The sequence below is a fragment of the Oceanobacillus locisalsi genome (genome assembly GCF_042675985.1).
Taxonomy (GTDB): domain Bacteria; phylum Bacillota; class Bacilli; order Bacillales; family Amphibacillaceae; genus Oceanobacillus; species Oceanobacillus locisalsi.
The window spans coordinates 1-57671 of record NZ_JBHTKK010000022.1; the positions used below are offsets into that span (position 1 = coordinate 1).

The 57671-nt window shown below is 39.8% G+C and carries 54 protein-coding genes, 2 riboswitches and 2 other annotated features; of the genes, 37 read left to right on the forward strand and 17 right to left on the reverse strand.

From position 1 onward, the window contains the following. Positions 1-324: 324 nt before the first annotated feature. Positions 325-1920, reverse strand: coding sequence for an amidohydrolase (locus tag ACFQ19_RS15425; RefSeq protein ID WP_379593497.1), 1596 nt, complete (start codon positions 1918-1920; stop codon positions 325-327). Between the two features lie 367 nt (positions 1921-2287). Between ACFQ19_RS15425 and ACFQ19_RS15430 the strand changes: the two genes are divergently transcribed. The 3 genes from ACFQ19_RS15430 to ACFQ19_RS15440 all read left to right on the forward strand — a co-directional run bounded on the left by ACFQ19_RS15430 (position 2288) and on the right by ACFQ19_RS15440 (position 4440). Beyond that, positions 2288-3190 (forward strand): hydroxymethylglutaryl-CoA lyase, encoded by a 903-nt coding sequence (locus ACFQ19_RS15430; protein ID WP_379593498.1) that lies wholly within the window; start codon positions 2288-2290, stop codon positions 3188-3190. Between the two features lie 170 nt (positions 3191-3360). After that, positions 3361-3930 (forward strand): helix-turn-helix domain-containing protein, encoded by a 570-nt coding sequence (locus ACFQ19_RS15435; RefSeq protein WP_379593499.1) that lies wholly within the window; start codon positions 3361-3363, stop codon positions 3928-3930. Between the two features lie 96 nt (positions 3931-4026). Beyond that, a complete protein-coding gene (locus tag ACFQ19_RS15440) occupies positions 4027-4440 on the forward strand; it encodes an HIT family protein (RefSeq protein ID WP_379593500.1) in 414 nt (137 codons plus the stop codon). A gap of 183 nt (positions 4441-4623) precedes the next feature. Here the strand turns inward: ACFQ19_RS15440 and ACFQ19_RS15445 are convergent, their stop codons facing one another. The 5 genes from ACFQ19_RS15445 to ACFQ19_RS15465 all read right to left on the reverse strand — a co-directional run bounded on the left by ACFQ19_RS15445 (position 4624) and on the right by ACFQ19_RS15465 (position 9029). Then, positions 4624-4935 carry a hypothetical protein gene (locus ACFQ19_RS15445; RefSeq protein ID WP_379593501.1) on the reverse strand — a complete coding sequence of 104 codons (312 nt, stop codon included), beginning with the start codon at positions 4933-4935 and terminating at the stop codon, positions 4624-4626. Positions 4936-4973: 38 nt separating this feature from the next. Further along, positions 4974-6518, reverse strand: coding sequence for a flotillin family protein (locus ACFQ19_RS15450; protein WP_379593502.1), 1545 nt, complete (start codon positions 6516-6518; stop codon positions 4974-4976). Between the two features lie 142 nt (positions 6519-6660). Beyond that, entirely contained in the window at positions 6661-7188 is a 528-nt protein-coding gene (locus ACFQ19_RS15455) for a hypothetical protein (RefSeq protein ID WP_379593503.1), read from the reverse strand. 136 nt (positions 7189-7324) lie between these two features. Beyond that, the gene (locus tag ACFQ19_RS15460; RefSeq protein ID WP_379593504.1) at positions 7325-7504 is read right to left on the reverse strand and encodes an aspartyl-phosphate phosphatase Spo0E family protein; all 180 of its coding nucleotides are present in this window, start codon (positions 7502-7504) and stop codon (positions 7325-7327) included. A gap of 163 nt (positions 7505-7667) precedes the next feature. Continuing rightward, a complete protein-coding gene (locus ACFQ19_RS15465) occupies positions 7668-9029 on the reverse strand; it encodes a sigma-54 interaction domain-containing protein (RefSeq protein ID WP_379593505.1) in 1362 nt (453 codons plus the stop codon). A 241-nt stretch (positions 9030-9270) separates the two neighbouring features. Here ACFQ19_RS15465 and pruA point away from each other — a divergent pair, with 241 nt between their 5' ends. From pruA to ACFQ19_RS15485, 4 genes are all read left to right on the forward strand, one after another. Then, complete coding sequence (pruA, locus tag ACFQ19_RS15470; protein WP_379593506.1) at positions 9271-10818, forward strand: L-glutamate gamma-semialdehyde dehydrogenase; 1548 nt, start codon at positions 9271-9273, stop codon at positions 10816-10818. A gap of 105 nt (positions 10819-10923) precedes the next feature. Beyond that, positions 10924-11937, forward strand: coding sequence for a proline dehydrogenase family protein (locus ACFQ19_RS15475; protein ID WP_379593507.1), 1014 nt, complete (start codon positions 10924-10926; stop codon positions 11935-11937). A 133-nt stretch (positions 11938-12070) separates the two neighbouring features. After that, positions 12071-13549, forward strand: a complete 1479-nt coding sequence (gene putP, locus ACFQ19_RS15480; RefSeq protein ID WP_379593508.1) for a sodium/proline symporter PutP — start codon at positions 12071-12073, stop codon at positions 13547-13549. 140 nt (positions 13550-13689) lie between these two features. Then, positions 13690-14724 (forward strand): lactonase family protein, encoded by a 1035-nt coding sequence (locus ACFQ19_RS15485; protein ID WP_379593509.1) that lies wholly within the window; start codon positions 13690-13692, stop codon positions 14722-14724. A gap of 60 nt (positions 14725-14784) precedes the next feature. On the opposite strand, the gene htpX is transcribed toward ACFQ19_RS15485, so the two are convergent. Beyond that, complete coding sequence (gene htpX, locus ACFQ19_RS15490) at positions 14785-15690, reverse strand: protease HtpX (protein ID WP_379593511.1); 906 nt, start codon at positions 15688-15690, stop codon at positions 14785-14787. Between the two features lie 180 nt (positions 15691-15870). Here htpX and ACFQ19_RS15495 point away from each other — a divergent pair, with 180 nt between their 5' ends. Further along, positions 15871-17493, forward strand: coding sequence for a M20/M25/M40 family metallo-hydrolase (locus ACFQ19_RS15495; protein WP_379593512.1), 1623 nt, complete (start codon positions 15871-15873; stop codon positions 17491-17493). A 69-nt stretch (positions 17494-17562) separates the two neighbouring features. After that, positions 17563-17778: a twin-arginine translocase TatA/TatE family subunit gene (locus ACFQ19_RS15500; protein ID WP_379593513.1), complete on the forward strand. Its 216-nt coding sequence runs from the start codon at positions 17563-17565 to the stop codon at positions 17776-17778. Positions 17779-17965: 187 nt separating this feature from the next. Here ACFQ19_RS15500 and ACFQ19_RS15505 read toward each other — a convergent pair whose 3' ends face one another. Continuing rightward, entirely contained in the window at positions 17966-18061 is a 96-nt protein-coding gene (locus ACFQ19_RS15505; RefSeq protein ID WP_080874150.1) for a YjcZ family sporulation protein, read from the reverse strand. Between the two features lie 389 nt (positions 18062-18450). On the opposite strand from ACFQ19_RS15505, the gene ACFQ19_RS15510 reads away from it, so the two are divergent. Next, entirely contained in the window at positions 18451-18858 is a 408-nt protein-coding gene (locus ACFQ19_RS15510) for a Spx/MgsR family RNA polymerase-binding regulatory protein (RefSeq protein ID WP_379593514.1), read from the forward strand. An 88-nt stretch (positions 18859-18946) separates the two neighbouring features. Here the strand turns inward: ACFQ19_RS15510 and ACFQ19_RS15515 are convergent, their stop codons facing one another. Next, the gene (locus tag ACFQ19_RS15515) at positions 18947-20053 is read right to left on the reverse strand and encodes a methionine biosynthesis PLP-dependent protein (RefSeq protein WP_379593516.1); all 1107 of its coding nucleotides are present in this window, start codon (positions 20051-20053) and stop codon (positions 18947-18949) included. 130 nt (positions 20054-20183) lie between these two features. Next, positions 20184-20287: riboswitch (SAM riboswitch) on the reverse strand. Positions 20288-20549: 262 nt separating this feature from the next. Between ACFQ19_RS15515 and ACFQ19_RS15520 the strand changes: the two genes are divergently transcribed. The 3 genes from ACFQ19_RS15520 (at position 20550) to ACFQ19_RS15530 (ending at position 24118) form a co-directional block, all read left to right on the forward strand. Then, positions 20550-21488: a hypothetical protein gene (locus tag ACFQ19_RS15520; protein WP_379593517.1), complete on the forward strand. Its 939-nt coding sequence runs from the start codon at positions 20550-20552 to the stop codon at positions 21486-21488. A 293-nt stretch (positions 21489-21781) separates the two neighbouring features. Continuing rightward, a complete protein-coding gene (locus tag ACFQ19_RS15525; RefSeq protein ID WP_379593519.1) occupies positions 21782-22990 on the forward strand; it encodes an NAD(P)/FAD-dependent oxidoreductase in 1209 nt (402 codons plus the stop codon). Positions 22991-23245: 255 nt separating this feature from the next. Continuing rightward, complete coding sequence (locus ACFQ19_RS15530; protein ID WP_379593520.1) at positions 23246-24118, forward strand: VanW family protein; 873 nt, start codon at positions 23246-23248, stop codon at positions 24116-24118. A gap of 61 nt (positions 24119-24179) precedes the next feature. On the opposite strand, the gene ACFQ19_RS15535 is transcribed toward ACFQ19_RS15530, so the two are convergent. Next, positions 24180-24713: a YceI family protein gene (locus ACFQ19_RS15535; protein WP_379593521.1), complete on the reverse strand. Its 534-nt coding sequence runs from the start codon at positions 24711-24713 to the stop codon at positions 24180-24182. Positions 24714-24926: 213 nt separating this feature from the next. Between ACFQ19_RS15535 and ACFQ19_RS15540 the strand changes: the two genes are divergently transcribed. From ACFQ19_RS15540 to ACFQ19_RS15640, 21 genes are all read left to right on the forward strand, one after another. Continuing rightward, positions 24927-25148 (forward strand): phage holin, encoded by a 222-nt coding sequence (locus ACFQ19_RS15540; protein ID WP_379593522.1) that lies wholly within the window; start codon positions 24927-24929, stop codon positions 25146-25148. A 118-nt stretch (positions 25149-25266) separates the two neighbouring features. After that, on the forward strand, positions 25267-27060 hold the full coding sequence (locus ACFQ19_RS15545; RefSeq protein WP_379593523.1) for a M3 family oligoendopeptidase: 1794 nt from the start codon (positions 25267-25269) through the stop codon (positions 27058-27060). 63 nt (positions 27061-27123) lie between these two features. Next, a riboswitch (TPP riboswitch) is annotated at positions 27124-27227 on the forward strand. 151 nt (positions 27228-27378) lie between these two features. Next, the gene (thiT, locus tag ACFQ19_RS15550; RefSeq protein WP_379593525.1) at positions 27379-27945 is read left to right on the forward strand and encodes an energy-coupled thiamine transporter ThiT; all 567 of its coding nucleotides are present in this window, start codon (positions 27379-27381) and stop codon (positions 27943-27945) included. Positions 27946-28454: 509 nt separating this feature from the next. After that, the gene (locus ACFQ19_RS15555; RefSeq protein ID WP_379593527.1) at positions 28455-29147 is read left to right on the forward strand and encodes a response regulator transcription factor; all 693 of its coding nucleotides are present in this window, start codon (positions 28455-28457) and stop codon (positions 29145-29147) included. Beyond that, complete coding sequence (gene pnpS / locus ACFQ19_RS15560; protein WP_379593528.1) at positions 29148-30512, forward strand: two-component system histidine kinase PnpS; 1365 nt, start codon at positions 29148-29150, stop codon at positions 30510-30512. Between the two features lie 190 nt (positions 30513-30702). Beyond that, on the forward strand, positions 30703-33339 hold the full coding sequence (polA, locus tag ACFQ19_RS15565; RefSeq protein WP_379593529.1) for a DNA polymerase I: 2637 nt from the start codon (positions 30703-30705) through the stop codon (positions 33337-33339). 12 nt (positions 33340-33351) lie between these two features. Continuing rightward, positions 33352-34194: a DNA-formamidopyrimidine glycosylase gene (gene mutM, locus ACFQ19_RS15570; protein WP_379593530.1), complete on the forward strand. Its 843-nt coding sequence runs from the start codon at positions 33352-33354 to the stop codon at positions 34192-34194. Next, on the forward strand, positions 34191-34793 hold the full coding sequence (gene coaE / locus ACFQ19_RS15575) for a dephospho-CoA kinase (RefSeq protein WP_379593532.1): 603 nt from the start codon (positions 34191-34193) through the stop codon (positions 34791-34793). The genes mutM and coaE overlap by 4 nt, the downstream gene beginning before the upstream one ends. A 167-nt stretch (positions 34794-34960) precedes the next feature. Beyond that, positions 34961-35992 carry a glyceraldehyde-3-phosphate dehydrogenase gene (locus tag ACFQ19_RS15580; RefSeq protein WP_379593533.1) on the forward strand — a complete coding sequence of 344 codons (1032 nt, stop codon included), beginning with the start codon at positions 34961-34963 and terminating at the stop codon, positions 35990-35992. A 557-nt stretch (positions 35993-36549) separates the two neighbouring features. Continuing rightward, positions 36550-36936 (forward strand): cytosolic protein, encoded by a 387-nt coding sequence (locus tag ACFQ19_RS15585; protein WP_379593534.1) that lies wholly within the window; start codon positions 36550-36552, stop codon positions 36934-36936. Positions 36937-36952: 16 nt separating this feature from the next. Then, positions 36953-37426, forward strand: a complete 474-nt coding sequence (gene nrdR, locus ACFQ19_RS15590) for a transcriptional regulator NrdR (RefSeq protein ID WP_379593535.1) — start codon at positions 36953-36955, stop codon at positions 37424-37426. Positions 37427-37447: 21 nt separating this feature from the next. Continuing rightward, positions 37448-38776, forward strand: coding sequence for a replication initiation and membrane attachment family protein (locus tag ACFQ19_RS15595; RefSeq protein ID WP_379593536.1), 1329 nt, complete (start codon positions 37448-37450; stop codon positions 38774-38776). A gap of 50 nt (positions 38777-38826) precedes the next feature. Beyond that, positions 38827-39756: a primosomal protein DnaI gene (gene dnaI, locus ACFQ19_RS15600; RefSeq protein WP_379593537.1), complete on the forward strand. Its 930-nt coding sequence runs from the start codon at positions 38827-38829 to the stop codon at positions 39754-39756. A 1255-nt stretch (positions 39757-41011) separates the two neighbouring features. Next, positions 41012-41848 carry a sporulation protein YtxC gene (gene ytxC, locus ACFQ19_RS15605; RefSeq protein WP_379593579.1) on the forward strand — a complete coding sequence of 279 codons (837 nt, stop codon included), beginning with the start codon at positions 41012-41014 and terminating at the stop codon, positions 41846-41848. 58 nt (positions 41849-41906) lie between these two features. Further along, positions 41907-42137 (forward strand) — a binding site (T-box leader). Positions 42138-42191: 54 nt separating this feature from the next. Then, positions 42192-44126: a threonine--tRNA ligase gene (thrS, locus tag ACFQ19_RS15610; RefSeq protein WP_379593538.1), complete on the forward strand. Its 1935-nt coding sequence runs from the start codon at positions 42192-42194 to the stop codon at positions 44124-44126. A gap of 248 nt (positions 44127-44374) precedes the next feature. Next, positions 44375-44508 (forward strand) — a sequence feature (ribosomal protein L20 leader region). Between the two features lie 68 nt (positions 44509-44576). Then, on the forward strand, positions 44577-45083 hold the full coding sequence (gene infC, locus ACFQ19_RS15615) for a translation initiation factor IF-3 (RefSeq protein WP_379593539.1): 507 nt from the start codon (positions 44577-44579) through the stop codon (positions 45081-45083). A 31-nt stretch (positions 45084-45114) separates the two neighbouring features. Beyond that, positions 45115-45312, forward strand: a complete 198-nt coding sequence (gene rpmI / locus ACFQ19_RS15620; protein ID WP_379593540.1) for a 50S ribosomal protein L35 — start codon at positions 45115-45117, stop codon at positions 45310-45312. A gap of 35 nt (positions 45313-45347) precedes the next feature. Continuing rightward, positions 45348-45704 carry a 50S ribosomal protein L20 gene (gene rplT, locus ACFQ19_RS15625; RefSeq protein WP_379593542.1) on the forward strand — a complete coding sequence of 119 codons (357 nt, stop codon included), beginning with the start codon at positions 45348-45350 and terminating at the stop codon, positions 45702-45704. A gap of 130 nt (positions 45705-45834) precedes the next feature. Then, positions 45835-46143 (forward strand): DUF1294 domain-containing protein, encoded by a 309-nt coding sequence (locus ACFQ19_RS15630; RefSeq protein WP_379593543.1) that lies wholly within the window; start codon positions 45835-45837, stop codon positions 46141-46143. Between the two features lie 93 nt (positions 46144-46236). Beyond that, positions 46237-46869, forward strand: a complete 633-nt coding sequence (locus ACFQ19_RS15635; protein WP_379593544.1) for a TVP38/TMEM64 family protein — start codon at positions 46237-46239, stop codon at positions 46867-46869. Positions 46870-46927: 58 nt separating this feature from the next. Further along, positions 46928-47221: a TIGR04104 family putative zinc finger protein gene (locus ACFQ19_RS15640; RefSeq protein WP_379593545.1), complete on the forward strand. Its 294-nt coding sequence runs from the start codon at positions 46928-46930 to the stop codon at positions 47219-47221. Between the two features lie 25 nt (positions 47222-47246). Here the strand turns inward: ACFQ19_RS15640 and ACFQ19_RS15645 are convergent, their stop codons facing one another. Continuing rightward, complete coding sequence (locus ACFQ19_RS15645) at positions 47247-47645, reverse strand: sigma-w pathway protein ysdB (RefSeq protein ID WP_379593546.1); 399 nt, start codon at positions 47643-47645, stop codon at positions 47247-47249. A gap of 262 nt (positions 47646-47907) precedes the next feature. On the opposite strand from ACFQ19_RS15645, the gene ACFQ19_RS15650 reads away from it, so the two are divergent. The 3 genes from ACFQ19_RS15650 to ACFQ19_RS15660 all read left to right on the forward strand — a co-directional run bounded on the left by ACFQ19_RS15650 (position 47908) and on the right by ACFQ19_RS15660 (position 50642). After that, the gene (locus ACFQ19_RS15650; protein ID WP_379593548.1) at positions 47908-48399 is read left to right on the forward strand and encodes a dUTP diphosphatase; all 492 of its coding nucleotides are present in this window, start codon (positions 47908-47910) and stop codon (positions 48397-48399) included. Positions 48400-48426: 27 nt separating this feature from the next. Next, entirely contained in the window at positions 48427-49512 is a 1086-nt protein-coding gene (locus ACFQ19_RS15655; RefSeq protein WP_379593549.1) for a M42 family metallopeptidase, read from the forward strand. Between the two features lie 146 nt (positions 49513-49658). Then, positions 49659-50642: a ring-cleaving dioxygenase gene (locus tag ACFQ19_RS15660; protein ID WP_379593551.1), complete on the forward strand. Its 984-nt coding sequence runs from the start codon at positions 49659-49661 to the stop codon at positions 50640-50642. Positions 50643-50693: 51 nt separating this feature from the next. On the opposite strand, the gene ACFQ19_RS15665 is transcribed toward ACFQ19_RS15660, so the two are convergent. The 6 genes from ACFQ19_RS15665 to ACFQ19_RS15690 all read right to left on the reverse strand — a co-directional run bounded on the left by ACFQ19_RS15665 (position 50694) and on the right by ACFQ19_RS15690 (position 57382). Beyond that, positions 50694-51845, reverse strand: a complete 1152-nt coding sequence (locus tag ACFQ19_RS15665) for a glycerate kinase (RefSeq protein ID WP_379593552.1) — start codon at positions 51843-51845, stop codon at positions 50694-50696. 116 nt (positions 51846-51961) lie between these two features. Continuing rightward, entirely contained in the window at positions 51962-52594 is a 633-nt protein-coding gene (locus tag ACFQ19_RS15670; RefSeq protein WP_379593553.1) for a lytic transglycosylase domain-containing protein, read from the reverse strand. A 118-nt stretch (positions 52595-52712) separates the two neighbouring features. Next, positions 52713-53387 carry an ABC transporter ATP-binding protein gene (locus ACFQ19_RS15675; RefSeq protein ID WP_379593554.1) on the reverse strand — a complete coding sequence of 225 codons (675 nt, stop codon included), beginning with the start codon at positions 53385-53387 and terminating at the stop codon, positions 52713-52715. Then, a complete protein-coding gene (locus ACFQ19_RS15680) occupies positions 53371-54516 on the reverse strand; it encodes an ABC transporter permease (protein WP_379593555.1) in 1146 nt (381 codons plus the stop codon). Before ACFQ19_RS15680 ends, ACFQ19_RS15675 begins: the two co-directional genes overlap by 17 nt. After that, a complete protein-coding gene (locus ACFQ19_RS15685) occupies positions 54513-55736 on the reverse strand; it encodes an ABC transporter permease (protein WP_379593556.1) in 1224 nt (407 codons plus the stop codon). Before ACFQ19_RS15685 ends, ACFQ19_RS15680 begins: the two co-directional genes overlap by 4 nt. 47 nt (positions 55737-55783) lie before the next feature. Then, the gene (locus ACFQ19_RS15690) at positions 55784-57382 is read right to left on the reverse strand and encodes a hypothetical protein (protein WP_379593558.1); all 1599 of its coding nucleotides are present in this window, start codon (positions 57380-57382) and stop codon (positions 55784-55786) included. Positions 57383-57671 lie beyond the last annotated feature (289 nt).

A 57671-nucleotide genomic window follows, 5' to 3' on the forward strand; every position in this document is an offset into this window, starting at 1 on the left:
TTCTTAGAAATACCATTTACCTTCAGCTGTCTACGAATTTTTTAGCTTTTCTCGCTTAAAAATAGGAAATCATGAACCAAAAATTTTAATTTGATTCTTTAATCTGCAGGTATGAATAATTCAGGATTATATAATGTAAAAACATAATTATTTTAGATGCCAAATGGCTTCGAGCATCAATAAACGTGAGAAAGAAGTTAATCACACTACAAACATACATAAGTTCTTGTGAGAATAAAAATCTAATCAGCGCCCTATCTCAAAAGACCCACATTATATTCTCCAAGTAGAATTTCCTGCATAAACCGGCTATCCAAGAAACATCTACTCTTTTCGATACCTCACTTCTCCATTAATAATCGTCAGTTCAACGCTGGTATCCAGCAATTCATCCGCATTCTTCATCTGAAATGGATCAGCAGAGTAAACGGTCATATCTGCAAGTTTTCCTCGTGAAATCGTTCCTTTTACCTTTTCTTCGTTCGTTGTATAAGCAGCATATTTGGTAAATAGATAAAAGGCTTCCTGCATGCTTAATTTTTGTTCCGGATACCAGCCGTTATGCGATTCTCCTGGAGCTTTTCGTGTAACGGCAGCATGAATGCCGAGCAACGGATTTAATGGCTCTACAGGCGCATCTGAACCGCCGCCGCAGATAACGCCGGCATCAAGCATGGTTTTCCAGGCATAAGCATCAGGCATGCGTGCGCTCCCGAGGCGGTCGGTGACCCAAGGGTAATCGCTGGCAAGGAAGCGGGGCTGGATATCAACGATGCGGCCAGGGTCAGCAAGGCGTTTGACCAATTCTTGATTGACAACCTGTGCATGAATCAGCCGGTCTCTATAAGCCGCTTGTGGAAATTGATCCAGAATATCAAGGACGTTTTCCAGTGCCTGGTCGCCAATCGCATGGACAGCAACGGGCATGGACAGTTCACGGGCGCGTTTGACAACCGCATACAGCGTATCCTGCGTGAGTAACGCTTCTCCATATTGTCCCGGCTGGTCAGCGTATGCTTCTTTTAACAAAGCGGTTCTTCTGCCAAATGCACCGTCGGCAAATATTTTCACTGCTCCAATCTGCAGGGTGTCATTGCCATAGCCGGCATACATTCCTTCCGCGTGTAAGTCTTCCAGAAATGGATAATCAATCAATAAATTCGTGCGCAGCCCCATGTTTTCTTCATTTAATAATGCATGATAGAGCTGGTAGGTTTGCTGTAGTCCGCCCAAGTATGCCGGATCATTAGAATGTACGCTGGTTAATCCGTAACTGATAGCTGAGGTTATGGTTTGGCGAAGCGCCTTTTTCCAGGTCTGATATGATTTCTCAGGAATTTGCGCTTTAAATAATGCAGATGCAGACTCCAGGACAAGACCGGTCGGGCTGCCGTTTGCATCTGTTACAATATCGCCGCCATCCGGCAGAGGCATCGTGCTGGAATAATGAATTTCTTCGAGCGCTTTGGAATTAACCACGGCAGCATGCTCGCATATTCTGGTAATAAAAAGCGGATGGTGCGGGGCGACTGCATCGAGCTCCTCTTTTGTCGGGAGTCCGCCATCTGTAAACAGATTTTCGTCCCATCCGGCACCAAGCAGCCATTCTCCTTTTTCCAATGTTTCGCCATGCTTTTTTATGTTATGTAAAAAATCTGCTTTCCTGGTTACGCCCGTCACATCCAAATCAATCACCTTCATCGCCTGCAAAGAAAGGTGGAGATGCGTATCCGTTAGTCCGGGAGTCGCTGTTTTGCCGCCAAGGTCAATGACGATATCGCTTTTTGCACGCCAAAATGCAAGCATTTGTCTGGTCGAACCCATATCGATAAAGCGTCCGTCTTTAATGACAACGGCCTCTACAATTGGCTGAGAAGCTTGAAATGTATGTATCACACCATTCGTATAAATAGTTATCATGGTAAGTCTCCTTATCTGCATGTTCGTATATATGTGTATGTAAAGAAAAGCTTGTATCAGACTGCTAGCAGTCCGTAGTAAAGGTATTCTAATCTACAAGACTATCTTTCTATCTTATCAAAATTCTTTCTATATTACAGCAGACAGATTGACTTTTTCAGAAATTTTGTTATATACTTGATTCAACAAAGTTGAATAAAAGGAAACTGAAGTGAATGAAAAAAGGAAAGCGGGTAAGAGCAGGTTTGGATTCATTATTTGCTTCAATATGTGATAGTTGGACTTTTCGATTTGATAGGAAACGAACGTTTAACGTTTATTTTCATAATTTGAAAATGAAAACGCATTCAAATAAGGAGGGATATGCATGGGTGGATTGCCGAGTCATGTTTATTTAAAGGAAGTCGGGCCAAGAGACGGATTGCAGAATGAATCGCAATGGATTTCTACCGATGACAAGGTTGCGTGGATTAATATGCTTTCTGAAACAGGTTTCCGGGAGATTGAATATTCTTCTTTTGTTCATCCGAAAATGATCCCCGCATTAAAGGATGCAAGGGAGGTAGGCAGACGGATCCGTCGTAAAGAAGGAGTCACATACTCTGCTTTAGTTCCGAATATGAAAGGGCTGGAGCATGCCTTGGAAGCTGGTATTGACGGTGCTTCTGTATTTATGTCGGCTAGTGAGACGCATAATCTTAAAAATATAAATAAAAGCATTGATGAAACATACCCGGTATTGTCGGAGGTCATTCAAGAAGCCAAACATGCCGGGAAAGAGGTAACAGGTTATGTTTCCACGGTATTTGATTGTCCTTATGAAGGACGGATTGCGGTGGAGGACGTGCTGCGTGTATGTGATCAGTTAATTGCGAGCGGGGTGGATTATCTCTCCCTCGGTGATACAATCGGGACAGCAGTACCGTCACAAGTGGAGGCATTATTGGAAGGACTCGCTTCTTATTTTTCAAAGGATAAATTGATTTTACATTTTCATGATACACGGGGAATGGCCATAGCGAATATCATGACGTCGCTTCACATGGGCATTACCCGATTTGACAGCACGGTCGGCGGTTTGGGCGGCTGTCCATATGCACCGGGAGCAGCAGGAAATGTGGCGACAAATGATGTGCTATATTTATTAAATGGTCTGGGAATTGAAACAGGAATCAGTGAAAAACGTATTCAAGAAGCAAGTATCTATATTCAAAACAAACTCGGGACAACATTGCCCAGCCGGTCTGTAGCTTATTTAAAAAATGCTTGATATAGCGGAAACTGCTGGAAAAGCCTTGTCAGACAAGCGGGAGACAGGGCTTTTTAGCATGAAGCAGGGGAGCACTGTTTTTGAAAAGTTAGATTGACTGCATTGGTTCAACTGGATTATGATAAAATATACTAACATCCTATTGAAATAAACCTTTGGCAGAGGAAGGAATGAGCGGCATCGAATTACATAAAATTGGCGAAAAAATTAAATATGCCAGACGAAGAGAAAATAAAACACAGCAGGAAATTGCAGATGCTTCCAACATTTCCAAGAGTCTTCTTTCCAAAATAGAAAATGGACAGACGGCTTCCGCAATTGCTACCTTATCCCGGATCTGTGATGCACTGCATATACAATTGTCATGGGTATTGGATGATAAAGAAGAGCAGGATATTGTCATTCAGAAGCAAAGCAATCGTCCGCAAAAAGTAGGCGATGAAAGCATGGGCTACTCCTACGAGGTATTGGCGAATCGCTCTAAATATAGCGGGATTGAGCCGACGATTGTGCATGTTACCCCTAAATCGTTGAATCTGCGGGATGAAAAAACGTATACACATACGCAAGATGAATTTATCTACGTGCTGGAAGGGGAGATTGAGTTATTATATGATGGGAAGAAGCAGCTGCTTCAAACAGGAGACAGTGCCTATTTCGCAGGCTCTAAGGAGCATTTATTTCTTCCGGTGAATGATCAGGAAGCAAAAGTGCTGACCTGTTTTATTGATCGGGTTTGACGGAAGAATGCCGGTAAAGCAAAGGGAACATCAAGAAGTACTTCTGTATGGTTCGTTAAGTGAAGAACAGTTAAACGAAGAGATGGGGGGTTAATAATGCATCTATCTGAATGTCCGTTTTGTTATCCGTATCTAGTGGAAAATCAGCAGATTATTTTAGAAAATGAAAAAGCAATATGTTTACAATTAGAGGAAGCACAGCATTTAGGAAATGTACTTGAAGGCGCAGGGGTGATTGTAACCAAAGCACATCGCGTTTCCCCATTTGATTTAACAGATGAAGAATGGTTGGCAATAAAAGATCTTTTGCAGAAAGTGAAATATTTGATTGATGAAAAGCATGAACCTTCTGGATATAATATTGGCTGGAACAGCGGAGAAATTGCAGGACAGCATATTATGCATGCGCACATGCATGTATTGCCCCGTTATTCGGACGAAAAGATGAGAGGGAAGGGGATAAGGTACATATTTAAGCATCCTTCAAATAGCCGGCCAGGAAATGTATAAAATGAATATAACGCTGGTTCTATTTTTAAACAAGGATCAAAAACCACCAGCTGAATAGCGCTAAAGATGATTAACTATACAAAAAAGATTTTCTCTGATTGGAGAGAAAATCTTTTTTGTTGTTGATAATAAAAACACACTATTTATGATGCAGTGCTAATACATTGTACAAAAAGGAATGTATTATGGAGCAAAGTCCATTTGACCAGTAATCAATAAGAAAATCACGATTAACCAGAATATAAATAAAGAAGAGGAAAGAATCAAAGCTATTACCGGAATAATCTTTTTCTCTGTTTTCTTGAAGATACCGATAATGGATAAAACGATACCGGCAGCTGTCAAGAAAAAGGTGATATAATCTCCCGCCAAATAGCCAATATTAGCAATTCTGGTTGGTGTTACGAAAACAATAAAAAAGCAAACAATGCCTATGATAAGAGAAATATAACTAATCAGACCATGTTTTTTCAACTTCCCAGGTTCGCTTTTCAAATAAACACCTCTTTCACTCACTCTATATTTCTATTATATCAGCTATCCGTGTTTTCCTGCTTTGCATTCGCTGCAGCGGTTTCTGAAATTGCTGCTGATACAGACTCTTGATTATTTTCCCGATTCACATTTCCTTTCGACGCACCAGCCAGTAATTGCTGAATATCGATGCCAGAAGTTTCCTTTAAGTTTTCCTGCAATGTACTGATTAAATTGGTCGCATAGCCGGAGACTTTATTCGCTCCGCCGTTTGCATCGTTGCTGCCTGTATCGACAACCGTAATCTTATCAATATTGGAGAGCGGGCTTGCCACTTCTTTGGCATAATCCGGAAGCATTTTGATAACCATATCAAGAATAGCGGCGTCACCATATTGTTCAAAGGCTTGCGCAACTTTTTCTTTCGCTTCCGCTTCTGCAAGACCTTTCAAGCGGATAACTTCTGCTTCGGATTCCCCTTGTGCACGTTCGGCATCTGCTTTGGCGAGACCGTCCACACGCACTTTCTCCGCTTCTGCTTTGGCCGCTGTTTCGATACGATATTGATTCGCATCCGCTGTATTCATTTCTCTGGTTTTCTCAGCAACGGCAGATTGTTCCACGGAGTATCTGTCCGCATCGGCTTTTTTCTTCACTTCGGAATCATATTGTCTTTCCCGGCGCAGGATTTCTTTTTCTTCCAATTCGATTTGTTTCTGACGCTCGATAATTTGAATTTGCATTTCCTGCTCGGTTACTTCCTGTTTAGAGCGGGCTGTTTCAAAATCATAAGCCTGGTCTGCGCGTGCTTTTGCCGTATCTTGTTCACGGCGGTAATCGGACGTTTTTAATTGATTGTCTTTTTCGGACTCGGCAATTTCTGTTGCCCGTTCTAACTCGGCACGTTTGGCATCTTTGGCCGCTTCCGCACGTTTAATTCTTGTTTCTTTTTCAGCTTCTGCGGTAGCGATATCTGCATCGCGTTTCACTTGAGCAATCCGCGGTCGTCCAAGTGATTCTAAGTATCCATTGGAATCTCTGACATCTTTAATAGTGAAAGATACGATAACTAATCCCATTTTCGCCAAGTCGTTAGAAGCTACCCGCTGCACTTCTTGAGAGAACTTATCACGGTTTTTATAGATTTCTTCCACCGTCATGGAACCAAGGATAGAACGTAAATGACCTTCTAATACTTCTTTTGCTTCCAGTTCCCGGTCGTTTTTGGATTTTCCAAGGAATTGTTCTGCTGCTGTAGCAATTTCGCCGATCGAACCACCTATTTTTATAATTGCTGTACCATCTGCTAAAACAGGAACTCCTTGTTCTGTGTACACCTCTGGCGTAGTGACTTCCAATTTACTGGATAATAGACTGAGTGGTTCTCCCTGTTGAAAGACGGGAACGACAAACGCTCCGCCGCCGCGAATAATTTTAATTTTATTGCCGGCTTCATCCACATGGACATTCTTGCCACCCAAATAACTTCCTGTAACAATAAGCGCTTCATCTGGTCCGGCTGTGCGATACTTTGTCACAAATAAACCGACTAATGCCAATAGAAGCGCAGCTGCTACAATAATAACAATCCAAATTTCTGGCATAATTTTCCTCCTGACTTATTTATTTTTCAGGCTGCTATTATCTGCGGGTCAGAAGATAACAACCTGAATACATCCACTTGCAATCTCTCTATTAAAAAGAGAAAAGAAGTTTCATATATATGAAAAGCCAATCTGTGATCAGCTAATCTAATGATTCATAAGGGCTGACATAAAAAACCCCGTCTTGAATGTCGATAATTAGTACGCGCTCATTTTGAGAAATTGCTTCATTATCGAAACCGACAGCCGGTTTTGAAATAACGCCGCTTTTCCATTGCACCATGACTTCTCCGTATCCATCCACAGGAATGGAAACAATCGCAGTCCCTACACTGCCGATTAAAGCTTCCTCTGAATATCCCAGGGATTGTTCAGCGGATCGGATGGGGACGAGAACAAATATATGCAGGAGCGTGACAAAAATAATACTTAAAATAGAAGAAATGATAAGAATGGCCAGGCTGGACCAATTCATAAACCATTCGAGAATATATCCCATGGCGGATAAAAAAATGAAAAAAGAAAGAATAAGTACTGGGTGGAGGAAAGGAATGGATTCAAAAATACCATCCAATAAGTCTCCAAACAAAAGAACAACAACGGTCAAGATGGCTGCTATAATCAATATCCATAAATATAAATCTTGGATAGCGTAACCAAATAATGTCAATATGTACCCTCCCTTGCGCTTTTCAATACTACTATGTACGTTTTACTTTTTTATTTGGTTTCACTTTTTAATGGATACTTTACTAATATAATAAACAAAAGACCCTTTTATGAAAAGAGCCTTTTGTTTTCTTATGTCATTTATCTAAAAGAACGAGCTGATTCATCAGCTGATCCAGTTCTTGGCTGCAATTTACGGTTTCCTTGGCTCCCAAACCATTTTTTTGTGCTTGTTGTAACATTTCACTTCGCTTTTGAACAATAGACAGTACAATGGTTTCCCTGTTATACATATCCGTATTTCTTTCATACTTCATATCATTTACGATGCACCTTTCCTAGTAATATTTGGCTGTGATTAGTCATACAATAAAACGATTTATTAAAGTACCAAAAGAATTATCGCAAAAGGTGAAAAAAAATGAAATACATTCGACAAAACTAGAATGAAAGTTACATATTTCGACACAGCTTTTAACACTAGTAATCAAGATGATATTTCTTGATTCTTTGATATAGTGTCACGCGGGATATTCCGAGTTGTTTTGCTGCTTTTGTCTTGTTACCGTGACACTGTTCCAGGGCTTGTTCAATCGATATTTTTTCGATATTTTCTTTTTCCGGCGGCGGGGTTTCTGTATGTGCGAAAACTGGATTGGAAAAGGAAACCGGGAGAAAACTCCAGACATCCTGCTTTGTCAGAGTAGTGCCTTCATGCAAAATAATGATTCTTTCCATCAGATTTCTGATTTCTCGTATATTTCCCGGCCAGTGATATGCTCGTAATACGTCCATTGTTTCTGCAGGTATGGCTGGGGCAGAAGACTGGTATTTTACAGCAAATTGTTCTAAAAATGTTTGTGCGAGTATGTCGATATCCTTTTTTCTTTCACGGAGAGGGGGCATTGTTAGTTGGATGACATTCAACCGGTAAAATAAATCCGATCGAAAATGATTCTCTTGCATTAATTTCTCTAAATCCTGGTTAGTTGCAGCGATAAATCGGACATTAATTTGTTTTCCACCAGAGTCGCCGATACGATAAATGCGATTTTCCTGCAGAACACGCAGCAGTTTTACTTGCATATCTAATGGAAGTTCCCCGACTTCATCCAAAAATACAGTTCCGCCATCCGCCATTTCGATTTTCCCTGCTTTTCCACCTTTTTCAGCACCCGTAAAGGAACCGCTCTCGTAGCCGAATAATTCGCTTTCAAACAATGCTTGCGGGATAGCGCCGCAATTGACTGGGATAAAAGGGGCGTTTTTTCTGTTACTGGCATCATGAATCGCACGAGCGCATACTTCTTTACCAGTACCGCTTTCCCCAAGAATTAATGTAGTCGCATCTGTTGCAGCGGTTTTATTGGCCATCCGAATCATCTGGTGAAGCGCCCGGCTGTCCCCCTTTAACTTGGCAAAAGGCGAGTCAGAAGAGGCGGGAGTCATTTGTTGCTTTAATTCCTGCAGTTCTTGCGAAGTACTTTCCAGATTGTCATTCAGTTTGACAATGTGTGTAATATCACGTTCGATGGAAAGGACACCGATTAATTGATTTTCCTGATTAAAAACAGGAGAGGAATTGACGACAACATGCTTGTCTTTTCTTGGTCGGTGATAGGCATTTTTGACAGGTTTTATCGTGTTCAGCACTTTCATGATCATCAAGTCATCATGTGAAAAAAAGTCGGTAATAGGCTGGTTAATAATTTGCTCTTTGGCAATTTGATAGATTTGTTCGGCGGCGTTATTCCAATAGATTACCTTTTGATCCTTGTCAACAATAGTAATGGCGTCATCTTCAGATTGCAGTAATTCTTCAAAGAAATAGGTTTCATTCATACGCTCACCTCAAAGTGTAAAGTAAATTGTAAACTGACTATACAGTATGTGTAAATTTTCTTAACACTATTGTAAATGTAATAGAGACATAAAAGCAACTGAAATTTTAAAAAAATGAAATCGCTGTCATTGTTTGCAAGGTTTTGCAGCGCTTTTTAATCTGTGATTTTAAAATTGGCATATTTTTTGCATGTTATTTGGTAAGAAACAGAATGACATTATTTATTAGGAGGTATTTTACATGGTATTACCATTTAAACATGAGCCCTTTACAGATTTTAAGAAAGAGGAAAATAAGAAAGCATTCGAGGCAGCTTTACGTTCTGTCCGCGGGGAATTAGGCAGAGACTATCCGCTTGTTATTAATGGAGAAAAAATATATACAGAGGATAAATTAATTGCGATTAACTCGGCTAAGAAAGAAGAAGTGGTCGGGAACGTATCCAAAGCTACAAAAGAACATGTAGAGCAGGCTTTTAAGGCAGCTGTAGATGCTTTTGAAACATGGAGAAAAGTACCGGCAGCAGACCGTGCGCATGTTTTGTTCCGCGCTGCAGCTTATGTCCGTCGCCGGAAGCATGAATATTCCGCATGGCTGGTTCAAGATGCCGGCAAGCCGTGGAATCAGGCAGATGCAGATATCGCAGAAGGAATTGACTTTTTAGAATACTATGGCCGTCAGATGCTGGAACTGGACAAAGGAAAACATGTGGAAGATCGTTTTACAGAGAGTAATACCTATTTTTATAAAGCGATGGGTCCCGGCGTTGCTATTCCGCCATGGAATTTTGCGTTTGCGATTGTGTGTGGAACAGTTGCAGCACCGCTTGTTGCTGGAAATCCTGTCTTATTAAAGCCTTCTGAAAACACGCCGGTGATTGCCTATAAATTGGTAGAAGCATTTGAAGCAGCAGGTCTTCCAAAAGGGGTCTTACATTTTGTTCCGGGGGATCCGAAAGAAATCGGCGATTATCTTGTTGACCATAAGGATACGCACTATATCAACTTTACTGGGTCGAGAGCAACGGGTGTCCGTATTTTTGAACGTGCTGCAAAAATTCAGGAAGGGCAGCAGCATCTGAAGCGTGTGATTGCTGAAATGGGCGGAAAAGATACCATCATTGTAGATGAAACAGCAGATTTAGACTTGGCTGCAGAATCCATTGTTCATTCGGCATTTGGTTTCTCCGGTCAAAAGTGTTCTGCATGTTCCAGAGCAATAGTTCATGAGGATGTATATGATGAAGTCATTGAAAAATCTATCGATATTGCCAAGACGTTAACTGTCGGCAATCCATCGGAAGAAAATGTATATATGGCTTCCGTTATTAATCAGGCGCAATTTGATAAAATAAAAAACTATATAGAAATTGGTAAAGAAGAAGGAGAGCTGGCTTTTGGAGGGGAAACAGATGATTCGGAAGGGTTCTATGTTTATCCGACTATTTTCAAAGATCTTGATCCCAAAGCACGTCTGATGCAGGAAGAAATTTTCGGACCTGTGGTTGCCTTTGCAAAAGCAAAAGATTTTGATGAATTATTGGAGATTGCGAACAACACAGAATACGGTCTGACCGGCGCTGTCATTTCTACCGATCGTACCCGTTTAGAGCGGGCACGGGAAGATTTCCATGTTGGTAACTTGTATTTTAACCGCGGTTGTACAGCAGCGATTGTCGGTTATCAGCCGTTTGGCGGCTTCAAGATGTCCGGAACAGATTCCAAAGCAGGAGGGCCGGATTACCTGCAGCACTTTTTAGAGGCGAAAAATGTAACAGAACAATTTTAATGACTCAGGTTTACCTGTGAACAGAAATAGATTTTCTGTTCACAGGAAATTTTTAATATATTTATAAATGAAAGCGTTTTTTTGACGGAAAAGGGGGAATGGATGATGACGAGTTTAACAAGAGATTTCTTTATAGGGCTTTCCAATAGTACCATTTTAAATAAAAGCGCAAAAAAATTTGGCACCCGTTTTGGGGCAGACCGCTTCGTAGCCGGGACGGATTTTGATGCGATTATTCCTGTTGTGAGGGAGTTGAACGAAAAACAGATATCTTGTACAATGGACCATCTCGGCGAGTTTGTTATGGATAGAGCAGAAGCAGCGTATGCAAAAGCGAAAATTACGCATATGCTCCATCAAATCCATGAGCAACAATTAGACTGCCATGTTTCGATCAAGTTGACTCAATTAGGGTTAGACATTGAGGAATCCTTCTGCATTCAAAATGTGGAACAGATTGTAGAAGTGGCTGACAAATATGGCATTTTTGTGAACATTGATATGGAAAAGTATATGCATTATGAGAAAACGCTGGCGATTTTGAAACAGCTCCGCAAAAAATATTCCCATGTCGGAACTGTTATTCAAACTTATTTATATGACGTGGAGAGAGATTTGGATGAATTAGAAGACGTACGGCTGCGTATTGTAAAAGGAGCTTATAAAGAAGATCAAGCAGTAGCATATGCTTCTAAGAAAGATATTGATGAAAATTTCTTGCGAATAGCTAAAAAACGGCTGCTAGGAAAAGCGTTTACTTCGATTGCAACCCATGATCACCATATTATTGAAGAGCTGAAGAAGTTTGCAGATGAACATCATATTTCAAAAGAGACATTTGAATTTCAAATGCTATTTGGTTTTCGGGTGGATATGCAGCGACAATTAATCAAAGAAGGCTACCGCTTCTGTACGTATATTCCTTTTGGAGAAGATTGGTTCGGTTATTTTATGCGCCGATTGGCAGAAAGACCGCAAAACATCAATCTTCTGGTAAAAGACGTTTTTTATACGGAAGATAATAAGGTGAAGAAGCAACCGCTAATCGCAGGGGCTGCAGCGTTAACTTTGCTCGTTTGTCTGGGAAGAAAGAAAAAGAAAGCATCAAAAACAGTATAAATAATTAGGCTGTTGACACGCAAGAGGTGTTTCAAATACAGCCTTTTTTCAACTTTCTATAAGATGAGTAAATCTATTAAAACGCCGCGTTTTCTTTCAAACACATTTTTACATGGACAGAGGAGAGGGAAGGATGTCAGAAACAACTTATCAAATCATTGCGATTATTTTATATTTTTTAGCCATGATTATTATTGGGCTTTATTCTTATCGCAAAACATCCAATTTAGATGACTACATGCTGGGCGGCAGAAGTTTAGGCCCGGTCACATCCGCATTGAGTGCAGGTGCGTCAGATATGTCCCAGTGGCTGCTGATGGGACTTCCGGGCGCGATTTATGTATCCGGTCTTGCTGAAGGCTGGATGGCAATTGGTTTGGCTACCGGCGCCTGGCTGAACTGGCTGATTGTTGCTCCGCGGCTTCGGACGTATACGGAGGTTTCGAATAATTCGATTACGATTCCCAGTTATTTGGATAATCGCTTTAAAAATAATACCAAAGTTCTGCGTATTGTATCCGGTATTGTTATTTTAGTTTATTTTACTTTTTATGTTTCTTCCGGAATGGTAGCAGGCGGTGTCTTTTTCCAGAGTGCATTTGGAGTGGATTATCATACTGGTTTGCTTACGGTAGCAGCGGTAACGATTGTATATACCTTTGTAGGCGGTTTTTTAGCTGTTAGTATTACAGATGTGGTGCAAGGTACCATGATGTTTTTAGCACTTATACTTGTGCCGGCGCTGGCTATTGTTTCTTTGGGCGGTTTTGGCGATACGATAACCATTGTTCAGGATACGAATCCGGATATTTTAAGCTTTTTTGCCGCTGCCTCAGCCACCGGGATTATTTCCTCTTTAGCCTGGGGGCTGGGCTATTTTGGACAGCCGCATATTATCGTCCGTTTTATGGCGCTGAAATCAGCGAAAGAAGCTTCCGCTGCCCGTCGTATTGGTATTGGCTGGATGGTTATTGCGTTAATTGGCGCGGCTGCTACAGCGATTTCCGGATTTGCCTTCTTCCAAGCAAATCCAGAGCTGACACTTGCTGACCCGGAAGCAATATTCATTGTTTTAGGGCAATACTTATTTCATCCGTTTATAGCTGGGTTATTATTGGCTGCCGTGCTAGCGGCCATTATGAGTACCGTATCTTCGCAGCTTTTAGTCACTTCTTCCGCACTGGTGGAAGATATTTTCAAAGCGATATTTAACGCAAATGCGAAAGACAAAACCTACGTGCATTTAGGGAGAATCGCTGTTTTGGTTGTTTCCCTGGTTGCCTTGGTTTTCGCCTGGCAGCAAAATGATACGATTCTGGGACTTGTCTCTTTCGCTTGGGCAGGTTTCGGTGCAGCATTCGGTCCGGTGGTGCTGCTGTCTCTGTTCTGGAGAAAAACAACAGGAATCGGTGCGCTGTGGGGAATGATCGTTGGTGCGGTTGTTGTTTTCGCATGGGGCTATTCTCCACTGGCCGACTATCTGTATGAAATTGTTCCAGGCTTTGTGCTAAACATGCTTGTCATCATTCTGATCAGTCTGAAAACGTATAAACCAAACAAAGACATTGAAGCAGAGTTCGATGAAACAGTGAGGCGGTTGAAAGAGCAGTAATAAGAATGAAAACAGGGTCGGGGGAAACTCCGGCTCTTTTTTATGAAAAAATGACAGATAGTCCTTTTAGATGTAACCGTTTGAAAGAAAATGGTACAATAAATCACATAGGAATATTTATGATGGAAGGATGCATGCAGATGAGTAAATATTTTGGTTATGCAGGAACGTACACTAGAAAGACAAGCCAGGGAGTTTACCGTTTTACCTTAGATACGGAAACGGAACAGTTATCGGCTGCAGAGGTAGCTGCAGTACTTGGAAACCCGACTTATATAAACTTTAATGAAAATCAAGACAATCTATATGCTGTTGCCCAGGAAGGGGACATGGGAGGCATCAATGCGCTTCGTGTAGATAAAACAAACGGAGAATTGCAGCCTGTAAACGGTCAGCTGGTAGAAGGAAATCCTCCTTGCTACGTGGAAGCGGCTGACAATATGGTAGTCACAGGAAATTACCATAAAGGAACGATTGGTCTCCATTTCACGTATGAAAATGGGGAAGTAGAGCAGGGTTATTTTACACAGCATGAAGGAAGCGGTCCGCATGAAAGACAGGAAAAACCGCATGTGCATTTTACCGGATTTACACCAGATAAAAAATATGTTGTTGTTGCGGATTTAGGAACAGACCGTCTGGTAACATATAAGGTGGAAGATACTTCTTTAGTAGAAGTCAGTACGTTTTATACGAATCCGGGAAGCGGTCCGAGACATATTGTTTTTCATCCGAGTAAACCGATTGCTTACTTGCTTACAGAGCTCACATCAGAGGTTATTGTGTTAGATTATAATAGCGAAACAGGAACTTTTACAGAGAAGCAGACGATTCTCGCCAAACCTGCTGATTTTAAAGAAACCAATGATGCAAGTGCCATTCATATCACTTCGGATGGGAAATTTCTTTATACCGGCAATCGCGGACATAATAGCATTACTTCATTCCATGTGGATGAGAACAGCGGCGAATTGACATTTCTCGCATTTACGCCATCCGGCGGTGAATGGCCAAGAGATTTTGTTCTGGATCCGACGGAACAATTCTTAGTAGCGACGAATCAACATAGCGGGAACGCTGTCCTGTTTAAAAGAGATGGAGAGACTGGGGAATTAACGGAAACGGATCAGGTGATTGATGTTCCGGAAGCTGTATGTGTGAAGTTTCTTTCCTAAGTAAATATAAAAACATCCTTCTAGGAGAAGTTTATACTTTTCCAGAAGGATGTTTTTTCATTATCTTTGCTCTAATTTCGCAATCCGCTGATCTAATGGCGGGTGTGAAGAAAAAGCATTGAGCATGCTTGATTTATTACTGATTTTCATTGTTTGAATAGCTGCATCATTACTGTGGTCATCTGCTTCTGCACGGTTAATATGCAGTTTTAGAGACTCAAGCGCGTGTCTCATTTTATCTTTTCCGGCTAAATCAGCACCGCCTCGGTCTGCATGATATTCCCGGTATCTGGAATAGGCGCTGACAACAAGGCTGCCTAAGATAGAGAAAAGGATTTGGAAAATAATAATGCAGGCAAAATGAACAATCCATTGCAACTCAGAGCGCACCATGCGTGACACGATACTTGCGGCAATACGGGACAGGAAGACAACAAATGTATTAATAATACCTTGTAATAACGTCATAGTAACCATATCGCCGTTTGAAACGTGAGCTACTTCGTGTGCAATAACACCTTCTACTGCATCATCATCCATATTATCCAATAACCCTTGCGAGACAGCAACCAACGAACGTTTCTTGGTTGGACCGGTCGCAAAAGCATTGATTTCCTGGGAATGGTAAATACCTACCTCTGGCGTATGCGTGAGTCCTGCAGCACGGGATAAGCGTTCTACTTTTTCATAAACCGCACGTTCCTGCGGGCTGGTCGCTTTGTCCGGGTCAATGACTTTTACCTTCATCATGGTTTTAGCCATCCAGCGGGACATTGCTAAAGAAATAAAGGAACCGGTAAAACCGACAATAATACTAAATATCATGAGGGAAGGATAATCAATTCCTCCATCCGCACGATAACTTGGTCCAATATCAAATATACTCGTGATAATGGACCAGATAATGACAATGGTTGTCATTACTAAGATGTTTGTTAAAAGAAATAACAGAACTCGTTTCCCCATAAATAACCTCCTGATTTATTTTCTATTTTCTAAATCATATCATATTTTGCAGTGCAGGCTAAACTTTCGTCGCGTTAAGGGAGCCAAATTCTTTAAGCTTGAGAATCATAATAAATACTGTAAACGTATTCAATTGCTGATATAATGGAAAGGAACGTTGGCAGAAAGGCGGGGGTTTTAATGAGTGCGTTGCAATGGAACAGTCCTGAAGCTTTACGCCGGCTCTTGAATGAGCTGGTCAGCTGGAAAAGTATCAGTCTTTCGGAAGGAGAGAAGCAGTTTCCCAGAAAGTTATATGCGAAACTGCAAGATGTGGATTATTTTTATGAACATCCGGATTATTTAGCATTGCATGAGGCTGATCAACGCCGGAAACTGTTAACGGCTTTATACAAGCATCCGGATGCTTCCCGGACGATTTGCCTCATCAGCCATTTTGATACCGTAAACACCGAGGAGTATGGTTCATTGGAGCCGCTTGCAACACAGCCGGAGGAGCTTACCAAAGCATACCTGGAACAAAAGGACACTTTTTCCCGGGATATTCGGACAGAGATAGAATCAGTCGAATTTTTATTCGGGCGCGGGACAATGGATATGAAGATGGGGCTGGTGATGCATATGAGCTTGATAGAACAGGCTGCTGCAGAGAAATGGCCTGTGAATCTGCTTTTACTGACGGTTCCGGATGAAGAGGTGAATTCAGCGGGGATGCGTTATGCCATCCCAGTACTTACAGATTTACAAAAGCAGCATCAATTAACCTATACGTTATTTTTAAACAGCGAACCTTCATTTCGGCATGATCCCAAAGATAATACGCACTATATTTACAGCGGCACCATTGGTAAGGTGTTGGCAGGAGCGCTGTTTTATGGAAAGGAAACCCACGCAGGGGAGCCACTGAGCGGGATGACATCGCCATTTATCTCTTCGTTTTTAACGAGAGAGATGGAGTGGAATCCGATTTTCAAGGAGACGGTGCTTGAAGAAACAGCGCCGTTGCCCGTTACGCTGCAGCAGACAGATTTGCGATTGCGCTACTCTACTCAGACACCGTACCGGTCTTCTGCATTGTATAATATCTTTCTATTAGAGAGAACAGCGGAGGAAGCATTTACTTTGTTTGAACAGACTGCGAAGGTTGCTGCCGCACAATGTAATGAACGGTATAAAAAAATATGTCAGGATAACCAGGTGGATCCGATTGGTCATGTGAAGGTGTTTTCTTATAAAGAATTGCTGGAATATGCAATCAATAAATTAGGGCGAGAATTTGTAGACGATTTGAAAAAGGATGTGCATTATCATGATGCGTATGATGACAGGGAGAAGTCATTGCGTATCACGGATAGTCTGATGATTCATTGTCAAGAGCTTGCGCCGGCGATTGTCGTTTTATTTGCTCCGCCTTATTACCCGGCTGTTAATTCCAGCGGTAACCGGCTTGTCGAATTTTGCGTGGATTTTATGAAGACAGAAGCAAAAAAGCAATTTCAAGCAGAGATCAAAAGAAGTCATTTTTTAAATGGCATCTGTGATTTGAGCTATGTGAATTATCAGGGCAGTGATAAAGACTTGCAGGTCTACGAAGAGAACACGCCGGTCTGGGGAGATTCGTATACATTACCATTTTCGTCTATGCGTGCATTGAGCGCTCCTGTTTTAAATATAGGGCCATATGGTCATGACGCACATAAACGGACAGAGAGACTGCATATTGCCAATGCATTTGAGCAATTTCCGTCCTTAATGAGACAGCTTATACTACAAATTTCGAAAAAAGAAGAAAAATCGTTATAATTTTACCTTTTCCCATTAAAAAATAACAGCAAATGATTTATAATGAAAAGAGAATGGAGGTGTTGTTCCATGAACCCAGCTAATATAGGTATTCCGGGTTTAATATTGATTGTTGTTCTTGCTTTAATTATTTTTGGCCCTAAGAAGCTGCCGGAAATCGGAAAAGCAGCCGGACAAACCTTACGGGAATTTAAAAATTCAGCGAATAATTTAATGTCTGATGAAGGTAAAAATAGTGAAACAAAAGAAGAGAAGGATGAATTGGAGAAAGATTCATCAAAATAGGAGCAGCAAGGCGTCAACGGTTTTTTCCATTGTACGCCTTGTTTTTCTATATAAAAAAATGCTTGTAAAGAGATTGATAAGCTGTCTTTACAAGCGTTCATCATCACGATCTATTTTTAGCTTGCCGTACATAAAAGCTAGTTAATTATAGGGAAGAGGAGGAAAAGATTTGTCTTTCATCCTATTGTTAGTACCCCCAATAAGAAGTACCTACAATAATTAATAATATGAAAAGGACTACGAGTAAGGCAAAACCCCCTCCAAATTCATTGTATTTACTCATTTTTACACCCCCCTGTGTGTTTACTATATGATATGTTGCTCTTTTAGGAAGGGTATTTGACCAGAAAAAAAGGATTTTCGCCTGTACATATCGAATCAATAATAATGAACGAAAAACAGAAATGATTTTTTGCGGAACAAGTACTGGTTAATGAAGGTTTTTTCGGTCGGTTTATAAACAGTAATGGATTATAAACCGCTATATTTCAATGAATTAAGCTTCATTTTATGTTTTTTTTATGGCTGTACCATAGTTTTACCACATTTACGTGCTAAAGTAATAGGTAAGATAGAAAAATGAAATGAAAAGGCAAAACGTGTCGTTTTTCATTTTATAGATTATCACTTTGATTCTTGTAATGAATATGTCAAACAATAAGGAGAATGAATATGACAGTGCATATTTACGGAGTATCTTGCTCATCTACAAGAAAAGCCAGACAATGGTTTCGCAAAAATGGAATTGCTTATAAGGAAAGGAATATTCTACATCAACCATTAACTATTGAAGAACTAAAAAATATTTTACAAATGACGGTAGAAGGTACAGATGAAATTCTTTCAACCCGTTCTAAAATTTACAAGGAATTAAACTTGAATGTAGAGGAATTGTCTTTACAAACCTTACTAAAATTAATTCACGAATACCCAAGATTGCTGAAAAGTCCGATTTTGGTTGATGAAAAAAGGTTTCAAGTCGGTTATCATGAAGAAGACATTCGACAATTTTTACCTCGGAAAACAAGACAGCTGCAGTGGTCACAGTGGAAAGTGGATTTAGGATTAATAAAAGGGTAACAACCTTACATGAACCTTAAATCCAAAAATAGATACGAAAAAAGAGACAGCTTATCTGTCTCTTTTTTCGTATTAGTGTTATGATATATTATACATTACGAATAACTTGTAATGCTTGCTCCATATCCGCTTTTAAATCTTCTACATCTTCCACACCTACAGAGAAACGAAGCAGGTCATTACCGATGCCCCGCTGGATTCTTTCCTCTTCCGGCATATCCGCATGTGTCTGGGTGGTAGGATACGTAATAAAGCTTTCCACACCGCCTAAACTCTCAGCAAACACAATGATATTCAGATTAGCTAAAAAGGACTTTACCAGACTTGCATCTTCTAAGCAAAATGAAAGCATACCGCCCCTGTTCGGGTAAAAAACTTGGCTGACTGCCGGGTGTTCTTCTAAATAAGCAGCAAGATGCCTGGCATTTTCTTCATGACGCTGCATACGGAGTGCAAGTGTTTTTAAACCGCGGACAAGAAGCCAGCTGTCTGACGGAGATAAAGTAGCGCCGGAAGCGTTATGCATTTCGAATACTTTCTCGGATAATTCCGGTGTTTTGGTTACTACAAGTCCAGCTAGTACATCATTATGTCCGCCAATATATTTGGTTGCACTGTGTACGACAATATCCGCACCAAGCGTAATAGGCTGCTGCAAGTATGGCGTTAAGAAAGTATTATCAACGATAAGGAACAAATGATATTTTTGTGCCAGTTCCGCATATTTTTTAATGTCAACTTCTTGTAGTAACGGATTTGTAGGTGTTTCCAAAAAGATAGCTTTTGTATTTTCTTGAATACACCGCTCTGTTTCTAATACATCCTGACATTCATCATATGTTACAGAAACATGGTATGCTTTTTCGTAATGGTCAAAAATACGATACGTCCCCCCGTAGATATCTTTTGTCGCAATGAGATGATCACCTGCTTGGAATAAAGAGGAAAGGATTAATTGAATCGCAGCCATCCCGGAACTGCAGGCGAAAGCGGCATCTCCCTCTTCTAACTTCGCAAATCCATCTTCCAGTACAGATCTGGTCGGATTTTTAGTGCGGGTATAATCGTACCCGGTGGAGTGACCAATTTCCTGATGCTGGTAAGCTGTTGATAAATGGATTGGTAAGTTTATCGCTCCTGTCCGTTCATCTGTTTTGTTTCCTAATTGTACTAATGCGGTTTCTAGTTTTTTCATTAATTTTTTCCTCCTTCATAAGAAAAGCGTGCTTGTGAATGTGCTATTTCCCTATGTATTTTCTGTTAAATGAATAAAAAACCCTTCTTATCCAGAGATAAGAAGGGTGTAATATCAACATAACACACATCTCTTATCTTTAAAGGGGAACCCCTTCTGGAATTAGCACCTTGCTAAAATTAGCCGGTTGCTGAGACATCTGCGGGCCAGTCCCTCCGTCTCTCTGGATAAGAATTAACATATTTATAATTACGTTTACTTTACAAGAGAGAAGAAAAAAAATCAAGCCTAAATTATTTTTCATCAGTCAAAAAGCGGGACGCGGTAATGCTGGACCAAGATTTGCAGATAAAAAAACCGAAAAGTATTTGAAAAGGTCCTTCATGGAGATTACAATGGATATGATGATTTTATAGGTGAAAGTATAATTAAAGTTATATGGAAGCATGAAAATACAAGTATTCGTATGATAATTTTAAAAAAAGGAAGAAGATATATGCGCAGAAAAAAACTGTTACTGGTTAACATTTCTTTGTTAGCAGGATGTATTGTCATTATTGGCATGGGCATTTATAAAGACAATGATTCAGTGGAATATTCCATGGAAGTAAGTACCGATGATGACAATAGCGGTGATGGGCAAATGGGAGAAAGTGTCGAGCTTTTCACGACCTCTTGGAATGACCGGTTATTAGGAGACAATGAACAAATTTATCAAACCGCTCATGTAGATCATCATAACAAGCCTCAACAAACAGACAGGGAAACAGAAGTGCAAACAGAGAATAGCTCTGCACAAGAGACAACGGAAGAAGCAGCAGATACAGAAACGGAAACACATACAGATCAGAAACCAGACAAGCAGGAAAGAAATAATGCTGTTTCTGAGGAAACATCCGCTTATCAAATAACGAATAAGAAAACGGATGAATCAAATGAAAACGAAGCACATCATACTTCTCATAGGGAAGGTTATACAACTGAAGAAGATAATGAAAATACGGAAAGAAAAGAAACAGATGAAGATAACTCTCAAAAGAAAACAAATTCTTCAGATGAACAAGTAGAACAGAAGAAACCTGAAAAAAAGAATACTGCCACAGATTCTGGTGAGTCTCTTAATGAAAAAGATAAGAAAAAGATAAATGGTAAACGTAAGCCATCAAAAGATGAAAATTCGAAAAGAGATAAAGAAACAGAAAACGAAAATGGTGAGGAAGATAAAGATAAAAATAAAGAAGATAAAAACGACCAAGAGGACGAAATAAAGTACCCAGAAGAAGAACCGATAGACGATAATGAAAATGGGGATAATGAAGAAGGAAAAGAAGATGCAGAGGACGAAACAGAAGATGAAGAAGAGCTGGACGAAGATCATGAAGACGATGATTCCGAAGAAAATAAACCAAATACAGCTTCCATCTATTCCGAATAAATAAAAAAGATGAAAAACGGTAAATTTGCCTCCACTCGCATTATTTGCCGTTTTTTAATTGCGATAAAAGCAGCATTTTAAATTCGTAAATGCAAGGGGCAAACGTTTGAAATAGGTGGAACAGGGAAAAGTACACTTAACAGAGTGGAAATTTTTCTGAAGAAATGTTGATGAAAATTAGCTTAACACTGCAAAATTTGATATTATAATAGATGCAGCAACTATTAATCGTGATAGTTCAAAATTACATTGCATTTTATTTATGGAAGTATAGAAAGGAAGGAAGATGAAATATGAGTAAACCAAAAGTAGTTGTGCTTGGTGCCGGCTATGCTGGATTAGTGGCAACAAGACGTTTAACACAACAGCTTTCTGCTGAAGAAGCGGAAATTGTTCTGATCAACAAACATAATTATCATTATGAAAGTACATGGTTGCATGAAGTAGCAGCAGGAACGATTAATCCGAACCAGGCACGTTTTATGTTGACAGATGTTGTTAATCCGAAGCGGGTTCGTTTAATTTATGACAACGTTACCGAAGTAAAACGGGAGGACAAGCGTGTCGTATTGGAAAATAGTGAAGTTTCCTATGACTATCTAGTGTTTGCACTTGGATTTGTATCCAACTCCTTTGGCATTCCTGGCATGGAAGAAAATGCTTATGCTATCACAGATATCGATTCAAGCCGTTTAATCGCTGAGCACATCGAGTATCAATTCGCGCAATATTCTTCAAGCGAAGAAAAGCATGATGAACAGCTTACTATTGTTGTCGGCGGCGGCGGTTTTACAGGTATTGAATTTGTCGGTGAACTTGCGGACAAGGTTCCTGAGTTATGTAAAAAATATGATATTGACCGAAGCAAAGCAAAAATTATTAACGTAGAAGCGATGCCGTCCATTTTACCAATGTTTGACGATGACTTAGTTGCTTACGGGAAGCAATCTTTAGAAAATCGCGGCGTGGAATTCCGTATCGGCACTGCTATCAAAGAATGTACAGAAGAAGGCTTCGTTGTCGGCGATGATCATGAGCTTATTAAAGCTGGAACCATTGTATGGACTGGCGGCGTAATGGGCAATCCTGTTCTGTCAGAATCAGGATTTGATATGTTCAAAGGAAAAGTAAATGTTGGGTTAGATTTACGTCCGGAAGGCGAAGAAAGTATTTTCGTACTTGGCGACTGCTCTTGGACAATGGATCCGGAAAGTGGCAAACCTTTCCCTCCAACTGGTCAGTTAGCAGTACAAGAAGGCGCGAAAGCTGCGGACAATATTGTTGCATTAATCCGTGATGAAGTAGTTACTGATTTTGTTTACTCTGATAAAGGGACAGTTGCTTCTCTTGGTTTATCTGATGGTATTGGAAACGTCCTTGACGGTAAAAAACTAAGCGGTAAAGCAGCTGCAGCAATGAAAAAAGTAGTTGATGACCGTTCCCTATTCTTAGTAGGCGGTGCGAAAACAGTACTTAAAAAAGGTAAATTCCGTCCATTCTAAATCTGGATGACATCATCATTAAATGCGTATTTGATAAACTACTCCACAGGAGGTAAGAGATATGAAGAATGTATTTTGTTATGTTTTGCTTGCTTTGACAGCCCTCGTCGGTTACCGTGTTGCAAGTGAATATTTAGAAGATAACAGGGACTTTAGATAAGTTTTAAAAATGCCGGGGAAGCTGCTTCCCCGGCATTTTTTCGCTGCATAGAAATAAAACATCCCCAGCATACTAAAGCGAAAGGGGTGTGCATCATGCGTTATTTATTATTATCTTTTATGTTTTGCTTTTTTTTATTTCCTTCAACAGCACATGCTGCCGTGTTGGAGCTTTATGATGAGCGAAAAGACTCCTGGACAATTGACTTAAATGCTTATGTGTTTGAAATGGATGAAGCACTTTTAGATTGGCGTCATATTCAACATCTAACGAAGTATATGCAAAAGCAAGTTTATCAAGAGCCGGAAAATGCTTATATGGACAAGGATGGAAATATGGTAAAAGAAAAGCCGGGATTTGTGCTGGATGTTACACAATTTCATACACTAATGAGTGAGGTATATTATCATGGTAAAAATCAACAGCTGCTAGTACCGAAGCAGCCGATTCCGGCACGTGTGAATGAAGCACTTTTAAAAGAGATAAAAGAGAAAGAATTAAACCGTTTCACGACTAAGTTCAGAACAAGCAATGCGGAAAGAACACGCAATATTGAACTTTCAGCTGAAGCGGTTAATAATACAGTGATTTTTCCCGGTGAGTATTTTTCTTTTAATGAAGTAGTGGGAGAGCGAACCCGGGAAAGAGGCTATCTCCCGGCTCCGGTTATTGTAAAAGGAGAATTCAGTGAAGATATAGGCGGAGGGATTTGCCAGGTGTCCTCGACCTTATTTAATGCTGTCGATCTTCAAGGGATTGAAGTAACCGAACGCTATGCACACAGCAGAGAAGTGCCGTATGTCCCCAAGGGGAGAGATGCTACGGTAAGCTGGTGGGGACCTGATTTTGCTTTTCGAAATAAATATAATCATCCTGTGCTTATTCAAGCCTCTGCGGAAGAAGGAGCGCTAACCATTGTTGTTTATACAAGCAACGATGCTTCACTGTTTCAGCCAAAAAAGCCCTGATTTTACGGACATCCGTAAAATCAGGGCTTTAGCTTTGTAATTCAATAATGGAGTTACGCGATTATTCTGGTTTGTGTAATTCCAATTCGAAGTTAATTTTTACTTCTTCTCCAACAAGAACGCCGCCGGTTTCAAGGGAAGCATTCCAGGTTAAGCCGAATTCTTTCCGATTAATGCTTGTAGAACCGCTGAAACCTGCAACCATATTGCCGCTCATCGGATCTTTACTTTGGCCTTCAAACTCAACATCCAATGTAACAGGTTTTGTTGTTTCTTTCATTGTTAAATTACCAGTTACTTTATACTCGCTGCCGGATTTTTCGATATCAGTTGCTTGGAAAGTGATCTTTGGATAATTTTCAACATCAAAGAAATCAGCAGAACGAAGGTGGTCATCCCGATCGTTATTCCGTGTGTTGATGCTTGCTACATCAATGGTTAATTCAATTTCTGCATCTGTTAAATCCTCTGCATCTGCATGTATTTTTGCATCAAAATTGTCGAAAGTACCTTTTGCTTTCGAAATCATCATATGCTTTACAGAAAAACCTACTTCACTATGCGCTGTGTCTAAATCCCAGTTTACTTTTGCCATGTATGAAACCTCCTCAAATATTAGTTACTTACTTTCTGTTACCCAGTGTAAAATAATAAACAATGGAAGTCAAGTATATTTAATTAAAAATAGTTTAACTACATATATATTACCCGTATTATAATTTTATAAAACGTATAAAGGTTGATGCCGTTCCTAAAATCATGTGTTTGAAATATGAATATATAGGGTTGTAAAGAGGAGGGGGAAAAAGTGGACAAAGGTACTGTGATTAGTATAATTGCCGTGATGATTGCCGCAGCGAACCAAGTTCTTGTGCTATTTGGTAAGTCACCAATGCTTATCGATAGTACCCTTATAGAACAAGTGGTATCAGCCATATTCACCATTGTAACCGTTCTGCATGCCTGGTTAAGACGAAAAAAGGTAAATATGGCAAAAGAGAAAAAGAAGGATAAAAAAAGTAAGAAATAAAAAATGTAGCCTGTCATAGAATTGAAGTTCTATACAGGCTGTTTTTTAATGCTTTTGAATGAAAAGTTCGATATACTAAATATTAGAGCATAGAATAAATAAAAAAGGGGAGAAGCGAATGATTCAGAATTTACAGTCGACATGGGATTTAGATGTTATTTTTTCGGGAGAAAGTAATTCACAAGCGTTCCATCAATTTGTCTATGAAATCAGCAAAGAGATTGAGACATTGACCGAAGAAGTAACACGTATGGACACGAATGGATCGGTTGAAAACTGGGAAAAGATCGTATGTGATTTAGAACGGATAACGAAAAAGGTACGTGAGATGGGAGCTTATATCAGTTGTTTAAGTGCCCAAGATGTAACAGATAAACAAGCTGAAATCTATGTTGCCAAAAGAGCTCAAATAGCAGCAGCGTATAGCGCGCTTACGAAAATAATTGATCAGAAACTGGCAGCAATAACAGATACTGCGTGGAACCGGCTGCTTGTACAAGACACAATGAAACCGCTGCAATTTATATTAACTGAAAGGAGAGAACGAGCACGTGAACAATTGTCGGAAAACGAAGAAATTTTAATCAGCGATTTAGCAATAGATGGATACCATGCCTGGAATCAGATGTATGAAGCGGTTGTCGGCAACATGACAATCGATATAGAAGAGAACGGAGAGGTGCAGCCTTACTCTGTCGGACAGGCCTCAAATAAATTATCCACTGCTGATCGTGCGCAAAGAGAGCATGTTTTTCGCCAAATCAGTGATGCATGGAAAAAGAATGAAGCTTTATTCGGACAGACGTTAAATCACTTGGCGGGCTTTCGGCTGCAAACTTATAAACATTACGGTTGGGAGAATGTGTTGAAAGAGCCCTTAGAGAAAAATCGGATGCAGCAAGAAACGTTGCATGCGATGTGGGGAGCGATTGAAAAACACAAACCGCTATTTGTTAATTACTTACACCAAAAAGCTTCTCTGCTGGGTTTGGACGAATTAAGCATTTTTGATGTACATGCTCCTATCCGGTCAAATATAGAAAAGATGAGCTATGATGCGGGAGCGGCTTTTATTGTGGAACAATTCCGCAGTTTCAGCCCGCAAATGGCGGATTTCGCACAAATGGCATTTGAGAAACGCTGGATTGAAGCGGAAGATCGGGCAGGGAAACGTCCTGGAGGTTTCTGTACGAGCTTTCCTGTCAGTGAGCAGACCCGTATCTTTATGACTTACTCAGGAACGCCTTCCAATATCGCGACACTGGCCCATGAATTAGGGCATGGTTATCATCAGTATGTGATGAATGATGTAAATGGGTTAAATCAAGGTTATGCCATGAATGTGGCAGAAACTGCTTCCACGTTTGCGGAAATGATTGTCGCAGATGCGTCGGTAAAAATGGCTCAAACAGATGAAGAAAAGTTGACCTTATTAGAAGATAAAGTGTCACGCAGCATTGCTTTCTTTATGAATATCCATGCCCGCTTCTTATTCGAGAAACAATTCTATAAAGAACGCAAACAGGGGATGGTAAGCACGTACCGGTTGAATGAGCTTATGGTAGAAGCACAAAAAGAAGCGTATTGCGAAAGTTTGTCTGAATACGACCCGCATTTTTGGGCGTCCAAGCTGCATTTTCATATTACCAATGTACCGTTCTATAATTTCCCTTATACATTCGGTTATTTATTCAGTCAGGGAATTTATGCATATGCGAAAGAATATGAAGGTAATTTTGAAGAAAAATATATTACATTATTAAGAGATACCGGCCGGATGACTGTGGAACAACTTGCTGAAAAGCATCTGCAGGTGGATCTGACAAAACCTGATTTCTGGGAAAATGCAATGGAAATATGTAAACAGGATGTCCAGGAATTTTTAGAACTAGCCAAGAAACTGGAAAAGTAATCACGTCTATTGCGAATTATCTAAAAGTGATTTATACTACATTTATACAAAAAAGTGAATAAAAAAGCCTGCAAGGGGAGCCTTTGGCTGAGAGTGGACATGTTTGTGTTCTGACCCTTTGAACCTGTCAGTTAACGCTGGCGCAGGGATTGTGGACTTTTTGATGGATATAAAAGTAATGTGTGAGCGGAGTGTAAAATGTTCTTTTATGATTATTGGAAGAACATGACCATCAAGAAGACTCCCCTTGGCATTACTTTTTTGTGCGTTAGGAAAGTATTAAATTATGATTGTTTCATGTAAATGGGGGAGAAACATTTGAAAAATAAAACATTGTTTTTGGTCGAAGTAGCTATCTTTACAGCACTGGCTTTATTACTGGATATTTTACCAATTGGATTTACACTCTGGCCGCAAGGAGGGTCTGTATCTTTTGCAATGATTCCTGTCTTTATTGTTGCTTTCCGGTGGGGATTAAAGGGAGGCTTATTGTCCGGGTTCCTCTGGGGAATACTGCAGGTGGCTACAGGTACGGCTTATATCTTGCACCCGGTACAGGGCATTATTGAATATGGGCTAGCTTTCACTGTTGTCGGACTGGCTGGAGTGTTTTCCAAGCAGGTTATCGACAATATGAAAAAGAAGCAGATAAAAAAATCTTTTATCTACATTCTGACAGGCGTATTCCTGGGTTCAGCAGCCCGTTTTATTTGTCATTATATTGCCGGAATGGTGTTCTTCGGTTCAGCAGTAGAAGGGCAGCCAGCCTGGCTCTATTCATTAATTTATAATTCATCTTATATGATTCCATCTTTTGTTTTAAGTCTTATTATTGTATTTCTTTTGTTTTATAAACAGCCGAGAACATTAGTAGGAAAAATGTAAAGAAAACTCCCTCACACAAAAATCCTGCAGCATGCCTTGCTTCAGGATTTTTATTTCATTTTCTCAACGTTCGCACTAAAGAATAAGTATATAAACCTTGCTGTTTCAGGATGAACACGCTCTCTATTATCATGTTAAGTTTAAACATTCTTTTATTTTTTGATCAGAATATGGTGTATAGCGACTACTCCGGCCAAGCCCTTCGCTTTCCGACGTCCTGGGACTGCGGTTACTCGCTCCATCAAAAACCGTTGTACGTCGGAAAGCAAAACGGTCCGCCGCAGCGGCAGCCTTACACCTTCTACTCTTTTTCAACAGAATGTTAATTTTGTTAAGTTTTATTAACATTCTGTTATGGAATAGGCTATCTGGCTAAATAATGGTAGAATAAAGAAAATAAAGATGAAAGCAATATATTTTTATGTTCCTTTTCCTTCGAGAAAATCTTATTTAAAGAAGGATTTTTTATCAATGGGAACGTATATATGAATTAAGGGGGGATTTTCCAAATGGATAAAGAAATTCTAATCGTAGATGATGAACAATCCATTGTGACGTTGCTAAAATACAATATCGAGAATGCCGGGTTTACGACAGACGTGGCATACGACGGGGAAGAGGCTTACGAGAAAGCTTCATCTAACCGCTATGAATTGATTATTTTAGATTTAATGCTCCCGAAATTAGACGGGATAGAAGTATGCAGGAAACTTCGAAAAAATGATATGGACACACCGATTTTAATGCTGACAGCAAAAGATGAGGAAATTGACAAAATCCTTGGTCTGGAGCTCGGAGCAGATGATTATTTGACAAAACCGTTCAGCCCGAAAGAAGTGGTTGCCCGTGTGAAGGCCATTATCAGGAGGTCACAGCGGCCGGAAGGGGATTATTTTCAGTCTCTGCGAATAAAAGATTTAACAATTTACCCGGAGCGCTATGAAGCAGAAATAAAAGAAGAATTAATTACTTTTACAAGAAAAGAGTTTGAACTCCTGTACTATTTGGCTAAACATAAAGGAAAAGTCATTTCCCGAGATCAATTACTCAGCAGTGTATGGGATTATGATTTCATGGGAGATACGAGAATCGTGGATGTGCATGTAAGCCATCTGCGGGATAAAATTGAACCTGATTCTAAAAAGCCTGTATATATCAAAACAGTTCGTGGGTTAGGTTATAAACTAGAGGAGCCGGTTTAAATGCATATATTATTTTCAAAGCCATTGTTTCCAAATATTCTTGGCATCACGGTGGTCCTGATATTATCAGGGTGGCTGATGGTACAAGCTCAAGGAAATTGGATTTTTATCATAGCTATTATATTAGTAGAATTTTTAGTGATTTCTATTATATTTATGCAATTTTATAACAAATACGCAAGACCGCTTAATAAAGCCTCAAAAACAGTAAATGAAATGATTAAAGGAAATTATTCAGCCCGCTTTAACAACAGTAATAGTAAAGAAATGGAGCAATTAAGCAAAAACATCAATAAATTAGCGCGGAATATGAATGAAATTACGATTCAGGAACAAATGCAGGCAGAGCAATTAACTTCTATTATCGATAATATGAAAAACGGCCTCGCGCTGATTGATGAAAAAGGGTACGTTCACCTGGTGAATCGAGGTTTCTTGGAAATGTTTCAAGGGGAAGATAAACAGTATCGCGGTCATTTATATTATGATGTATTTGAAAATGAAGCCATGCACAATGTTGTCCAAGAAACATTTCTGTATGAACAGCCTGTCAAAGAACAGTTTAAAAACGAGCGCGGGCTGACTAAAAACTATATGGAAGTTATTGCTGCACCTGTTTTTAACGAGCATAATATGATTAAGGGGGCTGTACTGGTTATTTATGATATAACAGAATTGAAGCGGTTAGAAAAAATGCGTAAAGATTTTGTTGCGAATGTTTCTCATGAATTGCGTACACCTATTACGTCTATACGTGGGTTTGCGGAAACATTAAAGGAAAAGCAACATGATGAGCAAGCGGCAGAAGAGTTTATTGAGATTATATATAAGGAAAGCCACAGGCTGCAATTGCTTATAGAAGATCTGTTAGAACTTTCCCGCCTGGAAAGGGAAGATTTCCAACTGGAAAAAGAGCGTTTTAATGCGAAACAAATGATAGATGAAGTGCTGCCGCAACTGGAACAAAAAGCAGCAAAAAAAGATTTAGATTTTACAACATCGATTTCTCCGGATACAGACGTGTATGCAGATTCTGATAAATTGAAGCAGGTTATTATCAATCTCGTAGATAATGCGATTAACTATACACCATCTGGAGGAAATATCCATTTAAGCATAAATGAAGAAAATGAACGTGTTCATATTCTCATTGAGGATACAGGAATCGGTATTGAACAAAAGGCGACTTCCAGAGTGTTTGAACGCTTTTACAGAGTGGATAAGGACAGAAGCAGAAATACGGGAGGAACCGGCCTTGGACTCGCTATAGTAAAGCATATAGTCGAGGTTCACCAAGGGGAAATTGTTTTAGAAAGTGAAGTGGACAAAGGAACAGCAGTCCATGTATATATACCAAAACCTTAAGTCATCACCGCCCGGGTGGTGGCTTTTGTTCTTGTAGGGTAACGGAAGGAAGTGTCACTTTATAAATGAAAGAACTGCCGTTATAAGATAAGGGAGTAAAGGATAACCTACGTATACGCATTATGCAGTTTTCTCTAAACATGATAAAATAAGATTACAATTAGCGATGAAAGATAAAGGAGACAGAATGATGACCCAAAAGCTGATCTTAATTGATGGCAACAGTATTATTTATCGCGCTTTTTTTGCGTTGCCGCTGTTAAATAATGAAAAAGGCGTTTATACCAATGGTATCTATGGTTTTACTACGATATTGCTTCGGATTTTAGAAGAAGAGCAGCCGACACATATGCTTGTTGCTTTTGATGCAGGAAAAACGACTTTCCGCCACGAAACGTATAAAGAATATAAAGGAGGCCGGGAAAAAACACCCCCGGAACTTTCTGAACAATTTCCTGTCTTAAAAGAACTGCTCGATGCGTTTGGTATTAAACATTACCAGCTGGATCAATATGAAGCAGATGATATTATTGGAACATTATCGAAACAGGCAGATAACGAAGAATGGGACATAACCGTGTTCTCCGGCGACAAAGATTTACTGCAGCTTGTATCGGACCAGGTGACTGTCCGGGTGACCAAAAAAGGAATCAGTGAAATTGAAAACTATACACCCTCTTACCTATTCGAAAAGATGCAAGTAACCCCGGAACAGATTACGGATTTGAAAGGACTGATGGGAGACAGTTCAGATAATATTCCTGGCGTTCCGGGAATCGGTGAAAAAACAGCTACCAAACTGTTAACACAGTTTCATACATTAGAGAAAGTGTACGAACACTTAGATGAGGTCAGCGGGAAAAAGCTGAAGGAAAATTTAACAACCTATCGTGATGATGCGATAATGAGTAAGGATTTAGCTACCATTAACCGGGACTCGCCCATTACCGTTCAATTGGATGATGCTGTTTATGAAGGCTTCTCCACAGCATCTGTTCGTAATATGTTTATGGACTTAGGTTTCCAGTCGCTATTAACGCGAATTTCCGGAACAGAAGAAGCGGAAGAGGAGAAAGCAGGATACAAAGAAATAGATTATAGCATCGTGGAAGAAGTAACAGAAGCGCTATTTTCCAAACAGGATGCCCTTGTTGTAGAAATGCTGGGAGAAAACTATCATACCGAACCAATTGAAGGAATCGGGGTTGTCAATGAAAATAAAAAAAGTTTTATTCCTATTTCTGTAGCAGCGGAATCGTCGGCTTTCAAAAAATGGGCGGAAGACCCTGCGAAAAAGAAGATTGTATTTGATGCAAAACGGACAAAAGTTGCCTTATTACGTCGTGATATTCAAATAGAAGGCATTGTGTTTGATGCCTTGCTTGCTTCTTATTTAATTAATCCTGCTGAAAATAACCACGATATTCCGGGGATTGCAAGCAGAAAAGGAAAATATGATGTGTCCTTTGATGAAGAGGTGTACGGAAAAGGAGCGAAACAACAGGTGCCGGAAGAAGCGGTTCTCAGTGAGCACGTCATCCGGAAAACTGATACGCTGCTGGAATTGTATCCTGGGATGGAGAAGGAATTAGAGGAGAATGAACAAGCGGATTTATTAAAGCATTTAGAAATGCCGCTTGCACTGATTCTTGCTGAGATGGAACACCATGGTGTTTTAGTAGATGTGGATCGTCTGAAAGAAATGGGAGAAGATTTGAAGGAACGACTGGATAAACTGGAAAAAGAAGTATATGAACTGGCAGGCAAAGAATTCAACTTGAATTCACCAAAGCAGCTGGGACCTGTATTATTTGAAGATTTAGGTCTTCCTGTTATCAAGAAAACAAAGACAGGTTATTCTACAGCGGCAGATGTGTTGGAACAACTTGCCGATCAGCATGAAATTATACCGAAATTACTGCTGTACCGTCAGTTAGGAAAGCTGCAGTCAACCTATATTGAAGGACTGCAAAAAGTGGTTCATGATGATACGCATAAAATTCATACGCGCTTTAATCAGGCGTTAACACAGACCGGCCGTTTGAGTTCTGTGGATCCCAATTTGCAAAATATTCCTATCCGGTTGGAGGAAGGCCGAAAAATACGGCAAGCTTTCGTTCCATCACACCAAGGATGGAAAATGTTTGCAGCGGATTATTCACAAATTGAACTGCGGGTGCTGGCTCACATTGCGGACGATGAGAAATTAAAAATGGCGTTTCAAAATGATTTAGACATTCATACGCAAACGGCCATGGATGTATTTCATGTAGAACGGGAAGAGGTTACCTCAAATATGCGCCGTCAAGCGAAGGCTGTTAACTTTGGAATTGTGTATGGCATAAGTGATTACGGATTATCTCAAAACTTAGGAATCACCAGAAAAGAAGCCAAGCAATTTATCGAACGGTATTTCAGCAGCTATCCAAATGTTAAAGCATACATGGATGATATCGTCGTAGAGGCAAAGCAAAAGGGATATGTCTCCACGTTAATGAACCGCCGCCGCTATTTGCCGGATATTACGAGCCGGAATTTCAATGTGCGCAGTTTTGCGGAGAGAACGGCAATGAACACACCGATTCAGGGAAGTGCAGCTGATATTATTAAAAAGGCCATGATTGATTTAGATAATCGGATGAAACAAGAAAAACTGCAAGCCAAGCTTTTATTACAAGTCCATGATGAATTGATTTTAGAAGCACCAGAGAACGAAATAGAGACGTTAAAGAAAATTGTTCCAGAAATGATGGAAAAAACAGTAGATATTTCGGTTCCTTTGAAAGTGGATTATTCTTATGGCGAGAGCTGGTTTGACGCGAAGTAAGGGGAAGAAGAAATGCCGGAATTACCAGAAGTAGAAACCATAAAAGAGACATTGACATTACTTGTTCAGGGAAAAACAATCGAAAAAGTAGATGTTTTTTGGGCAAATATGATAAAGCAGCCGGATGATGCCGAGATTTTTAAGCATCTGCTGGAGGGGCAAACGTTTCAAGAAATAAATAGAAAAGGAAAGTTCCTGTTGTTTTATTTTGATGATTATGTCCTTGTGTCTCATTTAAGAATGGAAGGAAAGTATCGTCTGCATCAGCCGGATGAAGAGATGGACAAACATACACATGTTATCTTTCATTTAGAAGGCGGAGAATCATTACACTATAACGATGTTCGCAAGTTTGGAACGATGCACCTGTTAGCAAAAGGAACAGAATTTACACAGGCTCCTTTGCTTGCTCTTGGGCCTGAACCGTTCGAGGAGGATTTTACAACAGAGTATTTTTACCAGAAGTTACAAAAATCATCGCGGTTTATTAAAACAGCGCTTTTGGATCAACATCTGGTGACAGGGCTTGGGAATATCTATGTGGATGAAACATTATTCCGGTCCGGGGTCCATCCTCTGACACTGTGCAATGAACTGACAAAAACAGAAGCAGAAGCAATTCGCCACGCCGCCATTGAAACACTACAGGAAGCAGTAGAGGCAGGCGGCACAACCATTCGCAGTTATGTAGACAGCCAAGGAAATATGGGAATGTTTCAACAGGTATTATTTGTGTATGGTCAAGATAAACAACCGTGTAAAACATGCGGAGAAGAAATTATAAAAATAAAGGTCGGCGGACGGGGGACCCATGTATGCCCTTATTGCCAGCCGCAAAAGGTGAATGATGTATGAGTTTAGTAATTGGCTTAACTGGAGGCATTGCAAGCGGAAAAAGTACAATATCCCAAATGTTTACTGCATCCGATATTCCAGTTATTGATGCGGATGTGATAGCGAGAGAGGTAGTAGAACCTGGAGAAGCTTCCTATCAGCAGGTAGTTGATCTGTTTGGTGAAGATATAGTAAGGGCGGATGGCACAATTGATCGTCCGAAACTCGGTTCGATTGTTTTTTCCAATGAAGAAAAAAGAGAACAATTAAATCAAATTGTCCATCCAGCTGTGCGTAAACGAATGCTCAAGAAAAAAGAAGACTACATCAACCAAGGAGAAAAATGTGTCGTACTGGATATTCCTTTGCTGTTTGAAAGCAAACTCACTTCCTTGGCTGATAAAACGTTAGTGGTATTTGTAGATGAAAACACACAGTTAAAACGGTTAATGGAAAGGAATCAGTTGAGTGAACAGGAAGCGATGGATCGGATCACTTCGCAAATGGCACTTGCAGAAAAAGCCCGGCTTGCAGATGCAGTGATTGATAACAACGGAACGATAGAAGCAAGCAAAGCACAATTCACAGATTTACTAAAAAAGTGGGAAGTAATTAAATAACATGCAGAAACACCATCGGAACTTTTTGAAGTGAAGATGGTGTTTTTTTGGCAGAAAATAATTAGGTTACATTTTTAATATTTTATGACACACTTTCTTGCGTTTGTGTTATACTAATTATAACAAAAGATAAAAAGTATAACATTATTGGGAGGAATAAAGTGCTTATGGAGAAGACGCGTATTGCAATAACAGGTTTTGGTCGAATTGGCAGAATGGTTTTTCGTCAAGCAATGGAAGAGGATCATTTAGACGTTGTAGCTATCAATGCAAGTTACCCGTCGGAAACGCTGGCTCATCTCATAAAATATGATAGTGTCCATGGTCCTTTTCAAGGTAATGTGGAAGCGTTACCGGACAAATTGATTGTGAATCAGAAAGAAATTCTTCTGGTCAATTCCAGAGAACCTGAAAAATTGCCTTGGAAAGACTTAGGTATTGATATTGTTGTTGAAGCAACCGGTAAATTTAAAACAAAAAAGGAAGCCGGGCGTCACTTGCAGGCAGGAGCGAAAAAAGTAGTGATTACCGCTCCTGGAAAAGAAGTCGACAAAACGATTGTTATCGGTGTCAATGAAAATGATTATAATCCAGATGCAGATGATGTTATCTCGAATGCATCTTGTACAACAAATTGTTTAGCTCCTGTGGTTAAAGTGATTGATGATCATTTCACTATAGAGAATGGCTTAATGACGACGGTGCACGCATTTACAAACGATCAGAAGAATATTGATAATCCGCATAAAGACTTGCGTCGGGCAAGAAGCTGCACCCAATCTATTATTCCGACTACGACCGGTGCTGCCAAGGCGCTGGCAGAAGTCATGCCTGGTCTTAAAGGAAAATTACACGGGATGGCATTGCGCGTGCCGACACCAAATGTGTCTTTGGTGGATTTGGTGATTGATATTGAAGAAGATGTTACGGAAGAAGAAGTGAACGCCATTTTCAAACAGGCGGCAGAAGGAAGTATGCGAGGCATTATTCAATATTCAGATGAACCTTTAGTTTCTATTGATTATACAACAAGCACTTATTCTGCAACCATAGACGGGCTTTCCACCATCGTAATGGATAATAATAAGATAAAAATTATTGCCTGGTATGATAATGAATGGGGTTATTCCAAACGCGTTGTCGATTTAGTAAGTTATGTCGGTTTCAGATTAGAACAAAATGTCAGCTTAACCTCATAATACAGCAGAAAGAGCCTGTGTGAGAGATTTCTCGCACAGGCTCTACTTTTACATTTTTCACCCCTTGTCCTTTTACATACTCAATTTTCGCGTCTGAGAATAAGCATACAAACCTTGCTGTTCTAGGATGAACATGATTTCTATTATCATGCTTGCTTTTCGTTACAGCGTCCTTCTATTTTTTGAACAGGGTATGGTGTATAGCAACCGCTCCGGCCAAGCCCTCCGTTTTCCGACGTCCTGGGACTGCGGTTACTCGCCCCATCAAAACCGTTGTACGTTGGAAAGCAAAACGGTCCTCCGCAGCGGTCATCTTACACTTTTCCTTCTCCTCTATCAACAGCTGTACGGAAAAGAAGTTACTTTTTAAAGTGCGAAAGTTAAGTTACATAATAGAGGAGAAAGTGAAATTCTGCTGAAGCGAGCATTCTTTTACAGCCTTTTAACATTCCCTAGTAGTTCACATGCGTAAATCATGTTAAAATAGTATAGATAGAAGTAGATTATAGAGTTTTTTCGGATTTACCTAAAACGATACAATCAGGATGTGTTTGTACATGCCATTGGGAGATAGAATAAAACGATTTTTTAATAATCATGCAGAAACTAGCGATTATCATATAGATAATGAATTAAAAACCAAGTATTATAAAGCAAGTAAGCATGCAGTGATGGAGGAACTGGAGGCATTTTTCAATGCGGACCCTGGTTTTTCCATTCATGCCCGTTCGGAACAGCGCGGGGAGATAAGTGCAGTAAGTAAACGAGGGAAAAATGTTCTGATTATAGCTACGGTTATTATGGTGCGGCCATACCAAACTGCACTTGATTTTTCGGTAACGACAGATACTGCTTTCCGCATCGATTTTGGTTACAGTGATAAGGTAATCAAGAAAATATATCGGCATATAAACCAAAAGTTACCAAAAACGGAAGGTAATTGAGATAGGAGTGAACGAAATGCGTTGTTCCAATTGTAACAACAAAAATACGAAAGTGTTAGATTCCCGCCCCATAGAAGAAGGAGCAGCCATACGCAGACGCAGGGAGTGTGAAAAGTGCGGATTTCGTTTTACTACTTTTGAACGGATAGAAGAAGTGCCGCTTATTGTAGTAAAAAAAGACGGCATGCGCCAGGAATTTTCAAGAGAAAAGTTGACAAGAGGAATTATCAGAGCTTGTGAGAAACGTCCAGTAGCGGTAGATACAATAGAAAGTATTGCTTTGGAAGTGGAAAAGAATTTACGAAATGCTGGAAATTCCGAAGTATCCAGTCATACAGTGGGCGAGATGGTGATGGAAAGACTGGCAGAAGTGGACGAAGTATCGTATGTCAGGTTTGCTTCTGTATACCGTCAATTTAAAGACATCACTGTATTTTTGGACGAGCTGAAAGAGATTATTAAGTCAGACAAGCAGACAGAGGAAGAATAACAGCGAAAAGGATGGATCAGAATGAATGCAATCGGAAAAATTCTTCCTGTTGACGGGTACGAAGTTGTTATGGATGAACAGCCTTCCATTGATTTCAATGCCTCTTTGACACATTTTTACCAGCCTTTAATCGGGATTCAGGCCGTATCTTTATATTATACGTTATTCTATGAGGTGGATCACACCCGGCAAATACAGACGCACCATACGTTAATGACGTATTTGAATCTGTCGCTGGATGATATTTATCGCGCGCGTATTAAATTGGAAGCTATCGGTTTATTGAAGACTTATAAACGGCGGGAAGAAAGCAGAGACTATTATACGTATCGGATACAGCGTCCTTTTTCCCCCGATCAGTTTCTAAGAGAAGCTATGTTGTCCCAGCTGTTACTGCATCATATCGGAGAACAGAAATACCATGCCCTTCATACACGTTATGCAAAGGAGACCTACCCTTATGGGGAAGAGGTAACTGCCGATTTTAATGACGTATTTGATACGGTAACGCCACCTAAATCTGCAGCCGGGAATCATATAGAAATGGAAGAGCAGCATATGGCGTCAGACGTAATGGATTTTTCCTGGATAGAACAATCACTCCGCCAGCGGTTTATTCCAGTTGAAAATGTGTTACATCCAGCAAATAAAAAACTTATTTATCAGATGAAGACATTATATGATGCAGAAAGTGCAGAAATAGAAAAAGCACTTTTCTGGGCACTGGATGAGGATAATCAATTAAATGAGGAAGAATTTAAATCAGCATGCCATGATATGTTTGTTTCCCGTAATAATGGACAGACGATTCAATTAAATGACAAAATGGCCGCATCTGATGTACAGCCTGAAGTGAAAAAACCTTCTACAAAAGAAGAGCAGTTAATTCACGAACTGGAGACAATTTCTCCAAAACAACTGTTAGAGGATTTGTCAGACGGGAACCGGGCTCCAGAACAGGATATTAAAGTTGTTCGTGAAGTAATGACAAAACAAGGATTGCCAGCTCCAGTCATGAATGTACTCATACACTATGTATTGCTGCAATCAAATATGAAGTTGTCTAAAGCTTATATGGAAACTATTGCTGGCCATTGGTCAAGAGTTGGATTAAAAACAGCAAAAGAAGCGATGGATTTTGCCAAGCGGGAGCAGGAAAAATATAAAGCTGCCAAAAATAAACCGCAGAAAAAGAATAATTATAACAATAATTATAAGAAGGAAGTTGTTCCTGACTGGTTTAATACACGGAAAAAGAAATCATCCAAAACAGCAGCTGATACAAATGTAAGTGAAAAAGAGCAGCAGGAGATTGAAGCTAAGCTGCAAAAATATTTAAATGAAAGCTAAGTAAACGAAGAAAAAATTGGAAGTTCACACATATAAAGGAGGGTCGATTGGTGAAACCGATACAATCAGAATTAAAAGCTTGGATGGACAAAAATGAGAATTTCAAAACCAATTACACCAGAATAAAAAAAGAAATTCTGAGCGATCCCTCTATACAATCATTTTTGCGTGAACATCCGGAACTGACTGATCACGATATTGAAAAACATCTTATGCGATTATATGAATATAAGTCACAATCCAAACAATGTGATCGCTGTGCTTCTTATGGAGAGTGCCAGAATATCATTCAAGGATACTCGCCCTTATTAAGTATGGATAAAAATGAAATCAAACTCAGCTATGAAAAATGCCATTTGCGCGTCGAGGCGGAACAACAAGATGCACAACAGAAATTATTGCAAAGCCTGTATATGCCAAAAGAAATTTTGGAAGCAAAAATGTCAGAGGTGATTCAGGATAAATCAAGAATTGCAGCTATCGGCGCCATTCTCAACTTTTTGGAAGAAGCTAAAACAGCGTTGCCGAAGAAAGGATTATTTCTGCATGGCTCTTTTGGTGTCGGGAAGACGTATCTGTTAGGTGCGATAGCAAACGAATTGAAAAAGCATCACTACTCTTCTACATTGATTTATATGCCGGAGTTTGTACGGGAAATAAAAGGATCTTTTAAAGATGATTCATTTAATGAAAAAATTGATTTCTTTAAAAAAGCGGATGTTTTAATGCTGGATGATATCGGTGCGGAATTACAATCAGCCTGGTTTCGGGACGAGGTGCTTGGATCTGTTCTGCAGTACCGTATGATGGAAGGTCTTCCGGTCTTTTTCTCTTCTAACTTTAATTTAAGTGAACTGGAAAAAGAGCTGGCAAGCACAAGAAACGGCGTGGAAGAAGTAAAAGCCGGCCGGATTATTGAACGGATTAAACAGGTAAGTAATATCGTGGAAATGACCGGAAAAAACAGACGAGACGAATAGAAAAATACTTTTCCAAAAAATTCCTATCATGCCAAATGGGAATTTTTTGGTTTTTTACATTGTCTGTCAATATTTTTTAATAATTCAACTTACGCATCTAAGAATAAGCATATAAACCTTGCTGTACTAGGATGAACATGCTCTCTATCTTTTGAACAAGGTATGGTGTATAGCTACCGCTCCGGCCAAGCCCTCCGCTTTCCGATTGTACAACGGTTTTTGATGGGGTGAGTAATCGCAAAAGCTCTTCGATGGGACGAGTAAGCGCAGCCAACCCCAGGAGTTACGCTTTTAGCCTGCAAACCACTTAGGAGTCTCCATGGTTGGCCTGCGCTCTAATAGAATGCTACAGCGTTTGAAAGAAATAACATCCTGATGAAGTGAGATAAAATAATTGCTTGCATGCATAGAAAAGGATGATTGCTGAACATTTTTTACCATGCACCACGAAAAATGTGTTCTGTCTGATCTACATTTATTTGTTTATCTATTTCATGCATAGAACACCCCGCTAGCGGAGGCGGACCGTTTTGGCTCCTGAAAGGAAAGCGGAAAGCGTCGTTTAAAAACGTAACAACTGCGCCCCCGATCTTTGGGGGTGGTTCGACCTTGGTCGAACTTCCATCACTTATGAGATAAAGGAATCACCGTGAGTTTACGAACGGATGATGACTTTCACCCGCGGGGCACGACGGACACGACGTCCTAGTATCGACGTTGGTCACAGGACGTGACCGTTCTTAGTCGATGAAAGTGCGACTTTAGCTCTGTCTGCGCCTGCCGGCTTGCCAATCGCTAAGTCTTCTTTATCGTAGGGCGCTCTCGGGAAGTTGTCTAGTTTTTGACGCTTGTAGCTGGACGAGGGATCAGCACCATCTGAAGATGCCCTTTTGCCAAGCGATCTTCTTGGCAAAAGTTAGATGAAGAGCGTGCCCCTAGGCAGACTAAAGTCGCAACGTCCTGGGGTTGCGCTTACTCACCCCATTAAAACCGTTGTTGCAACGTCTGCACTAGTACGTCCTGTACGTCGGAAAGCAAAACGGTCCGCCGCAGCGGTCACCTTACACTCTACCTTCCCACCTTTGTCTGTCCCTGTTCCTATGGAATGGAAGTTACTTTTTAAAGTACGAAAGTTGAGTTAATATATTTATATCATTTCAAGCAAATTTGCTAGTCTGCATAGTTTAAGCATGTTTCCCCAACCTTGTCCATATAATTGTAACAGTTTGCAAGTGGATGAGGGTGATATGTATTGATGGAAGTGTATTTTGAAACGGATAAGGAAGCTCAAGCTTTTGGTAATCAGTTGATTCCCTATAGAAATCAAATCAGCGTACATCAACAAACGAACACTTGGAGCAGCAGATTAATACTGGAAGGTCACATATCAAAGGTAGAATTAATCCATATAATCAGTTCTGTGATGACAAATGTATTGATAGAAGAACATCTTTCAGACATGATTATTCGTAAAATTACCGATTGCTATTATTTCTCCGATCCGGATGAAATCAACCGCATTTATGATTTTTCTATGGATATTTTATTTGAAAAAGACGAGGATAACCAATCTTTGCGGGAACATGTGGATACCATCCAACTCCTGCAGCATTTATTTTTTCAGCAATTAAAAGAACATACGAGCATTCATTTTAGTGCTATATTACGTTTTCGACTGGAAAGTTTTTTACAATTTGTACATGCGTGTGTCGGCAAGGCAATTGAGGAATTTAAGCGGGAAGAGGATCATCAAGCATTCATGGATGCGTTGCGTCACTATATCGAGAAAAAAGAGCCTTGTGTTGATCTGGTGCATATCGAACAGGGAGAAAACTTTACTTTTTACAATGATAAAGGAGAAACAATTTCAAAAGATATGCTGCGTATGTGGATGTTTCAGGCGCCATTGTACGCACTCGGTTTGCATGATAATGAATTTAATTTAAGTCCGTTGATTGCTATGGCGCCGGCAAAAATAAAGGTTTATGGAAATAATCCTGCTGATCCAAAGACGATGACAATCATCAATATTTTTCATGAAAGAGTGGTATTTGAAAGAAAAGGAAATTCTATTCTTTCCCGGGGAGAATAATGTATTGGACTTGCTTTTCAAACGCAGAAGGAATATAATACGGATAGAGTTTGAAAATGACATTGCAAAGATGAGGACAAGATTATTTTCCGATTATGTACTTAGAGAGGGAAGCCTTGAGGCTGTAAGCTTCCTTACGTAAAGAAATAATTACCACCTCGGAGCATTACTGCTGAAATGAACAGAGTAGGCAGTAACGTATTATCTGCGTTAACGATGAATGAAGCTGAGGATATGTCTATCTTCAGAAATCAGGGTGGAACCACGGCATAAAACGCTCGTCCCTTTGCATGACGCAAAGCGACTGGGCGTTTTTTATATTTGATAAAGGAGTACGATGAACATGGCTGATTTAACAATTATTTTTCCAGATGGAGCGGAGAAAGCTTTCCCGGAAGGAACAACAGGTGAAGATATTGCAGCTTCAATTTCCTCTGGATTAAAAAAGCAGGCACTTGCCATTAAATTGGATGGAGAGCTTGTTGATTTACGCAGACCGCTTTCGGAAGGCGGCAAGGTTGAAATTATTACGTACCGCAATGAGGAAGGACTGGAGATTGCGCGTCACTCTACTGCGCATTTATTAGCGCAGGCAGTGAAACGTTTATACCCGAATGTTCAATTAGGTGTCGGTCCTGTCATTGAAGAGGGCTTTTATTACGATATAGATATGGAAGATACATTAACACCAGATGATCTGCCGAAAATTGAGAAAGAAATGAAGAAAATTATTGATGAAAATTTAGAAATCAAACGTGTGGAAGCATCTCGGGATGAGGCAAAAGCCCGTTTTGCAGAAATTGGCGATGAGCTTAAATTAGAACTGCTGGATGCGATTCCGGAAGACGAAACGGTAACGATCTATGAGCAGGGAGAATTTTTTGACTTGTGCCGCGGGGTACACGTTCCTTCAACAAGTAAAATCAAAGCATTTAAATTATTAAGCATTTCCGGCGCTTATTGGCGTGGAGACAGTAATAATAAACAATTGCAGCGTATTTACGGAACCGAATTTGAGAAAAAATCTCAACTGGAAGAACATCTGCAGATTTTAGAAGAACGTAAAGAACGAGACCATCGTAAACTTGGTAAAGAACTGGGTATTTTCACTGTCTCGCAAAAAGTAGGGCAAGGTCTGCCGTTATGGTTACCAAAAGGTGCTACAATCCGTCGTACGATTGAACGTTATATTGTTGATATCGAAGAACGCTTAGGCTATGACCACGTGTATACACCAGTACTTGGTAACGTGGATCTGTATAAAACGAGCGGGCACTGGGATCACTATCAGGATGATATGTTCCCGATCATGGAAATGGATAACGAAGAGCTTGTATTACGTCCAATGAACTGTCCGCACCATATGATGGTTTTCAAAAATCAATTATGGAGTTACCGTAACCTGCCTGTCCGGATTGCAGAACTTGGTACGATGCATCGGCATGAGATGAGCGGGGCGCTTGCAGGTCTGCAGCGTGTTCGTGCAATGACTTTGAATGATGCGCATATTTTTGCTCGTCCGGATCAGTTAAAAGAAGAATTCATTCGTGTGGTAGAGCTGGTTCAACGTGTTTATAAAGACTTTGGAATCGATGACTATTATTTCAGGCTTTCTTATCGCGATCCAGAGGATAAAGAGAAATATGTAGATAATGATGCAATGTGGGATAAAGCGCAGGCAATGCTGAAAGAAACCATGGAAGATATGAACGTGGAATATGTAGAAGCAGAAGGAGAAGCTGCTTTCTATGGTCCGAAACTGGACGTGCAGGTGAAAACTGCATTAGGAAAAGATGAAACATTATCTACGGTACAATTAGACTTCCACTTACCGGAACGTTTTGATTTAACATACGTAGGAGAAGACGGGAAAGAACATCGTCCGGTTGTGATTCACCGCGGCGTAGTGTCTACGATGGAGCGCTTTGTTGCATTTCTGATTGAAGAATATAAAGGTGCCTTTCCAACATGGCTTGCTCCGGTACAAGCTAAAATCATTCCGGTATCTTTACAAGCGCATCTGGATTATGCCAAAGAAGTAGAAGAAAAACTGCGGCTGGAAGGCATCCGGGTAGAATTAGACAGCCGTGATGAAAAACTGGGCTATAAAATACGGGAAGCACAGACGCAAAAGGTTCCATTTGCACTTGTTTTAGGTGATAAAGAAATGGAATCCGGCGGCGTGAACTATCGTCGTTATGGCGAACAAGATACAGAAACCCTGGAGTTCAATCAATTTGTCGATTTTATCAAAGGAGAAATTGATCAGAAGAAATAAAACAGCTGGTATTCCTCGAAAAGGCTATTCGCATGTATTGTGAAAATAGCCTTTTCGTTTATTAAGAAAGGGCAGATGCAGGGCGGTAATTTTTCCTGAATAAGCTAATTTTTATGATATGTTTTGCAAATAGTATTGACACACTTAAATAACCATGCTATGATGCAATAGTTGTTTCAAACAAAAACATCCAGGTCTTGACAAGATATTGGTGAAATGCTATACTATAAAAGTTAATGATATGATCTAAAGACAAGTAGAAGCACCCGTTTCTCACCTGATTGACACCTGATAAACAGGTAGTTGACTGGTTCATCATGATTCATGTTTACGAATGAGGAGATGTGTGGGTGCAAGTATGTACCGACACTTTTTTTATGCAATGAAAAAATGACTTGTCCAGATAGATCAGTAACAAAATTTCGGAGGTGGCTGGCTATTAGCAAGGATATGAATGTTAACGAAAAAATTCGTGCAAGAGAAGTTCGTCTCATTGATTCAAATGGGGATCAGTTAGGAGTAAAATCTCGTAATGAAGCATTGGATATTGCTGGAAAGCGCAACCTTGATCTAGTATTAGTTGCTCCAAACGCAAAACCGCCGGTATGTCGTATTATGGATTACGGAAAATATCGTTTTGAGCAGCAAAAGAAAGAGAAGGAAGCTCGTAAAAAGCAAAAGGTAATCAATGTAAAGGAAGTACGTTTTACACCTGGAATTGGTGACCATGACTTTGAAACGAAGCTAAAAAATGCGCGTAAGTTCTTGGAAAAAGGGGATAAAGTAAAAGCTGCGGTTCGCTTCCGCGGTCGTGCAATCACCCATAAAGAACTAGGGAAAGAAGTATTGGACCGTTTCGCTGAAGAAGTGAAGGACATTGGTTCAGTAGAAACAAAACCAAAAATGGAAGGCCGGAATATGTTTATGATGGTCGCGCCATTAAATGAAAAAAAATAAGTTTTTATTGTAATGACTGGAGGAAAAAATTATGCCTAAAATGAAAACTCATAAAGGTTCAGCTAAACGTTTCAGAAAAACTGGAACCGGAAATGTAAAAAGATCACATGCATACACTAGCCATATGTTTGCACACAAATCTCAAAAGCAAAAACGTAAATTACGTAAAAGTGCTCTTGTTTCTTCCGGAGACTACAAACGTATTAAACAAATGCTGCCAAAAGAATAAAATCAGAAATGTAATTGAATCAGGAGGGATTTCTTATGCCACGTGTTAAAGGTGGAACAGTTACGCGTCGTCGTCGTAAACGCGTCTTAAAATTAGCAAAAGGTTATTATGGTTCGAAACGAACGCTATTTAAACAAGCAAAACAACAAGTTATCAAATCAGGTCAATATGCTTATCGTGACCGCAGACAGAAAAAACGTGATTTCCGTAAATTATGGATTTCCCGTATTAATGCTGCTGCTCGTTTGAACGATATTTCTTACAGCAAATTAATGCACGGTTTGAAACTTGCTGGTATTGATATTAATCGTAAAATGCTTTCTGATTTAGCGGTTAATGACGAACAAGCATTTACACAATTAGTATCTCAAGCAAAAGATGCTTTAAAATAAGATAAAAAAAGATCGTTTCTTTAATTAAGAAGCGATCTTTTTTTATCTTACATTTTCTCGACATTGCGGCAGCCAGTAACTTGCTTTATGATAAAGAGGTATATGCTAATCATAAAATCAGGAGGAAGAAATGGAAAACGTAACATCATGGCTTATTTACTTACTTATTGCAAATATCATCGGATTTTATTTAATGCTTAAAGATAAACAAAAAGCAAAACAACATGCCTATCGCATTCCGGAACGCACATTTTGGTTATTAGCTATTTTAGGGGGAAGCATCGGGGTATATATCGGTATGCAAGCATTTCGACATAAAACAAAACATATCAGCTTTACTATCGGTATGCCGTTTTTAATCCTTGTTAATCTGGTTTGTTTTACAGGATTCATTTTCTTTTCTGAGGAGATCACCCATTTCCTGACTGAAATCATGTAAAAAAGGGAGCGATTCTTTTATCATAGACAGCTCGTCTTGAAACATATATATGTAAATAGAAGGAACACCAGCTTCCTCAGAGGAGGGATGGCCATGGAATACGTTGGGAATTATTTGCTGGTGATTATTGAGATGGGCGGTGTGCTTTCTCCGCTGTTATTTATTATTCTTCATCTCATTCGGCCGATGTTATTCTTACCAGTTGTCTTTATTTGTATTTCTGGCGGCATTTTATTTGGTCCAATAGCGGGAAGTGTTTATTCTATTATAGGGGTAACGATGGCGAGCTTGCTGTTTTATGTGATGGCAGGCTGGATGCCAAAATCGGTTGATAAATTGATTATATTGAAACAACGTCTGCTAGGTAAAAATACGGAAATGACAACGGCACAAATTACGCTTTTACGGCTTGTTCCATTTATTCATTTTCATTTATTATCTTTATGTTTGATTGAAACCAATCAAACCTTTAAAAAATACGCGAGTTCTTCTTTGATAACAAATATTCCTCTAGCAATTGTCTACACAAGTATCGGTGGTTGGATTTCTCAACTCTCTCCAGTATATATCGCTATTTTTATTATGGCCTTACTTCCATCTTTATATCTTTTAAGAAGAAAAGAAATCATTATTCAGTGGCAGGAATTTTTCGCTTCCCCATCTTCCCGCGGAGAACATCGAGGACTACCGGAACCTTTACATCCAACTAAAACAACCAGCTCTTGAGTTTAAGAGCTGGTTGTTTTAGTATAAATGTAAGAAAAAAGTAAAGGTAGTGAATAATATGAAACTTCCATCTTGCTGGAATTGCGCTCATTCATTTACATATCGTGAGCTTGTCTGGAATTGGAGACTGCGCTGTCCAAACTGCGGGAATAAGCAATTTTTAACAAAAAAAAGCCGCATTCAAATACTTCTTATCGAACTGCCCATGTATATCATCGTCATTCCCTTGATTACGATAGCTGATATCTCCTTATACATCAAATTTCCCGCAGTTCTTATCCTTATCTTAATGACACTCTTTATCTTGCCGTTCTGGTATAGGTTTACTAATAAAGAACAGTCTTTTGTTTAAAGAATAACGATCCCAATCCGGATAGTTATTCTTTTGTGATTTGCGTGATAACAAGTTCATTAATCGGATGTTTCCAAGTGATGGATGCATGCGGGTAATGAATTAATATTTCCTGTTCCAGAAAATACAAATCTTCTCTTGTTAAACCGCGCAGTTCCAGGGGGTTTTTAACGGTCACATGAATATCCACTACTTCAAAAGCGTCTTCGGTTGTCCCTAAATACTTTTCGCCGATGAAAAGACAGCCTTTATACGTTAATTGGAAATTCTTTTTGTTATTATTTTGTTCGTCCAATAAATAGAATTCCTGGTTTTCCTGTGAAATACGCAGTTTTCGCTCAGGGTTTCTTAAATATTGAATCCATGTATAAATAATCAATGCAATTGCAATGATTAATAATATGCGAAAGATAATGATGGCCATAATTATCTACTCCTTAGAACGTCCTGTTACCACTAGTTACGAATAAGTCTCCAAAAAGTTTCAGGAGAATCGATTTTTTATAAAAATTTGTAGAAAGTTTATTATTTAGCAGTAAATTTCCGCAGCTTATGTTGTAAGAAGCATGCTGCCACCGTTTGCTTTTTCCATTCAAGAATCCATATGAACAGGTATTGTAAAAAGCTTTTCGCAGATGTCTGTGATAAAATGAAATAGAAGACAGCAGAACAAGGGAGGTATTGCATTGGATTGGAAACAACTATTTGAAATGCAAAAACAATTGGATACATATATAGAAAACCATCATGATTTGTCAGAGGTCAATTTATTTCAGGAAAAACATTTGGCGCTTCTCGTAGAACTTGGGGAACTAGCAAATGAAACGAGATGCTTTAAATTTTGGAGTACCAAACCAAGGAATAGCCAGCAAGTGATTTTAGAAGAATACGTAGACGTCCTGCATTTTTTAATGTCCATCGGGATAGAGAAAGGTTTTATTTATCTTGAAAAAGGACAGAATGATATGGAAGCGTCCCTTACGGAATCCGAATGCTTTTATCAAGTATATCAAAAAGCCATAACGTACCGGGAAAATCCGACAGACCAACATTATCAGGATTTATTCAGCTGGAGCCTGCATTTAGCTAACCAGCTTGGATTTTCGGATAAAGATATTCAACAAGCATATTGGGAGAAAAACCAAATTAATTATCAACGCCAAGATCAAGGCTATTAATAAATTTCTGAAGGAGAGGTATCGAACATGGAGCAGTTAGATAACACCTTAACCATGCTTAAAGATTTAACAGATGCAAAAGGAATACCGGGTAATGAAAAAGAAGTACGTGACGTATTTGAAAAGTATATCAAGCCTTACGCTGATGAGATTACTACCGATAATCTTGGCAGTTCCATTGCTAAAAAAACGGGAGAGGAGGATGGACCGAAGATTATGGTTGCCGGCCACTTGGATGAAATTGGCCTGATGTTGACACGAATTGATGAAAACGGCTTTCTTTATTTCCAGACAGCTGGCGGCTGGTGGAATCAAGTTATGCTTGCGCAGCGTGTTACCATTATGGGATCAAACGGCGATGTAACAGGAGTTATCGGTTCTAAACCTCCGCACGTACTCAGTCCGGAAGCAAGAAAGAAACCATATGAAATAAAAGATATGTTTATAGATATTGGTGCAACAAGCAAAGAAGAAGCTGAATCATTTGGCGTAAAGCCGGGCGATTCGATTGTACCGTATTTTGAATTTACTCCGCTAAAAAATGAAAAAATGCTGATGGCAAAAGCTTGGGATAACCGTATCGGTTTAGCAATCGCTATCGACGTGTTAAAAGAACTGAAAGGGGAAGCGCATCCAAATTCTGTCTATGGTGTCGGAACCATTCAGGAAGAAGTCGGATTACGCGGAGCAAAAACATCCTCTCATCTGATTCAGCCGGATATTGGTTTTGCTGTAGATGTAGGGATTGCAGGCGACACGCCGGGGATTTCGAAACAGGATGCGGACAGTAAGCTTGGAGACGGTCCGCAAATCGTGCTGTATGATGCTTCCATGGTTTCACATAAAGGACTTCGTGATCTTGTAGTAGATACAGCAGAGGAGCATCATATTCCTTACCAATTTACAACCATGGCAGGCGGCGGTACAGATTCTGGTTCGATTCATATGGCTGGCAATGGTGTTCCATCTCTGTCTGTAACCATTGCAACCCGTTATATTCATTCCCATGCAGGCATTCTGCATCGTGATGACTATGAAAATGCAGTGAAGTTATTGACAGCTGTCATAAAGAAATTAGATCGCGAAACCGTAGACGCGCTGATTAAAACTTAATATAGGTAAACAAAAACGGTGCATGTGATACGTCTTCATATGCATCGTTTTTTGGCTTAAAGCATCTATGATTGACAGATTTCAAAAGCTGTGATAAATTATATTTAATTAAAAATAATTGAATTAAATATAAGGGAGTTTTATAAATGAATCCAATCCGTGGAATGCACCACGTTACAGCAATAACAAGCAGCGCAGAAAAGAACTATGAATTTTTTACTTATATACTTGGTATGCGGCTGGTTAAGAAAACCGTCAACCAAGATGATATTCATACGTATCATTTATTCTTTGCAGATGATGAAGGAAATGCCGGAACAGATATGACTTTCTTTGATTTTCCGGGAATTCCTAAGGGAACGCATGGAACAAACGAAATCTATAAAACCTCTTTACGCGTTCCGAGTGATGCAGCACTGGAATATTGGGTGAAGCGTTTTGACCGCTTAGGCATTGCGCATTCAGGAATTGAACAGCAATTTGACGTAAAAATGATATCTTTCGCCGATTTTGATGATCAAAAATACCAGCTTGTCTCTGATGAAAATAATAATGGCAGAACGGCGGGAACACCATGGAAAAATGGGCCGATTCCATTAGAATATGGCATCACCGGGCTTGGTCCTGTTGTCGTACGTGTCGCTGATTTTAGCTTTTTCAAACAAGTGTTGGAAAAAGTATTTATGTACCATGAAATTACGAGCGACGGAGCTTTCCATCTGTTTGAGATAGATGAAGGAGGAAATGGCGCCCGGATTATTGTAGAACATAATGAATCATTACCACCTGCCAGACAAGGGTATGGTACGGTGCATCATGCGGCGCTATGTGTAGATAAACGGGAAGACTTGGATGCTTGGCAGCAAAGAATTGAAGAATTTGGTTTTCGAACTTCCGGGTTCGTAGAGCGTTTCTATTTTGGTTCATTGTATACACCGGTTGCACCGCAAGTATTATTTGAAATAGCGACAGCTGGTCCTGGGTTTATGGAAGATGAGCCATATGAGACAGTAGGGGAGAAATTGGCATTGCCGCCATTTCTTGAACCGCAGCGCGAACAAATTGAAAGCCAGGTAAGAGAAATTGACACTGTCCGCAGCAATAAAACCATAGAAAAAGAATACGAGTAAGATAAAAAGATTCGTTTATCGTTAATAGATAAACGAATCTTTTTACGTATTTTAAAAGGTATGTTGCAGACGAAGTATTTTAGCGATATTTATTGCCAGTCCTTCCAGATAGCGGGGTCCATTTTCTAACGCATCTTTTAACGTGCAAGGAGACTGCATCATGCTGAACGTTGCATCGATGCCATGGTCATATACTTTTTCATAATTCTGCCCCAATGTACCGCATATTGCAATGACAGGAGTATTGTTTTGTTTCGCCGCTTTGGCAACGCCGACCGGTGTTTTTCCATAAATGGTTTGCTCATCGATTTTTCCTTCACCGGTAATAACAAGATCTGCTTCGGACGCACGTTCGTAAAAATGTGTTTCTTTCAAAACAATATTAATCCCTGGTTCCAGCTTTGCATTGAAAAAGGCCAGAAAAGCCGCTCCCAGACCGCCGGCAGCACCAGAGCCGGGAATATCTTTAACTGATTGACGGGTTATGTTTTCCTGCACATCATGAAAATGACTTAATGCCTGATCCAGTTGATCTACCATTTCTTCACTTGCTCCTTTTTGCGGACCATATACGGCACTTGCTCCGTTTTCTCCTAAAAGGGGATTATCAACATCACAGGCGACAACGATTTCTACATTGTTCAACCGGGCATCTAACTGGGAGGCATCAATATGGTTGAGATGAATCAAATGTCCGCCGCCACGATTTAATTTCTCTCCGTTATGATGATAGAATACAGCACCCAGCGCTTCCAGCATACCTGCACCGCCATCATTGGTAGCGCTTCCGCCAATTCCAAGAATAATTTTGGAAACACCTTGTTCCAACGCTGCTTGAATTAATTCTCCAGTTCCGTAACTTGTTGCAAGCATCGGGTTTCTTTGATGAGGTTGTATTAATTCCAGACCGGAAGCTGCTGCGGCTTCTATGATCGCCGTCGAATGATCTCCAGATATGGCATAGGCAGCTTTGACGGGTTCTCCAACCGGATTGGTGACCGTATGATGATGAAGGCTTCCCTGTAAGGCATCCGCCAAGGATTGTGTAGTGCCTTCTCCGCCATCTGCCATCGGGATAATCTCCAGGTCGATTTCATCAGAAAAAACCTGACGGAAACCTCTGGCAATTGCTTCTGCTGCTTGTTTTGCTGTCATACTTTCTTTAAAAGAATCTGGTGCAATGATTATTTTTTTCTGCTGCAAGAAAGTCAACTCCATTCTTTATATGATGTAAAAACTAAAAATAGTAAGGAATCTATAAAAAGCGGATCCCTTACTATTATATTTCAGCTATGCAATATCAACGCATCCATCCATCATCAGGCGCGGTATGTATTCATTATTTTAGATACATAATCTGTTGTTTCTTGAAAAGGGGGGATGCCCTGATGTTTATCTACATTCCCGGGACCTGCATTGTAAGCTGCTAAAGCTAATTCTGTATTTCCGTTATATTTGTTCAACATCTGGCTTAAGTATTTCGTGCCGCCTTCAATATTTTGGCGGGGGTCAAAGGAATTTGTCACTCCTAAACCTGCAGCTGTTCCCGGCATCAATTGCATTAATCCTTGCGCTCCAGCATGGCTGCTTGCGTTAGGATTAAAATTGGATTCCTGCTGAATAACAGCCTGGATTAACCGTTCATTGACATTGTATTTATCTGCCATTTCTCCAATGATATTTTGGTAATTTCCTCTGCTTTCATGCGCAGATTGATTGTCAGCAGCCGGAGCAGGGGCTTGTGCTGCAGGAGAGGAAACAAAAGCGGCTTTCTGAACATTGGATCCGAAATCCTGCGCCGTACGTTCTTCCGCTTCCCGAATTCGCTCTAATAACAGCTGCTGAAAGGATTTGTTGCCAAAACCATTATTTTCTTCGGGGATACTCCCTGAAGGAGACGCCATTCCTAACGTGTCTGCGGGATTCAATCGTTGATTCGTATTTATTTCCATTGATTTTCACCATCCATCATCACTAAAAGTAGATATATCATCCGTGTATACAACCTAAAATAGCGTCCATTACCATGAATTACTATTATTCTATCTGTTTTATATCCTTTAGGCAATATTAGAAAGAAATAATTTTCATGTTTCTTTCCCGTAATAAATTTTCATAGAATGGGTCGTTTCCTATGCAGATAACAGCATCGCAGATACTTTGAATTTCTTCCATGTCATGCGAGGTATACATAATCATTTTATTGTCAACTTGAGCTTTTTGTTTCAGATATTCGGCAATTTCTTTCTTGGAACGTAAATCAATACCTACTGTCGGTTCATCCAGCAAGAGTAATTCCGGATCATGAATTAAACTGATTGCCAGGTTTAATTTGCGTTTCATCCCGCCGGAAAGTGTATGCACAGGTTCTTTCCATTTGAATAACGCCATATCTTCGCAGAGTTGTTTCAACTCCTGTTTGGAACGGTTTACCCAAGAAAGTTTCTCAAAGAAAATCATATTTTCCTCCACCGTCATATCTTCCCATAAAGCAATATCTTGGGGAACAAAACCGACCAGTCTGCGAATCTGTTTGCGATTTTTCCCATATATCCATTTTCCTAAACGAATGGTTCCTGTATTCGCCTTGGAAATCGTTGCTAAAATATGCAGCAGCGAAGATTTGCCTGCACCGTTTTCTCCGACCAATCCAATAATATCTCCAGACTGAACTTCAAAAGATATATTTTCGAGCACTTTCTTTTTTCCAAATAATTTAGATATATGATCAATTTGCAGCTGCATCTTTGAAAACTCCTTTCACATACCAGATGATAAGGCAAATGGGTGCCAAGAATGTCCAGCCGCTCCATGCTTCTTCGTAAACAACCTGTCTTAGAGGATTTAACGCAGCAACCCATGGATAATTTTCATAAATACCATCCATTGGTAAAATAATACCGCTGATAATTGCTGTTACTAACACAATAAGAACAGCAGTTATATAGTAGGGCAGCTGTTTATTAAAAGCTAACCCGATCAAAAAGACAAACATGCAAATCGTTAAGCGAAAGCTGACGAGGTATCCCCATTGCGGTATACTGAAACTCTCGTTATATAAAATTGAAAAAGCTCCCCATGTCAGCATATCTAATACAAATAAACCGAAACTGTATAGAAGCAGGGTATACAATAAATATGTTTGAAAAGAAAAACGGTTAAATGTAAAGCGGATGCGGGCAAGGGCATTTTTTTCTTTTATCAGCCAATCAAACAAGAAGAAAGTAGATAAAAGTGTGAATAGAGACCATAAGCCCCAAGGGTTTTGAAATAAAGAAAATCCTGTATCATCTTGTGTTTCTTCTCCAAGTAGGTAAAAATCGGTAAATATTAAATTCTCACTTGCTTCGATAGCATGAATTTCATTAATTATCTCGTCATACGATGGAATGGAAGAACGATTTAACGCTTCTCCCAGGTTCATAACGGTGTACGCTGCCCTGGATTTTCCGCTGTCTTCCTGTACAAAGGAAGCTATCATTTCCACTACAGGTGTGTATCCCATCGATAAATCTGTCCGGTAACTGGTAACTAATTGATTTCGCTGGCCGGCCTGAATCGCATCTGCATATCCTTCTTGAATAACAAAAGCACTGTCCAATTCGTGGGTAGCGACCATTTGCCTCATTTCTGTTTCGTTATCGATGTCCACCACACGAATAAATTCAGAGGAATCCAGTTTTTCCTTTAATTGTACAGCCAACTCAGATTCTTCTTCTAACATGACACCGACTGGAATCGAGCTTTGATCTTGTACAATCTCTGTCCCGGATATAAGCAGCCATGTGAAGAGAAGAGGGAAGACCGCCCAAAACAAAACGGACAGAAGCTGTTTTTTTATATGCAGCCAGCGTGTTTGTATTATATCCATCATATGTCTCTCTTCTCCTTCCAGCTTAATAGTCCCAGCAGTACAAAAATCAGCGCCCCAACAATCAGCAGGCTGGAAGTGTATTCAGCATAATGCCTTTGATTAAGTATGATTTCTTGGAGCCAATAAAGGCTGTTATAAGCATAAGAGTAGGGGAGATAATCCTGAACGGCCGATGGCAAGTAAAGTGCCGGTATGATAGCACCGCTGCCTAAAATAATGATGGCTATAAACAGGATTTGCCAAAGCAGCCTCATTTTTAATGAGGAAATAAGTGTTTCCAAAACAGCTAACGAAATAATGAAACCAACTTGATAAATAGCAATAAGTAGCAGCGAACGCATTATATTTTCCTGATTCAGCTGCACATCGAGAAAATGAAGCAATACAAAAAAGGAAGAGCTGGCCAAAATAAGTGACAGCACAAGCGTGACAATGATTTTAGCAAGCATTTGCCTGAGTCTGGTGGCTCCGTATAACCGGATACGTCTGCTGATTAACGGCGGATTTTCTTTTGTAAAAAAATAATATAATGAAAAAAGCCAAAGACTGCTGATGATAAACCAGCCTCCCAAGCTGAAATAAGCAATAGGGGAGGAGCTTGCCTGATTGGACAAAGTTCTTTCCCTGATAACCTGATCTCTGCCGACTGTATACATCAGAAAATCCTGGAATTGTTCAAAAACAAAATCATTTCTTTCTTCATCATCCATTTGAAACTGTCTGGCATATTCGTTGATTGCCAGAATATTGGCTTGCGAAGAACGGATGTGCCGGACGACACTTTGCAATGTTTCGTTCATCATGTAGCTTTCCAGCTGCTGGTTTCTATTACCGACAATGGGCACCTCGACAGAATGTCCCTGATATAAATTCTGGATAAAGTTTTGCGGAAAAGCGATATATGTACTTAATTGATTTAATTCAATCTGTTCAGCTGCTTCTTCCTCGGATAACTGATTCACTTCTAAAAAATCGATAAAACCAGAGGATTGTTCTAATATCTGAACCATTATGTCTGTTTCTGTTGAACGGTCTAAATCAACGAGCCCCAATTGGATGGGTTCGTTTTCATCCTGGGCAAAAAAACTGACAACAATTACCATCATCAATCCCGCTAATGCAAGGGGAAATATGAAAAGAAGAGGAAGTGAATACCACTTCCTCTTAAGCTGCCGTATATGATTTTTGATAAAAAGCCCAGTCTGCTTCATAAAAATCATGATTATGCACACTCTTTTCTTTCTAAATCAATCCATTTCGATTCAGCTTACATTGCAAATTCCATTAACCATTGCTGGAATTGACTGTTAAAGTCACCTTGGAAATATTGCTGCAGTTCTTCTGCAGACATAGCACCAAGATCTACGACATTAGAAGTATCTACACCTTCTACAGCGTCAATGACAGCTCCTTCTGAATGTACATCCATGGAAACATTATCAACGTAACCAGGGAAACTGAATGCAATATTATTGTTTGCGCTCATTTGGTCACCTTCATAGGTAGAGTCACCAGTCCAGCCAAGATTAACAGTTTCGTTATCTACTGTGAATTCAAATTGACGGTCAAAGTCGCGGGTGGACCCGTCTAATGTTTCATCTCCTGTATACGTAGCATCGAATTGTACAGGAGCAGCACCATCATCTAATGCAAAGGTAAGGTTTGCATTATCGGTAACAGATTCTCCGGTACCTTGGAAATCACCATTGAATCCAATGTTTGCTTCTGTATTTTCATCGCCCACTGTTAATGTATGGTCGAAATAAATTTGGTCATCATTCAATAATTGTCCGCCGGATAAATTGACCGTAAGCGGTTCTTCGCCTTCCGGTGCCAGGCTGGTAATTAATTCACGCTGGACAACTTTATCATCGGATACCCAAAGTGTAGATTGAACGCCGTCAGGGAATTGGAAGTTTTCAACTCCTTCAATACCTTGGTCGATCGCCGTATCAAATTCTGCAAACATGGTATCAATCTGCTGCTGCATTACCTCTGGATCTTGAAGAGGGGCGCTGGCAGAACGTTCAAATTGATTTCTTAAAATTTCTTGAAACTCTTCGTCATCCTTCATTTTTTCCAAAACAGAAGTGATCACAGATTTAAATTCGTCTTCGGAAAGGTTCATCGTTATTTTCTCAGCACTAATTGATTCCCCATTTACGTCAACGTCTTCATTTTCACTTTCAAAAGCTTCATCAGGAAGTTCGTCATAAACAAACATGAGATATTCATCCTGGAGGTATTCTTTTTCTTCTTCTGTTAACAACTGGCCGTTATTCTCGAAAAACAGCTCTTCCATACCAATCTGTTCATTGCCAGTAAATGTGTAAGGATCTAGTTCAGCTAATACACTGCCGACATCCTCATCCGAAATTTGAAGTACTTCTTCCAGAAATGGAAGTTCTGCATACAAATCAGATCCTTCCACATAGCCGCCGATGCCATCTAAATTCATTCCTGCTGCATTAACGGATAAGCCCATGTATGCCTGTTGGTTCTGCATATCTGTCTCCGTATCTAATGTAAGCTCTGCATTGGACAGCATAGCTGCAATTTGCGGATCAATATAATTTTCATTTTCAAGTCCTTCCAAGTTTAAACCGAGTGTTGCATTTTGTGAAATAGGGTTTTCCATAGATTGTTCATACCAATCAAATTCACCCTCATATCTTGTTTCTGCAAATGTTTGAAGTTGTTCCACGGAATTTTTCTCAGCTTGGAAAAACGTTGCTTTTGGAGAGGTTGCTGTCAGGAAGAATGCTGCTGCACCTCCACCTGCAAGTACGATTACGGCAATAATAATTGCAATAATTCCTTTTGATAGACCTTTTTTCTTTGGTTGTTCTCCATTATTCTCCGCCAATGTCATGCTCCTTTCTAAAGTTGATTTTGCGCAATTTGCACATTTCAGAATGATTGATAAAAGCTTAGCATATGTAGTTTTGCCAGGCTGCTGTTTTGTGCACACTATATATTATATTCCTTAGCTGAGAATTAGAATCATAAATTTATAGTGTGGAAAACGGCACTAATTCGTTATAACATTAATGAAACATGTAGTCAAACCGTTTCAAAACTTACTCCCTACGGCTAAGCTCAATGACCTATACCCCTTTTAAAGTAAGAATAAACAGGAAGTGACAGAATATTTG

Excerpts from the sequence above, each read along its gene's own strand:
- ACFQ19_RS15510 (WP_379593514.1), top strand. The coding sequence starts at position 18,451 with ATGACAGTGCATATTTACGGAGTATCTTGCTCATCTACAAGAAAAGCC.
- ACFQ19_RS15485 (WP_379593509.1), top strand. The coding sequence starts at position 13,690 with ATGAGTAAATATTTTGGTTATGCAGGAACGTACACTAGAAAGACAAGC.
- ACFQ19_RS15465 (WP_379593505.1), bottom strand. The coding sequence starts at position 9,029 with ATGAATGAAACCTATTTCTTTGAAGAATTACTGCAATCTGAAGATGAC.
- ACFQ19_RS15475 (WP_379593507.1), top strand. The coding sequence starts at position 10,924 with ATGACGAGTTTAACAAGAGATTTCTTTATAGGGCTTTCCAATAGTACC.
- ACFQ19_RS15630 (WP_379593543.1), top strand. The coding sequence starts at position 45,835 with ATGGAAAACGTAACATCATGGCTTATTTACTTACTTATTGCAAATATC.
- polA (WP_379593529.1), top strand. The coding sequence starts at position 30,703 with ATGACCCAAAAGCTGATCTTAATTGATGGCAACAGTATTATTTATCGC.
- ACFQ19_RS15530 (WP_379593520.1), top strand. The coding sequence starts at position 23,246 with ATGCGTTATTTATTATTATCTTTTATGTTTTGCTTTTTTTTATTTCCT.
- pruA (WP_379593506.1), top strand. The coding sequence starts at position 9,271 with ATGGTATTACCATTTAAACATGAGCCCTTTACAGATTTTAAGAAAGAG.
- coaE (WP_379593532.1), top strand. The coding sequence starts at position 34,191 with ATGAGTTTAGTAATTGGCTTAACTGGAGGCATTGCAAGCGGAAAAAGT.
- ACFQ19_RS15545 (WP_379593523.1), top strand. The coding sequence starts at position 25,267 with ATGATTCAGAATTTACAGTCGACATGGGATTTAGATGTTATTTTTTCG.
- ACFQ19_RS15460 (WP_379593504.1), bottom strand. The coding sequence starts at position 7,504 with ATGAAGTATGAAAGAAATACGGATATGTATAACAGGGAAACCATTGTA.
- ytxC (WP_379593579.1), top strand. The coding sequence starts at position 41,012 with ATGGAAGTGTATTTTGAAACGGATAAGGAAGCTCAAGCTTTTGGTAAT.
- ACFQ19_RS15440 (WP_379593500.1), top strand. The coding sequence starts at position 4,027 with ATGCATCTATCTGAATGTCCGTTTTGTTATCCGTATCTAGTGGAAAAT.
- ACFQ19_RS15670 (WP_379593553.1), bottom strand. The coding sequence starts at position 52,594 with ATGGAAATAAATACGAATCAACGATTGAATCCCGCAGACACGTTAGGA.
- ACFQ19_RS15655 (WP_379593549.1), top strand. The coding sequence starts at position 48,427 with ATGGAGCAGTTAGATAACACCTTAACCATGCTTAAAGATTTAACAGAT.
- ACFQ19_RS15525 (WP_379593519.1), top strand. The coding sequence starts at position 21,782 with ATGAGTAAACCAAAAGTAGTTGTGCTTGGTGCCGGCTATGCTGGATTA.
- infC (WP_379593539.1), top strand. The coding sequence starts at position 44,577 with ATGAATGTTAACGAAAAAATTCGTGCAAGAGAAGTTCGTCTCATTGAT.
- ACFQ19_RS15640 (WP_379593545.1), top strand. The coding sequence starts at position 46,928 with ATGAAACTTCCATCTTGCTGGAATTGCGCTCATTCATTTACATATCGT.
- ACFQ19_RS15580 (WP_379593533.1), top strand. The coding sequence starts at position 34,961 with ATGGAGAAGACGCGTATTGCAATAACAGGTTTTGGTCGAATTGGCAGA.
- ACFQ19_RS15430 (WP_379593498.1), top strand. The coding sequence starts at position 2,288 with ATGGGTGGATTGCCGAGTCATGTTTATTTAAAGGAAGTCGGGCCAAGA.
- ACFQ19_RS15680 (WP_379593555.1), bottom strand. The coding sequence starts at position 54,516 with ATGATGGATATAATACAAACACGCTGGCTGCATATAAAAAAACAGCTT.
- ACFQ19_RS15500 (WP_379593513.1), top strand. The coding sequence starts at position 17,563 with ATGAACCCAGCTAATATAGGTATTCCGGGTTTAATATTGATTGTTGTT.
- htpX (WP_379593511.1), bottom strand. The coding sequence starts at position 15,690 with ATGGGGAAACGAGTTCTGTTATTTCTTTTAACAAACATCTTAGTAATG.
- pnpS (WP_379593528.1), top strand. The coding sequence starts at position 29,148 with ATGCATATATTATTTTCAAAGCCATTGTTTCCAAATATTCTTGGCATC.
- ACFQ19_RS15660 (WP_379593551.1), top strand. The coding sequence starts at position 49,659 with ATGAATCCAATCCGTGGAATGCACCACGTTACAGCAATAACAAGCAGC.
- ACFQ19_RS15635 (WP_379593544.1), top strand. The coding sequence starts at position 46,237 with ATGGAATACGTTGGGAATTATTTGCTGGTGATTATTGAGATGGGCGGT.
- ACFQ19_RS15515 (WP_379593516.1), bottom strand. The coding sequence starts at position 20,053 with ATGAAAAAACTAGAAACCGCATTAGTACAATTAGGAAACAAAACAGAT.
- ACFQ19_RS15505 (WP_080874150.1), bottom strand. The coding sequence starts at position 18,061 with ATGAGTAAATACAATGAATTTGGAGGGGGTTTTGCCTTACTCGTAGTC.
- ACFQ19_RS15585 (WP_379593534.1), top strand. The coding sequence starts at position 36,550 with ATGCCATTGGGAGATAGAATAAAACGATTTTTTAATAATCATGCAGAA.
- ACFQ19_RS15425 (WP_379593497.1), bottom strand. The coding sequence starts at position 1,920 with ATGATAACTATTTATACGAATGGTGTGATACATACATTTCAAGCTTCT.
- ACFQ19_RS15450 (WP_379593502.1), bottom strand. The coding sequence starts at position 6,518 with ATGCCAGAAATTTGGATTGTTATTATTGTAGCAGCTGCGCTTCTATTG.
- thrS (WP_379593538.1), top strand. The coding sequence starts at position 42,192 with ATGGCTGATTTAACAATTATTTTTCCAGATGGAGCGGAGAAAGCTTTC.
- ACFQ19_RS15495 (WP_379593512.1), top strand. The coding sequence starts at position 15,871 with ATGAGTGCGTTGCAATGGAACAGTCCTGAAGCTTTACGCCGGCTCTTG.
- putP (WP_379593508.1), top strand. The coding sequence starts at position 12,071 with ATGTCAGAAACAACTTATCAAATCATTGCGATTATTTTATATTTTTTA.
- ACFQ19_RS15520 (WP_379593517.1), top strand. The coding sequence starts at position 20,550 with ATGCGCAGAAAAAAACTGTTACTGGTTAACATTTCTTTGTTAGCAGGA.
- mutM (WP_379593530.1), top strand. The coding sequence starts at position 33,352 with ATGCCGGAATTACCAGAAGTAGAAACCATAAAAGAGACATTGACATTA.
- ACFQ19_RS15555 (WP_379593527.1), top strand. The coding sequence starts at position 28,455 with ATGGATAAAGAAATTCTAATCGTAGATGATGAACAATCCATTGTGACG.
- ACFQ19_RS15645 (WP_379593546.1), bottom strand. The coding sequence starts at position 47,645 with ATGGCCATCATTATCTTTCGCATATTATTAATCATTGCAATTGCATTG.
- ACFQ19_RS15435 (WP_379593499.1), top strand. The coding sequence starts at position 3,361 with ATGAGCGGCATCGAATTACATAAAATTGGCGAAAAAATTAAATATGCC.
- ACFQ19_RS15535 (WP_379593521.1), bottom strand. The coding sequence starts at position 24,713 with ATGGCAAAAGTAAACTGGGATTTAGACACAGCGCATAGTGAAGTAGGT.
- rpmI (WP_379593540.1), top strand. The coding sequence starts at position 45,115 with ATGCCTAAAATGAAAACTCATAAAGGTTCAGCTAAACGTTTCAGAAAA.
- nrdR (WP_379593535.1), top strand. The coding sequence starts at position 36,953 with ATGCGTTGTTCCAATTGTAACAACAAAAATACGAAAGTGTTAGATTCC.
- rplT (WP_379593542.1), top strand. The coding sequence starts at position 45,348 with ATGCCACGTGTTAAAGGTGGAACAGTTACGCGTCGTCGTCGTAAACGC.
- ACFQ19_RS15685 (WP_379593556.1), bottom strand. The coding sequence starts at position 55,736 with ATGATTTTTATGAAGCAGACTGGGCTTTTTATCAAAAATCATATACGG.
- ACFQ19_RS15595 (WP_379593536.1), top strand. The coding sequence starts at position 37,448 with ATGAATGCAATCGGAAAAATTCTTCCTGTTGACGGGTACGAAGTTGTT.
- ACFQ19_RS15675 (WP_379593554.1), bottom strand. The coding sequence starts at position 53,387 with ATGCAGCTGCAAATTGATCATATATCTAAATTATTTGGAAAAAAGAAA.